Source organism: Breoghania corrubedonensis (genome assembly GCF_003053845.1).
GTDB lineage: Bacteria > Pseudomonadota > Alphaproteobacteria > Rhizobiales > Stappiaceae > Breoghania > Breoghania corrubedonensis.
In genome coordinates, this window is the sequence record NZ_QAYG01000001.1 from 1 (window position 1) to 56,208 (window position 56,208).

The 56,208-nt window shown below is 63.8% G+C and carries 55 protein-coding genes (1 of these 55 only partly in view); 30 read left to right on the forward strand and 25 right to left on the reverse strand.

The window, feature by feature from the left end; all coding sequences use genetic code 11:
* Window positions 1–92 precede the first annotated feature (92 nt).
* From C8N35_RS00005 to C8N35_RS00045, 9 genes are all read right to left on the reverse strand, one after another.
* Complete coding sequence (locus tag C8N35_RS00005; protein ID WP_107987599.1) at window positions 93–1,259, reverse strand: iron-containing alcohol dehydrogenase; 1,167 nt, start codon at window positions 1,257–1,259, stop codon at window positions 93–95.
* Between the two features lie 89 nt (window positions 1,260–1,348).
* Entirely contained in the window at window positions 1,349–2,737 is a 1,389-nt protein-coding gene (locus C8N35_RS00010) for an aldehyde dehydrogenase family protein (RefSeq protein ID WP_107987600.1), read from the reverse strand.
* 43 nt (window positions 2,738–2,780) lie between these two features.
* Window positions 2,781–3,194 (reverse strand): type II toxin-antitoxin system VapC family toxin, encoded by a 414-nt coding sequence (locus tag C8N35_RS00015; protein WP_107987601.1) that lies wholly within the window; start codon window positions 3,192–3,194, stop codon window positions 2,781–2,783.
* Window positions 3,191–3,568 (reverse strand): DUF7662 domain-containing protein, encoded by a 378-nt coding sequence (locus C8N35_RS00020; protein WP_107987602.1) that lies wholly within the window; start codon window positions 3,566–3,568, stop codon window positions 3,191–3,193. Before C8N35_RS00020 ends, C8N35_RS00015 begins: the two co-directional genes overlap by 4 nt.
* Window positions 3,569–3,628: 60 nt before the next feature.
* Window positions 3,629–4,999 carry a glutamine synthetase family protein gene (locus C8N35_RS00025; RefSeq protein ID WP_107987603.1) on the reverse strand — a complete coding sequence of 457 codons (1,371 nt, stop codon included), beginning with the start codon at window positions 4,997–4,999 and terminating at the stop codon, window positions 3,629–3,631.
* A 281-nt stretch (window positions 5,000–5,280) separates the two neighbouring features.
* Complete coding sequence (locus C8N35_RS00030; RefSeq protein ID WP_107987604.1) at window positions 5,281–6,333, reverse strand: TRAP transporter substrate-binding protein; 1,053 nt, start codon at window positions 6,331–6,333, stop codon at window positions 5,281–5,283.
* A gap of 136 nt (window positions 6,334–6,469) precedes the next feature.
* Window positions 6,470–7,795 carry a TRAP transporter large permease gene (locus tag C8N35_RS00035; RefSeq protein ID WP_107987605.1) on the reverse strand — a complete coding sequence of 442 codons (1,326 nt, stop codon included), beginning with the start codon at window positions 7,793–7,795 and terminating at the stop codon, window positions 6,470–6,472.
* Window positions 7,792–8,301: a TRAP transporter small permease subunit gene (locus C8N35_RS00040; RefSeq protein WP_210203334.1), complete on the reverse strand. Its 510-nt coding sequence runs from the start codon at window positions 8,299–8,301 to the stop codon at window positions 7,792–7,794. Before C8N35_RS00040 ends, C8N35_RS00035 begins: the two co-directional genes overlap by 4 nt.
* Before the next feature lie 64 nt (window positions 8,302–8,365).
* Window positions 8,366–9,103: an N-formylglutamate amidohydrolase gene (locus C8N35_RS00045; RefSeq protein WP_107987606.1), complete on the reverse strand. Its 738-nt coding sequence runs from the start codon at window positions 9,101–9,103 to the stop codon at window positions 8,366–8,368.
* 219 nt (window positions 9,104–9,322) lie between these two features.
* Here C8N35_RS00045 and C8N35_RS00050 point away from each other — a divergent pair, with 219 nt between their 5' ends.
* A complete protein-coding gene (locus C8N35_RS00050) occupies window positions 9,323–10,186 on the forward strand; it encodes a MurR/RpiR family transcriptional regulator (RefSeq protein WP_107987607.1) in 864 nt (287 codons plus the stop codon).
* Between the two features lie 21 nt (window positions 10,187–10,207).
* Here C8N35_RS00050 and C8N35_RS00055 read toward each other — a convergent pair whose 3' ends face one another.
* The 4 genes from C8N35_RS00055 to C8N35_RS00070 form a co-directional block, all read right to left on the reverse strand.
* Entirely contained in the window at window positions 10,208–11,137 is a 930-nt protein-coding gene (locus tag C8N35_RS00055; protein ID WP_107987608.1) for an NAD(P)-dependent oxidoreductase, read from the reverse strand.
* Between the two features lie 231 nt (window positions 11,138–11,368).
* The gene (locus C8N35_RS00060; protein WP_107987609.1) at window positions 11,369–11,836 is read right to left on the reverse strand and encodes a MaoC family dehydratase; all 468 of its coding nucleotides are present in this window, start codon (window positions 11,834–11,836) and stop codon (window positions 11,369–11,371) included.
* Between the two features lie 95 nt (window positions 11,837–11,931).
* Window positions 11,932–12,690 (reverse strand): DUF1194 domain-containing protein, encoded by a 759-nt coding sequence (locus C8N35_RS00065; protein WP_107987610.1) that lies wholly within the window; start codon window positions 12,688–12,690, stop codon window positions 11,932–11,934.
* A 135-nt stretch (window positions 12,691–12,825) separates the two neighbouring features.
* Complete coding sequence (locus C8N35_RS00070; protein ID WP_428977091.1) at window positions 12,826–13,245, reverse strand: GNAT family N-acetyltransferase; 420 nt, start codon at window positions 13,243–13,245, stop codon at window positions 12,826–12,828.
* A 318-nt stretch (window positions 13,246–13,563) separates the two neighbouring features.
* On the opposite strand from C8N35_RS00070, the gene C8N35_RS00075 reads away from it, so the two are divergent.
* The 15 genes from C8N35_RS00075 (at window position 13,564) to C8N35_RS00145 (ending at window position 27,097) form a co-directional block, all read left to right on the forward strand.
* Window positions 13,564–14,553: an ABC transporter substrate-binding protein gene (locus tag C8N35_RS00075; protein ID WP_107987612.1), complete on the forward strand. Its 990-nt coding sequence runs from the start codon at window positions 13,564–13,566 to the stop codon at window positions 14,551–14,553.
* Window positions 14,543–15,355: an ABC transporter permease gene (locus C8N35_RS00080; protein ID WP_107987613.1), complete on the forward strand. Its 813-nt coding sequence runs from the start codon at window positions 14,543–14,545 to the stop codon at window positions 15,353–15,355. Before C8N35_RS00075 ends, C8N35_RS00080 begins: the two co-directional genes overlap by 11 nt.
* A gap of 1 nt (window position 15,356) precedes the next feature.
* Complete coding sequence (locus tag C8N35_RS00085; protein WP_170121967.1) at window positions 15,357–16,064, forward strand: ABC transporter ATP-binding protein; 708 nt, start codon at window positions 15,357–15,359, stop codon at window positions 16,062–16,064.
* 171 nt (window positions 16,065–16,235) lie between these two features.
* Window positions 16,236–16,568 (forward strand): hypothetical protein, encoded by a 333-nt coding sequence (locus C8N35_RS00090; protein WP_107987615.1) that lies wholly within the window; start codon window positions 16,236–16,238, stop codon window positions 16,566–16,568.
* A 405-nt stretch (window positions 16,569–16,973) separates the two neighbouring features.
* A complete protein-coding gene (locus C8N35_RS00095; protein WP_428977092.1) occupies window positions 16,974–18,749 on the forward strand; it encodes a methanol/ethanol family PQQ-dependent dehydrogenase in 1,776 nt (591 codons plus the stop codon).
* Window positions 18,750–19,118: 369 nt separating this feature from the next.
* Window positions 19,119–19,661 (forward strand): c-type cytochrome, methanol metabolism-related, encoded by a 543-nt coding sequence (locus tag C8N35_RS00100; RefSeq protein ID WP_107987617.1) that lies wholly within the window; start codon window positions 19,119–19,121, stop codon window positions 19,659–19,661.
* Window positions 19,658–21,064, forward strand: coding sequence for a quinoprotein dehydrogenase-associated putative ABC transporter substrate-binding protein (locus tag C8N35_RS24000; protein ID WP_210203338.1), 1,407 nt, complete (start codon window positions 19,658–19,660; stop codon window positions 21,062–21,064). The genes C8N35_RS00100 and C8N35_RS24000 overlap by 4 nt, the downstream gene beginning before the upstream one ends.
* Window positions 21,065–21,101: 37 nt before the next feature.
* Complete coding sequence (locus C8N35_RS00110) at window positions 21,102–21,299, forward strand: hypothetical protein (RefSeq protein ID WP_107987619.1); 198 nt, start codon at window positions 21,102–21,104, stop codon at window positions 21,297–21,299.
* On the forward strand, window positions 21,266–22,270 hold the full coding sequence (locus C8N35_RS00115; protein ID WP_170121968.1) for a quinoprotein relay system zinc metallohydrolase 2: 1,005 nt from the start codon (window positions 21,266–21,268) through the stop codon (window positions 22,268–22,270). The genes C8N35_RS00110 and C8N35_RS00115 overlap by 34 nt, the downstream gene beginning before the upstream one ends.
* A complete protein-coding gene (locus C8N35_RS00120; RefSeq protein WP_107987621.1) occupies window positions 22,267–23,100 on the forward strand; it encodes a quinoprotein dehydrogenase-associated SoxYZ-like carrier in 834 nt (277 codons plus the stop codon). The genes C8N35_RS00115 and C8N35_RS00120 overlap by 4 nt, the downstream gene beginning before the upstream one ends.
* Window positions 23,097–23,630 (forward strand): DUF3280 domain-containing protein, encoded by a 534-nt coding sequence (locus C8N35_RS00125; RefSeq protein WP_107987622.1) that lies wholly within the window; start codon window positions 23,097–23,099, stop codon window positions 23,628–23,630. Before C8N35_RS00120 ends, C8N35_RS00125 begins: the two co-directional genes overlap by 4 nt.
* Before the next feature lie 140 nt (window positions 23,631–23,770).
* On the forward strand, window positions 23,771–24,529 hold the full coding sequence (locus C8N35_RS00130; RefSeq protein WP_107987623.1) for an ATP-binding cassette domain-containing protein: 759 nt from the start codon (window positions 23,771–23,773) through the stop codon (window positions 24,527–24,529).
* Window positions 24,526–25,338, forward strand: coding sequence for an ABC transporter permease (locus tag C8N35_RS00135; protein WP_107987624.1), 813 nt, complete (start codon window positions 24,526–24,528; stop codon window positions 25,336–25,338). The genes C8N35_RS00130 and C8N35_RS00135 overlap by 4 nt, the downstream gene beginning before the upstream one ends.
* 140 nt (window positions 25,339–25,478) lie before the next feature.
* The gene (locus C8N35_RS00140; RefSeq protein ID WP_107987625.1) at window positions 25,479–25,730 is read left to right on the forward strand and encodes a helix-turn-helix domain-containing protein; all 252 of its coding nucleotides are present in this window, start codon (window positions 25,479–25,481) and stop codon (window positions 25,728–25,730) included.
* Window positions 25,730–27,097: a type II toxin-antitoxin system HipA family toxin gene (locus C8N35_RS00145; protein ID WP_107987626.1), complete on the forward strand. Its 1,368-nt coding sequence runs from the start codon at window positions 25,730–25,732 to the stop codon at window positions 27,095–27,097. Before C8N35_RS00140 ends, C8N35_RS00145 begins: the two co-directional genes overlap by 1 nt.
* Here C8N35_RS00145 and fghA read toward each other — a convergent pair.
* Together fghA and C8N35_RS00155 are read right to left on the reverse strand one after the other, a co-directional pair.
* Window positions 27,054–27,893: an S-formylglutathione hydrolase gene (fghA, locus tag C8N35_RS00150; RefSeq protein WP_107987627.1), complete on the reverse strand. Its 840-nt coding sequence runs from the start codon at window positions 27,891–27,893 to the stop codon at window positions 27,054–27,056. The genes C8N35_RS00145 and fghA overlap by 44 nt on opposite strands.
* Before the next feature lie 165 nt (window positions 27,894–28,058).
* On the reverse strand, window positions 28,059–29,189 hold the full coding sequence (locus tag C8N35_RS00155) for an S-(hydroxymethyl)glutathione dehydrogenase/class III alcohol dehydrogenase (protein WP_107987628.1): 1,131 nt from the start codon (window positions 29,187–29,189) through the stop codon (window positions 28,059–28,061).
* A 428-nt stretch (window positions 29,190–29,617) separates the two neighbouring features.
* Between C8N35_RS00155 and C8N35_RS00160 the strand changes: the two genes are divergently transcribed.
* The 9 genes from C8N35_RS00160 (at window position 29,618) to C8N35_RS00200 (ending at window position 38,720) form a co-directional block, all read left to right on the forward strand.
* On the forward strand, window positions 29,618–30,844 hold the full coding sequence (locus C8N35_RS00160; protein WP_210203339.1) for an ABC transporter substrate-binding protein: 1,227 nt from the start codon (window positions 29,618–29,620) through the stop codon (window positions 30,842–30,844).
* Window positions 30,845–30,855: 11 nt separating this feature from the next.
* Entirely contained in the window at window positions 30,856–31,860 is a 1,005-nt protein-coding gene (locus C8N35_RS00165; RefSeq protein WP_245926605.1) for a YVTN family beta-propeller repeat protein, read from the forward strand.
* Between the two features lie 228 nt (window positions 31,861–32,088).
* The gene (locus C8N35_RS00170) at window positions 32,089–32,538 is read left to right on the forward strand and encodes a cupredoxin domain-containing protein (RefSeq protein ID WP_210203340.1); all 450 of its coding nucleotides are present in this window, start codon (window positions 32,089–32,091) and stop codon (window positions 32,536–32,538) included.
* Window positions 32,539–32,542: 4 nt separating this feature from the next.
* Window positions 32,543–33,136 carry a hypothetical protein gene (locus C8N35_RS00175; protein ID WP_107987630.1) on the forward strand — a complete coding sequence of 198 codons (594 nt, stop codon included), beginning with the start codon at window positions 32,543–32,545 and terminating at the stop codon, window positions 33,134–33,136.
* A 2-nt stretch (window positions 33,137–33,138) separates the two neighbouring features.
* Window positions 33,139–33,855 carry a hypothetical protein gene (locus C8N35_RS00180; RefSeq protein ID WP_107987631.1) on the forward strand — a complete coding sequence of 239 codons (717 nt, stop codon included), beginning with the start codon at window positions 33,139–33,141 and terminating at the stop codon, window positions 33,853–33,855.
* A complete protein-coding gene (locus C8N35_RS00185; protein ID WP_170121969.1) occupies window positions 33,852–34,250 on the forward strand; it encodes a hypothetical protein in 399 nt (132 codons plus the stop codon). Before C8N35_RS00180 ends, C8N35_RS00185 begins: the two co-directional genes overlap by 4 nt.
* Window positions 34,251–34,629: 379 nt before the next feature.
* Window positions 34,630–35,022, forward strand: a complete 393-nt coding sequence (locus C8N35_RS00190) for a GFA family protein (RefSeq protein ID WP_107987632.1) — start codon at window positions 34,630–34,632, stop codon at window positions 35,020–35,022.
* A 192-nt stretch (window positions 35,023–35,214) separates the two neighbouring features.
* Window positions 35,215–36,387 (forward strand): FIST N-terminal domain-containing protein, encoded by a 1,173-nt coding sequence (locus tag C8N35_RS00195; RefSeq protein ID WP_107987633.1) that lies wholly within the window; start codon window positions 35,215–35,217, stop codon window positions 36,385–36,387.
* Window positions 36,384–38,720 carry a hybrid sensor histidine kinase/response regulator gene (locus C8N35_RS00200; protein ID WP_107987634.1) on the forward strand — a complete coding sequence of 779 codons (2,337 nt, stop codon included), beginning with the start codon at window positions 36,384–36,386 and terminating at the stop codon, window positions 38,718–38,720. Before C8N35_RS00195 ends, C8N35_RS00200 begins: the two co-directional genes overlap by 4 nt.
* Here C8N35_RS00200 and C8N35_RS00205 read toward each other — a convergent pair.
* Window positions 38,642–39,346, reverse strand: coding sequence for a response regulator (locus tag C8N35_RS00205; protein WP_107987635.1), 705 nt, complete (start codon window positions 39,344–39,346; stop codon window positions 38,642–38,644). The two genes, C8N35_RS00200 and C8N35_RS00205, sit on opposite strands and share 79 nt — an antisense overlap.
* Window positions 39,347–39,886: 540 nt before the next feature.
* Between C8N35_RS00205 and C8N35_RS00210 the strand changes: the two genes are divergently transcribed.
* Window positions 39,887–40,807, forward strand: a complete 921-nt coding sequence (locus C8N35_RS00210; RefSeq protein WP_245926696.1) for a DUF1402 family protein — start codon at window positions 39,887–39,889, stop codon at window positions 40,805–40,807.
* Window positions 40,808–41,039: 232 nt separating this feature from the next.
* On the forward strand, window positions 41,040–42,167 hold the full coding sequence (locus tag C8N35_RS00215) for a 5-methyltetrahydropteroyltriglutamate--homocysteine S-methyltransferase (protein WP_107987637.1): 1,128 nt from the start codon (window positions 41,040–41,042) through the stop codon (window positions 42,165–42,167).
* Between the two features lie 506 nt (window positions 42,168–42,673).
* Here the strand turns inward: C8N35_RS00215 and C8N35_RS00220 are convergent.
* The 3 genes from C8N35_RS00220 to C8N35_RS00230 form a co-directional block, all read right to left on the reverse strand.
* Window positions 42,674–43,741 (reverse strand): alkene reductase, encoded by a 1,068-nt coding sequence (locus C8N35_RS00220; protein ID WP_107987638.1) that lies wholly within the window; start codon window positions 43,739–43,741, stop codon window positions 42,674–42,676.
* Window positions 43,742–43,855: 114 nt separating this feature from the next.
* On the reverse strand, window positions 43,856–44,275 hold the full coding sequence (locus C8N35_RS00225; protein ID WP_107988978.1) for a winged helix-turn-helix transcriptional regulator: 420 nt from the start codon (window positions 44,273–44,275) through the stop codon (window positions 43,856–43,858).
* A 436-nt stretch (window positions 44,276–44,711) separates the two neighbouring features.
* Window positions 44,712–46,052 carry a phenylacetate--CoA ligase family protein gene (locus C8N35_RS00230; protein WP_107987639.1) on the reverse strand — a complete coding sequence of 447 codons (1,341 nt, stop codon included), beginning with the start codon at window positions 46,050–46,052 and terminating at the stop codon, window positions 44,712–44,714.
* 573 nt (window positions 46,053–46,625) lie between these two features.
* Between C8N35_RS00230 and C8N35_RS00235 the strand changes: the two genes are divergently transcribed.
* The 3 genes from C8N35_RS00235 (at window position 46,626) to C8N35_RS00245 (ending at window position 48,824) form a co-directional block, all read left to right on the forward strand.
* The gene (locus C8N35_RS00235) at window positions 46,626–47,063 is read left to right on the forward strand and encodes an FKBP-type peptidyl-prolyl cis-trans isomerase (protein ID WP_107987640.1); all 438 of its coding nucleotides are present in this window, start codon (window positions 46,626–46,628) and stop codon (window positions 47,061–47,063) included.
* A 126-nt stretch (window positions 47,064–47,189) separates the two neighbouring features.
* Complete coding sequence (locus C8N35_RS00240) at window positions 47,190–47,657, forward strand: hypothetical protein (protein WP_170121970.1); 468 nt, start codon at window positions 47,190–47,192, stop codon at window positions 47,655–47,657.
* Window positions 47,658–47,810: 153 nt separating this feature from the next.
* Window positions 47,811–48,824, forward strand: coding sequence for a D-cysteine desulfhydrase family protein (locus tag C8N35_RS00245; RefSeq protein WP_107987642.1), 1,014 nt, complete (start codon window positions 47,811–47,813; stop codon window positions 48,822–48,824).
* 10 nt (window positions 48,825–48,834) lie between these two features.
* On the opposite strand, the gene purU is transcribed toward C8N35_RS00245, so the two are convergent.
* From purU to C8N35_RS00275, 6 genes are all read right to left on the reverse strand, one after another.
* Window positions 48,835–49,695, reverse strand: a complete 861-nt coding sequence (gene purU, locus C8N35_RS00250) for a formyltetrahydrofolate deformylase (RefSeq protein WP_107987643.1) — start codon at window positions 49,693–49,695, stop codon at window positions 48,835–48,837.
* A gap of 140 nt (window positions 49,696–49,835) precedes the next feature.
* Complete coding sequence (locus tag C8N35_RS00255) at window positions 49,836–51,449, reverse strand: ABC transporter ATP-binding protein (RefSeq protein ID WP_107987644.1); 1,614 nt, start codon at window positions 51,447–51,449, stop codon at window positions 49,836–49,838.
* A gap of 2 nt (window positions 51,450–51,451) precedes the next feature.
* Window positions 51,452–52,588 (reverse strand): ABC transporter permease subunit, encoded by a 1,137-nt coding sequence (locus C8N35_RS00260; protein ID WP_107987645.1) that lies wholly within the window; start codon window positions 52,586–52,588, stop codon window positions 51,452–51,454.
* A gap of 4 nt (window positions 52,589–52,592) precedes the next feature.
* Window positions 52,593–53,516, reverse strand: coding sequence for an ABC transporter permease subunit (locus C8N35_RS00265; protein WP_107987646.1), 924 nt, complete (start codon window positions 53,514–53,516; stop codon window positions 52,593–52,595).
* A gap of 44 nt (window positions 53,517–53,560) precedes the next feature.
* On the reverse strand, window positions 53,561–55,144 hold the full coding sequence (locus C8N35_RS00270; protein ID WP_210203410.1) for a peptide ABC transporter substrate-binding protein: 1,584 nt from the start codon (window positions 55,142–55,144) through the stop codon (window positions 53,561–53,563).
* Window positions 55,145–55,765: 621 nt separating this feature from the next.
* Window positions 55,766–56,208, reverse strand: partial view of a GntR family transcriptional regulator gene (locus C8N35_RS00275; protein ID WP_107987648.1) — the 3' portion only. 313 nt of this gene lie beyond the right edge of the window; only the last 443 of its 756 coding nucleotides appear in the window; its start codon lies off the right edge, out of view; it ends in the stop codon at window positions 55,766–55,768.

Here is a 56,208-nt window from a genome sequence, read left to right on the forward strand (position 1 = left end):
CCAAACGATCCAAAACACCCATGACTGCCTCCAAAAGACAGTCTTGAATCACGCATCGATCCAAATGTGAATCCCATTAGAGTCCACACAACCTAGAGCTTGCCCGTCAATGCCGCATCGAAAATCGCCCGCGCGCCTTGCGTGGTGAGTTCGATCGGATTCCCTCCCGCGGTGGGATCAACGACGGCCATCTCGGCGATCAGATCAGCCTTTTCGCCGTCAATCCCGAGTTCCGCGATCGTGTTGGGGATGCGGAGGTTGCTGCGCATTTCCATTACCCAGGCCAGGAAACCGTTGAAACCGGTCTGCGGCAGCTCCAGGAATGCCGCCAGACGTCCCATCTTGCCCTCGATCGCGCTGCGGTTGTGGACGAGCACGTAGGGCATGAAGACCGCGTTGGTCAGGCCGTGATGGGTGTTGTAGAGGGCGCCAACCGGATGGGAGAGCGCGTGGATGCCGCCGAGCCCCTTCTGGAAGGCGGTGGCGCCCATGGCGGCGGCCGACATCATGTGCGCGCGGGCCTCGATATCGGAGCCATCCTTGTAGGCGCGCGGCAAGGCCTCCTTGACGAGGCGCATGCCCTCGATCGCAATGCCTTCCGACATCGGATGGTAGGAGGGCGCGCAATAGGCCTCCAGGCAATGGGCGAGCGCATCCATGCCGGTGCCGGCGGTGATCGCCGGCGGCATGCCGACCGTCAGCTCCGGATCGCAGATGACGATCTTCGGCAGCATCAGGGGATGGAAGATCACCTTCTTGGTGTGGGTTTCCTCATTGGTCACCACGCCCGCGCGCCCAACCTCGGAACCGGTGCCGGCCGTGGTGGGCACGGCGACGATGGGGGCGATGCCGTCGGCGTCCGCACGCTTCCACCAGTCGCCCACATCCTCGAAATCCCAGATCGGACGCGTCTGGCCGGTCATGAAGGCGATGCACTTGCCGGCATCGAGCGCGGAGCCGCCGCCAAACGCGATGACGCCGTCATGCCCGCCGGCCTTGTAGGCGGCAACGCCAGCCGCAACGTTGGCGGAGACGGGATTGGGCTGCACCTGGGAAAAGAGCTGCGCCTCCATGCCGGCCTCCTTCAGCACGTCGAGCGCGGCGGCCGTGATCGGCAATCCGGCAAGGCCCGGATCTGTCACGAAGAGCGGCCGGGAGATGCCGGCGGCGGTCGCCGCCCTGGCGAGTTCCTTGATGCGTCCGGCGCCAAAGCGGATGGAGGTTGGATAGGACCAGTTGGCAGAAGGCGATGTCGTCATGATGGACCCGTTGAAAGGAAGATGAGAAAGGAGACGCGGCTCTTCCTGGCGAAGCCGCGCCCGGGCATTGCCGGCAGGAGCGCGCCCGATCAGATCTCGGTGCGCAGGTGATAGGACTTGGGCCGCGTCAGGTTCTCGTAGCCAATGGAGGACAGCGCACCGCCCCGCCCGGTATCCTTCACGCCGGTCCACACGAGGCCGGGATCGACATAGTCGCATCGGTTCATGAAGACCGTGCCGGTCTCGATCTGGTCTCCGATGGCAGCCGCGACGCCTTCGTCCCGCGTCCAGATCGAGGCGGTGAGGCCGTAGGGGCTGTCGTTCATCAGCGGGATGGCGTCCTCGTCGCCATGCACCTTCATGATGCCGACGACTGGGCCGAAGCTCTCCTCGCGCATCACAGACATCTGGTGATCGACGTTGACGAGCACCTGCGGCGCCAGATAGGGCGAGCCCGGCTTGTCCATGGCGAATTTCGAGGTGTCGATGAGCGGCTTTGCGCCCTTGCGCACGGCTTCCGCAGTCTGTTCGCGCACCCATTCGGCAAAGCGCGTCTGCGCCATCGGCCCGAGCGTCGTCTCCTCTTCCAGCGGATTGCCGAGCACGTACTGGTTCGTCATGTCGACGAAGCCCTCGACGAAGCGGTCGTATACGCTGTCGTGGACGTAGATGCGCTCGATGCCGCAGCAGCACTGGCCGGAATTGAAAAAGGCGCCATCCACCAGACTGGCGATGGTCTGGTCGAGGTCGGCATCCGCGCGCACCAGCGCCGGGTCCTTGCCGCCGAGTTCCAGACCGAGGGTCGCGAAGGTGCCGGCGGCCGCCGTCTCGATCGCCCGGCCGCCCGCCACGGAGCCTGTGAAGTTGATGTGGTCGATGTCGCCGGAGCCGAGCAGCGCTTCGGTCTGGGCATGCGAGAGCACGATGTTCTGGAAAAGCCCCTTCGGCAGGCCCGCCGCATCAAAGGCCTGCTGGAAGCGTTCGCCGACAAGCAGCGTTTGCGCGGCGTGCTTCAGCAGCACCGCATTGCCCGCCATCAGCGCCGGCATGATGGTGTTGACGGCGGTGAGGAAGGGATAGTTCCATGGCGCGATGACCATGACGAGGCCAACGGGCACGCGCTTCACATAGCGGGTGAAGCCGGGTTTCGGCGCGGGCACCACATCCTTCAGGGCGCTTTCCGCCAGTTCCACCATGTAGCGGGTGCGTTCCTCAACGCCGCCCATCTCGCCGCCGTAGCGCACGGGCCGGCCCATCTGCCGGGCGAGTTCCGGCACGATCTCCTCGTTCATCGCGAGAAGCGCCTCGAGCGCGGCGAGGACGTATTTCCCGCGCTCGGCGATGGAGACCCCGGCCCATTCGGCCTGCGCGGCCTTGCCGGCGGCGACCGCATTGGCAATGTCACCGACGGAGGCGACGGGCCTTTCGACATAGACGGAGCCGTCGACGGGAGAGACGAGTTTCACGATTTCGGACATTTCGATGTTCCAGGTGGTCACGATATTTGGCGATGGGCACCCGTCAGCAGGCGATCGCCTGCACGTGGCCCTGTTCTGAGTAGTCAAGAATGGCGCGATCACGGGTCATGATGCTGTAGCCGTGTTCACGTGCCGTCGAAATGATGATGCGGTCCATTGGGTCGTTAGGCGGCCCGCCCGGCAGAAACGATGCGTTAATGAGGATTTCGGCAGAGGCTTGAGCGAGAACCGCACCGTCTGTTTCGGTCAACCGACCGAACCATGCCTGCGCCGTCAACCCTGTGCGGTAGCGATTTCGCGCGATCAGAAGCCCGATTTCCCACGCGGTCATCACCGAAACGTAGACCGCCTGCCCCCGCGCTGCCGCATCGTTGAGAAGCTGCACTGCAGGTTCGGCCAGTGGTTCGTCGTCCATTATCCAGATGGCCGCACAGGTATCGAGCAGGATCGGCGTCATTCGTATACCTTACCCCACTCCGGATCCGCCGGCTTGGTCAGGTCGACACCTTCAGCGAGACGTCCGAGCCCCTTTGTGCGGCCGAATAGAGGATGCCGCCGGCCAACGGAAAAACCCGCCTTAGCCGCGAGCTCATTCGCGCGAACGAACACGAGGCGCTCTCCCTCCGTATCGACTTGTTCGGTACGGAAGCCCGCCGCCAGCCATTCAGCCGTCATCGGGTTGTTACTCGGGTTGTTACTCCACCAGGCCGGATACTGCTTGGAGGCGGGCAACGAAAATCCGAGCAGGGTTTCGACATCCCGAAAGGTCATGGCAACCCGGGCCCCGTCCTGCGTCTTTAGAAACGTACGCAATGGCGTGTACTTTCCCATTGGCGCATCCTCTCATCAATGAAGGTTATTACAGCTTTATAGAACTTTAATTACCTTAGGTCAATAACGCTCGAAGCCGCGCTTCAACTCCCAATCGGTGACGCGGCGGTCGTATTCGAGCTGTTCCCATTTCGCGGTGTGGACATAGTGATCGACCATGGCGTCGCCGAAGGTCGCGCGCATCAGGGCTGAGCCGTCGAGCGCCGCGGTCGCCTCTCGCAGGGTTTTCGGGATTTCGCGAAGATCTTCGCCCACATAGGCATCGCCGACATGGGGGCTGCCGAGTTCCAGCCCTTCCTCGATGCCGGCAAGACCGGTGGCGATGAGGGCTGCGAAGGCAAGATAGGGGTTGAGGTCGGCGCCGCCGATGCGGCACTCGGTGCGGATCGCCTTCGTCCCCTCCCCGCACAGCCGGAAGCCGGCGGTGCGGTTGTCGCGCGACCACACGAGCTTGGTGGGGGCGAAGGTGCCGGACTGGAAGCGCTTGTAGGAGTTGATGTAGGGCGCGAGGAACACCGTCATGTCGGCGGCATATTTCAGCTGGCCGGCCATGAAGCTCTTCATCAGCGCCGACATGCCGAACTCGGCATTCTTGTCGTAAAAGAGCGGCGTCTTGCCGGCCTTGTCCCAAAGCGAGGCATGGACATGGGCGGAGTTGCCGGCGAGCTCGTAATCCCATTTCGCCATGAAGGTCACGGCCTTGCCTGCGAGATGCGCGATCTCCTTGATGCCGTTCTTCAAAACGACATGCCGGTCGGCCATCTCCAGCGCGTCCGTGTAGCGGACGTTGATCTCCTCCTGGCCCGGCCCCCACTCGCCCTTGGAATTTTCCACCGGAATGCCGGCCTCCTGCAGACCGTTGCGAATGGCCCGCATGACGCCCTCTTCCTTCGACGTCTGGAAGATGTGGTAGTCCTCGATATAGCGCCCGGCGGTATCGAGATCGCCATAGCGCTTCTGCCGGGCGCTCTCGTAAGATTCGTCGAAAAGGTAGAATTCCAGTTCCGAGGCGAAGAAGGCGCGAAAACCCTTTTCCTCCAGCCGGTCGATCTGGCTCTTCAGGATACCGCGCGGGGAATGCGGCAGCGGCGCGTGGTGGTGATGATCGAGCACGTCGCAAAGCACCAGCGCTGTGCCCTCAAGCCACGGAATGCGCCTCAGCGTCGCCATGTCAGGCTTCATGACGAAGTCGCCGTAGCCGGTCGCCCAGTTCGTCGCCGCGTAGCCCGGCACCGGCTCCATGTCGATGTCGTTGGCCAAAAGGTAGTCGCAGCCATGGGTTTCCTCGTGGCCGCCATCGACGAAGAAGCGGGCATGGAAGCGCTTGCCGATCAGGCGGCCCTGCATGTCGGTGAAGCAGACGAGAACGGTATCGATCTCGCCGGCGTCCACGGCCCTTTTGAGATCATCGAATGAGAGATTGCCAGACATGGAAGACCGTCTCTTGTTGCGGCACGAGGGCCGGAAATAATAGCCATTGGCTCCCCCTTGGTGGAGGAAAGAGAAAGGCCCAGGCATCTCAGAGCGGAGCCCGGGATCGGTGTCGCGGCGCCACTCCCGTTCTCTCCGCCGTCATTGCCCGGCACCCGCTTTCGCGGGCACAGGCTCCGTCCGGGCAATCCAGTCGGGTCGCCATCTGCGTTGCGACCTGCCATGGATCCCCCGGACGAAGCCGGGGGATGACGGTGGAGAGTTGAGAACAAGCGGGCCGCCTAGCTGTAGCGATAGGGCCGGCCGGCCTTCTTCATGGCGGCGGAGTAGTCGCGCAGGATCTTCACCACCCTGGCCTTGCGCTCGCTTTCCGCAGCGATCTCGTCCCAGAACTCCTGGGCGGCATCTTCCACCGTCTGCCATTCGGCATCGGGAATGGTGGTGAGCTGCATCTTGGTGCCTTCCACGCGCAGCTTCGCCTCGCCGCCCCAGTACCAGTGCTGGCGGTAGTAGTGCGAGGAATCCATCGCCAGCTTCAAAAGCGTCTTCAGATGGTCGGGCAGCGCGTCGTACTTCTCGGAATTGGCGAAGAACGAGCCGATCCAGGCGCCGCAGATGTTGTTGGTGAGGAAGTACGGCGTCACGTTGGCCCAGCCGACCGTGTAGTCCTCGGTGATGCCCGACCAGGCGATGCCGTCGAGTTCGCCGGTCTGCACGGCGACTTCCGCATCCTCGTACGGAATGTTGACCGGCACGACGCCGAAGCGCGACAGGAAGCGGCCGGCGGTCGGGAAGGTGTAGACGCGCTTGCCCTTCAGGTCCTCAAGGCTGCGGATCGGGTCCTTGGTGTTGAAGTGGCACGGATCCCAGGAGCCCGCCGACAGCCACTTGACGCCCTCGACCTCGCCATAGGCCTCTTCCCAGATCTCCTTCAGGCCCCACTGGTTGAACAGCACCGGCACGTCGAGCGAATAGCGCGTGGCGAAGGGGAAGTAGCCGCCGAAGACGGCGACATCGACCGGCGCGGCCATGGAATCGTCGTCCGACTGCACCGCGTCGATGGTGCCGTTCTGCATGGCGCGGAACAGCTCGCCCGTGGGTACCAGCTGGTCGGCAGTGTAGAGCTCGATCACCATCTCGCCGTTGGCGACCTTGTTGAAATCGTCGATCGCCGGTTTGATGACATGCTCGGCCAGAGCGGGGCCGGCATAGGTCTGCAACCGCCACTTGATCTGCGTCTGGCCGTGAACGGCGGGGGCGGCGAGCGTCGAGGCACCGGCGGCGGCGGCCGTGGCGAGACCGGCGTTCTTCAGGAAGTCGCGTCTGTTGGTCATGTCTTTCATTCCCCTGCTGGTATCTCACGGGCGCTGCCGGCGTTTTGGTCTGACGCCTTTGCCGGGAACCCCGTTTGGTGGAGTCGGTCTTCCTCTCCAATTGACCGGAGCGACATGCCCCGGTCGCTTCTCATCGCTAGCGGCTGTAAACGAGCTGCGGCAGCCACAGGGCGATTTGCGGAAATATGGTCACGATGACCAGAGCCAGGATCATCACCGCCACGAAGGGTACGACCGAGCGGTAGATGTCCATCAGCGATACCTGCGGCGGCGCCATCGCCCGCATAAGGAACAGGTTGTAGCCAAACGGCGGGGTCATGTAGGCGATCTGGCAAGTGATCGTGTAAAGCACGCCGTACCAGACCAGATCGAAGCCGAGCGCCCTGACAAGCGGGATGTAGAGCGGCGCGACGATGACCAGCATCGCCGTGTCGTCCAGAAACATGCCCATGATCAGGTAGGAGAGCTGCATCAGGATCAGGATCTCCCAGGGGCTGAGCTCCAGCCGGTCGACGAAGAAGGCCTCGATCGCCTTGACCGCGCCAAGCCCGTCGAAGACCGCGCCGAAAGCGAGCGCCGCGAGAATGATCCACATGAACATGCAGGAGATGCCGAGCGTCTTCTGCGTGGTCTCGTGCAGCACCTTGAAGGTGAGCCGTCCGCGCACCAGCGCCGCCAGCATGGCGCCGAGCGCGCCCACAGCGGAGCTTTCGACAAGGCTCGTCTTGCCGGTCACGAAAAGCCCCATCATCGCGGCGAAGATCAGGAGCGGGATGATGCCGGCAACCGCGAACCTGAGCCGGTCCTGCGCGGTGAGTTTCTCGCGGGCCTCCCTCTCCAGCGCGGGGCCGTATTCCGGGGTGATCCAGCAGCGCACGGCGATGTAGAGGATGAAGAGCGCGGCCATCAGCAGCCCCGGCAGCGCGCCGGCGAGCCAGAGCTGGCCGACGGGCTGGCGGGCGATCATGCCGTAGAGCACGAGAACGACCGAGGGCGGCACCAGGATGCCGAGCGAGGAGCCGGCCTGGATGACGCCGGTCACCATCACCTTGTTGTAGCCCCGGCGCAAAAGCTCCGGCAGCGCGATGGAAGCGCCGATCGCCATGCCGGCGACCGAAAGCCCGTTCATCGCCGAGATGATGACCATGAGAAGGATAGTGCCGATGGCGAGCCCGCCGTTCACCGGCCCCATCATCACATGGAACATCTTGTAGAGATCGTCGGCGATGCCGGATTCCGACAGCATGTAGCCCATGAAGATGAACATCGGCAGGGTGAGGAGCGGATACCACTTCATCAGCTTGATGGAGGCGGAGAACGCCATTTCCGAGCCGCCGGTGCCCCACAGCAAGAGCGAGAAGATGACCGCGACGAAGCCGATGGCGCCGTAGACGCGCTGCCCGGTGATGAGCAGCACCATCATCGTGGAGAACATCAGGATGGCGATGAGTTCGTAGCTCACGAGAGGCTCTCCCCGCGCGCCGTCGCCACATCCTTGAAGAAGATCGCCAGCGCCTGCAGCAGCATCAACGTGATGCCGATGCACATGATGACCTTGATCGGCGCCATGTAGGGCCGCCACGAGGAGTAGCTGCGCTCGCCATATTCGAACGCATAGATGGTGGAGGAGAGGCCGCCGTAGAGCAGCACGACGAGGTAGACGAGCAGGAAGATCACCGTGACCGCGTCGATGATCGCGCGCGAACGCAGCGACCAGCGGCCATAGACGAGATCCATGCGCACATGGTCATCGGCCTGCAACGACCAGGCGCCGCCGAGCATGTAGTAGGCGACCATCAGGAACTGCGCCATCTCCAGCCCCCACAGCGGCGGGATAAAGAACGAGTTCATGAACGACGAATAGAGCAGGATGCCCATCATCGCGAAGACGAGGTACATGGCGAAAAGGCCGACGACGCGGTTCACCGCGTCGACCCATCGCACGTAGGTCCTTATTGCTTTCGGCACAGCCAACGTTCCCTGTCGTAGTGGCCCCCTGCCGGGGATGTCCGCCCTGTCTTTTTCGCAGTGGTCAGACCTGTTCCTTGATGACCGCCTCCCGAGCGGATGCCAGTGCGACGGCAAGACGCTCCGCCCAGGCAAGCTGGGTCTCCTTCGAAGCGATCTCGTCGTTGCGAATCTCGATCATGACTGAGGCAAGCCCGCGCGCCTCGCCGTGCAGGGCGAGCGTGTAGTAGACGCCGTCCTGCGGCGAATACGGTTGGTTGTCGGCAACGACCAGCGCCGCATCCCGCCCCAGTTCCGCAAGCAGGCCGTCGGCCAGCCGGCGGTCCCGGTCCGACAGGATGCCCACATGCCAGGGCCGGGCGACGCCCTTGTAGACGGGCGTGTAACTGTGAACCGCGACGAGCAGGCTTTGCCGCCCCTGCGCGGCGCGCGCGTCCAGCACGGCGTCTATGGCCGCATGATAGAGCCGGTGGACACATTCGATACGGGCATCGCGCTCAGCCGCATCAAGCTCCGCATTACCGGGAATGGCCGTCGTTTCGCTCACCTTGGGGATCAGATCGGGGGCATCCGGCATGCGGTTGCAATCGATGACGAGACGGGAAACCGTGGCGTAGATCAAAACCGCATCGAGACGCGCGCTCAGTGCTTCGCAGACTTCGAGCGCGCCGGGGTCCCACGCGATGTGACTTTCGAGAGCATCATGGCCGAGGCCCAGATCGGCCAGCGACTTGGGAATAGCGTTGCAGGCATGATCGCACAGGATCACGAAGTCGGACTTTCCGGCAGCATTCTCCACCATGACCGGTTCGTCTTGCCCCGCCACGCACCCCTCCACCATGCACGTCCCCCATGCTCGTTTGGGATCCTCCCGGCCTCAATGTCAGCGGCCGTAACGAATGTTACAGAATCCGGTTTTTCAACCAGTTCTTTTTGAGATATTACAGGGCGGGACAGCACTGTCAATTTCTACCAAAGGGGAAAATACGTTGGGGCATTCGGTCCAGCCGGAACAGGCGTCATGACGGCACAGACGCGGGGACAGGAAACGGTGGCAGAGGCGATCCGCGCCGGGCTGCACGCATTGACCGCGACGGAACAGAAGGCGGCACGCACGCTGCTGGCGGGCTATCCGGTCACCGGGCTTGAAACCGTGGCGGAATTCGCCCGGCGCGCCTCGGTCAGCGCGCCGACGATCCTGCGTTTCGTCGCCAAGCTCGGTTTCGACAGCTATCCCGACTTCCAGCGCGCGCTGCGGGCGGAGCTGAACGCCCAGCTCGCCACCCCGCTCGCCAAACGGGACGCGCCGCCGCAACGACCCGACAGCGGCGACAGCGCATTCCTGGAGCGCTTCCGCTCCGCGCTTGCCGACAACCTGGCCCAGACCTTTGCGCATCTGCCGGGCGGCGAATTCGAGGCGACGGTGCAGCTTTTGGCGCAGACGCGGGGCCAGGTCTACGTGATTGGCGGCCGGTTCACCGATGCGCTGGCACGCTATCTCTCCGCCCATCTCAGGATCGTGCGTCCCGGCGTCGTGCAGATGGCCGGACAGGCCGACAACTGGCGCGACCAGTTGCTCGACATGTCCCGCAAGGACTTGCTGATCGTTTTCGACATCCGCCGCTATTCGGAAGACCTCGCCCGCTTCAGCGCGGCGGCAGCGAAGCGCAGCGTTCCGGTCGTGCTCCTGACCGACCAATGGTTATCGCCGATCGCCGCTCATGCCCGGCACGTGCTCTCCGCCCGCGTCGCCGCTCCCTCCAACTGGGATTCCTCGGTGGCGCTCCTGGGCCTCGCCGAAGCGCTGGTTGCAGGGACGACCGAGGCCCTGTGGGACAGTGCACGGCCGCGCATCGACGCGCTGGAAGAAATGCGCGGGGATTGAGAGAACACCGCGAAGGCACGCTCACGGCTCCTTTCGCGCCGCCGTCTCCCATGCCCGGATCGCCTCCGTGTGGTCCTTCGTGCCGCCGAGCGCATCACGGGCTTCAAACCACATTCGGCTGGTGGCTTCCACGAGCGGCAGATCGAGACCGATGCCCTTTGCCAGATCGCAGGCGATGCCGACATCCTTGGCGAGCAGCGCCAGCGCAAAGCCGGAGGCGAAATCCTGCGTCAACACCTGCGACCTGATCGTGTTCTCGGTGGAGAAGTTACGACCGGTGGAGACGTTCATGATGTCGATCATCACGGCGGGATCGAGCCCGAAGGCCCGGCCTGCGATGAGCGCTTCGGCGGCTGCGGCGAAGCCTGCTGCGGCCACATAGTTGTTGAGCGCCTTCATGGCATGGCCGGAGCCGAGCGGCCCCGTTTCCATGACATCCCTGCCCATGGCCTCCAACACGGGCCGGGCCCGGGCGGCAAGGGAGGCCTCGCCGGCGCCGATCATGATGGTGAGCGTCCCCTCACACGCTCGCGGTACGCCGCCGGAGACCGGCGCATCGACCATCGCGAGACCGCGCGCCTTCAAGGTCTCGCCCAGATCGCGGGTTCCCAGCGGATCGGACGACGACATGTCGATGAGAAGGGCGCCGGGCGCAAGGTGCGCGGCCAGACCGCCCTCTTCCGCCTCAAGCATTACATGCCGGACGATCCCGCCGGTGGGCAACATGGTCACGACGGTATTGCAGCTGTGGCCCATTTCGGCCAGAGATGCCGCAGCCTGCCCGCCGATCTCGTCGACGAAGCGCGCACTGCGGCGCGGGTCGGTGTCGTAGACACTCACCTGAAAGCCGCAACGCACCAGATTGGCCGCCATCGGCCAGCCCATGTTGCCGATGCCGATGAACCCCACGCGGCCGCCCGCCGTGTTTTCAAGATCGGGAGCTTCCGCCATGGCTACCTCGCCTCCCGCAAGGCCAACGTGCCGCTCGCAGCCTCGCGGGCCCCCGGCCCGCGCCCGAATTTTCCGTCTTTCGCCATTGTTTCCCTCCCATGCCGCACACCGGCAAACGGTGCGCGGCGTTCCTAAAGTTGCTCCCGCAAGCTTCGCACCATCCGCAGCGTCGGACAGGGCGGTATTTACTTGCCAGATTAACTAAAATGGACAGGAAGGAAACAGCCGAGTTCAGCCGTTGACGTAAAGCCGGGTCAGCCAGTCGGCGACAAGCGCCGGTCGGTCGAGGCCCTCGATCTCCACCGTGATACGGTGACAGAAGGTGAATTCACCGGACTTGCGCTCGTCCGCCGAGACGAGTTCAACGCGCCCGCGCACACGCCCGCCGGTCGGCACCACATGCAGAAAACGCACCTTGTCAAAACCGTAGTTGATCAACATGCCGGCGCCCTGGATGCTGGGTTCTGCTTCCCGCGCCATGCGGGTGAGCAGCGACAACGTCAGAAAACCATGAACGATCGTGCCGCCGAAGGGGCCTTCAGTGGCCGCGCGCTCGGCGTCGACATGAATGAACTGATGATCGAACGTCAGATCGGCGAAGGTGTCGATCATCGCTTGGGTGATGGTGATCCAGCCCGATACGCCGACTTCCTCACCTATACGTTGCGCATAGGCATGCGCGTCAACTCTCTGATCCATAACTGATCCCGGCATCCGTTTCTGCCTTGCCACAGCGCATGCTGCACTGCAACGTCGCGTGATCTCATAGACCAGAAACGTACCACCCGTAAATTTCAGTTTTTTGCGATCATGAGTTCCCGTAGCAGCTTTCGGCGCAACGCATCGCCGAAATCATGGAAATCGCGGGCCTCCACGAGAAAGGCGCCGTTGCCTCCGATGACCTCGCGCGCGAAGAATCCGACGATGCCGTCGGGCGGCTGATAGTCTGGAAACGCGAGCCGACCGTCGATACTGGCGACCCGGGTCTGCTCGATGATCGGCAGTCCGTTGATGGTCACGCCCGCATCCACCGCCTCGTCACGGGAGGCCGCGGCGCGTCCTCCGTCCCAGGCGAGATCGCTCGCCACGTCGATCACCATGCGCGCTTCCGGGAACGGACTTTCGGTGAGTTTGCGCGTCGCCTCGCGCAAGCCCGCCTCCAGCGCGGTGTTGCCGGCGCTGGTGCGCGGGGCGGCGGCGATCGAAAGGCCGAAGGCGACCGCATCGGCCTTGCCGCGCAGGACCCGCCAGTCGAGTACCGTTTCCACCGCATTCCGGTCGGAGAATTCCACGTAGGTCACAGCAACGCCGCCGGCGGCCTCGATGGTCGCGATGACGTCGGCATCGGCGAAGGCCATGCGGTAGCCCTCCTTGATCAGAACGTACTCGTTGGCATCGACGCTGTAGGAGACATCCGTCAACAGCACCAGAGCGAGCGGAACGATGGCATCTGGGACCGGCGGCTCCTCCGCCCGCGCCCGATCCGCACCCCACCCCACGCATATCGCCGCGACCATCGTCGCGCACATCGCCAAACCCCTCGCTGACCGCATCTCCGCCCTCCGTCGTTGCCCCTCAGCCAACGGATATGCGCAATTATTGCGCTTATTCGAAAAAAGGCGCAAGAAGTGCGCTTACGCAAGGGTGATTACGGAGGCCTGCGAGAAGCACCATTCGCGCTCAGACGTTCACCGCGGCGTCGGGCTCGCGTCGAGGCTCATGCGGATGTTCTCGTGCGGCAGATCGTTGTCGTCGCGTACGCGACGTTCGGTCTCGCTGAAGCCAAGGCGGCGGTAGAAGGCGCAGGCGCGCACGTTCTCCGCATAGACCTCCAGCGACAATTCACCCTTCCGCGCCCGGGCATGCGCGACAAGAGCCCGGCCGATTCCCTGCCCCTGGGCGGAGGGGTCGACAAAAAGACCGCCGATGAAAGCGCCGAGCAGGCCGATGAAACCGACTGGGGCACCGTCCACACAGGCGACCCAGACCTCGGCCTCTTCCAGATAGGTCTTCTCGATAAGCACACGCTGGCGACGCAGAAGATCCTCACCCAGAAAGGCATGGGCCTCGAGCGAGGCGTTGAACCAGATCGAAGACAGGATCTTCATATCCGAGGCGGCGTAGGGGCGGATGGACACAGGGGCGCTAGTCACAAGTCTCTCCAGGCAGTTTGCGGCGGCAGGACGAAGGGACACGCGGGCTTTCCAAACCACCTGCCTTTCGCCATGCGGCGCGCCATATAACATGTAAGCCTGGCTCCAAGAGCCCTTGCCCTTAGGCACTATATTCAAGCCCTCCCGACATTCGCTACTATCGCAACGGAACCATCGCCTGATCGCACGCAAAGATGCGACACCGGCGGGAGTGAAAGCGCCGAAAGGGAACCGGCGGCGCCAAAGCCGGATCCGGAGCGCCTGGGAGGACACATGCGCATCTGCAAGATCATGACGGCCGCCGCCGTGGCGCTCGCGCTGACGCTCGGTGCGGGACTGGCCAGAGCCGCCGACACCATTCGCGTGGGCGTTTTGAAATACGGCACCGTCAACTGGGAGCTTACGAGCCTCGCCAGCCACGGCTTCGATACGCAAAGCGGCATCAAGGTGGAGATGATTCCTTTTGCCTCCAACCAGGCGACGCTGGTGGCATTGCAGGCCGGCGAGGTCAACGTCATCGTATCCGACTGGCTGTGGGTCTCGCGCCAGCGTGCGGCGGGCAGGGATTTCACCTTCGTGCCCTTCTCCTCGTCGGTCGGCGCGCTGATGGTACCGGCAAATTCCGACATCAGGGAACTGGCGGATCTCAAGGGCCGCAAGGTCGGCGTTGCCGGCGGGCCGCTCGACAAGGGCTGGCTCACCTTACGCGGCCTTGCCGAGCGTGACGCGGGCTTCGATCCGGCCAACGAGAACGAGATCATCTACGGTGCCCCTCCACTTCTGGCCAAGAAGCTCGAACAGGGTGAACTCGACGCCGTTCTCAACTACTGGCACTACGCCGCCCGGCTCGAGGCCAAGGGGTTCCGCCGGGTGCTCGACGCCAATGATGCCGCGATCCAGCTCGGCGCGGAGGGCGCCATCTCGGCGATCGGCTATGTCTTCGATGAGCGCTGGGCCAATGAACACCGCAAGGCAATGCTGGGCTTCGTCCATGCCTCGCAAGAGACCAAGGAACTGCTGAAGACGTCCGATGCCGCCTGGGAGGAGCTTCGCCCGGCGATGGGTGCGGAGGACGACGCGACATTCACAGCCCTGCGCGACCGTTTTCGCGCCGGCATCCCGGAGCGTCCTCTGAAAGCCGAGATTCAGGACACCGCCCATATCTACCGGTTGCTGGCCAAGCTCGGTGGGGAAAAGCTCGTCGGACCTGCGACTGAAATGGCGCCCGGAACCTTCTGGCACGCGCTTGTCGATGGATCCTGACGTGGTCGCGGAAACAGCAGAGGCGGAAGAAACGCGACGCACCTCCCGCCGGTATCGGCGCGTCCCAACGAGCCTCCTTTCGCTCGCCCTCTTTTTCCTCACATGGACGGTCGCGGCCTGGTGGGCGCACGATCCCGATGTCCCGACACCGTTTGCGGTCGCCGCCTTCATGGCGCGCGAAGCCGCCAACGGTGACCTCTTCTACCATCTCTCCATCACCCTCGCCCGCGTCGCCGCCGCTTTCGTCGTATCGATGGCGGTGGGCACGGCGATCGGGCTCGCGATGGGACAGTGGCGCGAAATCGACCGGTGGCTGGATCCCTGGCTGATCCTTCTCATCAACATGCCGGCGCTGGTTCTGATCGTGCTGTGTTACATCTGGATCGGACTGAGCGAAGCCGCCGCGATCACGGCCGTGGCGCTCAACAAGACCCCGAATGTCGTTATTACGCTGCGCGAGGGCGCGCGTGCCCTCGACCCAAAACTTGCGGAAATGGCGCGCGTCTATCGTTTCTCACGCCTGGCTCTGGTGCGCGACGTGATGCTGCCCCAGCTCCAGCCCTATATCGCCGCGGCCTCGCGTTCCGGCCTCGCGCTGATCTGGAAAATCGTGCTGGTGGTGGAACTTCTCGGCCGCTCCAATGGGGTGGGCTTCCAGATTCACCTCTATTTTCAACTTTTCGACGTGACCGCCATCCTCGGCTACGCCTTTGCCTTCGTCGCGGTCATGATCGCTATCGAATACATGCTGGTCCAGCCCCTTGAAACACGACTTACCCGCTGGCGCGCGAAGCCGGCTTGACGTGCGCATCGACGCCAAGGACTTCGACCGGGTCGAGAGCGGCCGGATCGCGGTGCTGCGCGATCTCGCCTTCTCGCTGGAACCCGGCAGCTTCACCTGCCTGATCGGGCCGTCGGGATGCGGCAAGACGACGACGCTCCGGATCATGCTCGGGCTCGATCGCGATTTTCGCGGCGAGGTGCGCCCGCCCTCGCACGACGCCCGGATCGCCGCCGTCTTTCAGGAACCGCGCCTGCTGCCCTGGCGCACGGTGGAACAGAATGTCCGGCTCGCCCTGCCGAAGAACGCGACCCCCGATCTGGATACGCTCTTCGAGACGCTGGGTCTTTCCTCGATGCGTTCAAGCTATCCCGAGGAGCTGTCGCTGGGCCTTGCCCGACGCGTTGCGCTGGCGCGCGCCTTCGCCATTGATCCCGATGTGCTGCTGCTCGATGAACCCTTCGTATCGCTCGACGAGGCGACGGCGAAGCGGATGCGCGCGCTTTTGTTGCGGCTGTGGCGCGGGCGCGGGGTGACCGTGCTGATGGTCACGCACAATGTGCGCGAAGCGGTGGCACTCGCCGACCGATTGCTGTTGATCGACGGGCGCCCCGCGCATCTGACCGGCGATGTGCCGCTGCCCCTGCCGCAAGAGATGCGCACACCGGAGCATATGGCGACGCTGCTCGACGACCTTGGCAAGACCTATCCCGACACGCTCCAGTCCTAACGCGCGATCCATGAACAAGGCCGGATTCCAGTCGTTTTTCCGGATGCTTGCGGCCTGGACCCAAAGCTCCTTTGACCGTTTTTTCTCCTCGCCTATCTTGTCGCGTAGCGGAGAATGTCGCTCCGTGAACAGCGAGTGCGACCGAAAGTGGCCAGACGACCGAAAATCCTCATGCTCGCCGGCGTGACACGAAAAAACCGTCATCAGATCACCGCGGACGTCAACGATGCCGTCATGGGCGTCGGAGGGTGGATCAAGAGCCATACCCTGTTCTCCAACATCGCGACCACATTCCACTTCGCCCTGCCGTCGGACCGCATGTCCATGTTGCGCGAGCGCATGGTTGAGGCGGGCGTCAGACTGGATGAGGAAAGCAATGCCAAACACGACGCGATGCCGAAAGAACCGGTCTCCCGATCGGATGGGATGGCGGCATCGCTGAACCTCACATTCATCCATACGGAACCCGACCTGCGCCGTGACGTGCCCCGCGTCCCCGGCTAGGGGGCGGGCGCTACCGCTTACCAAGAGTCAAGCAAATCGACCCGCCCCGGATTGGCAGACGACGATGCGCCGTCCTGCAAGAAACGGACGCCCGGGACGCGAGAACGGTCGCCATTCTACCAAGCGGCGGAAAAACGAGGCGATCCCGATTGAATTCCCTTGCGTTTTACCTGTTAAATCGACCGTAAATTCCGATCTTAATCAATTATGCCAAGCCGTTAGTACTATGGTTCTATCGACATTACCCTAGGGTTTTCACAGAGTTCTCATGCTCGTTTGCGCCTGACAGGCGGAGCGGGACCGGTGCATCCGGGCCCCGCATAAAAACAAGGCCCGCCGTAGCACGCCAACAACAAGCGTTAGGGGATGGAAATGCAAAGGTTCAAAGTCCTGGCGGCCGTCAGCATGGTCGCCGTGACAACTTCGTCTTTCGCCTATGCGAATGACGAACTCGTCAAAATGCAAGAAAACCCGAAGAACTGGGTTATGCAGCTGGGTGACTATTCCAGCACCCGTTATTCCAAGCTCGATGAAATCAACAAGAGCAATGTCGGCAACCTGCAGGTCGCCTGGACCTTCTCGACCGGCGTGCTGCGTGGCCATGAGGGCGGCCCGCTGGTGATCGGCGACATCATGTATGTCCACACGCCGTTTCCCAACAAGGTCTTCGCGCTTGATCTCAACGACAACGGCCGCATCATCTGGAAGTACGAGCCCAAGCAGGATCCGGACGTCATTCCGGTGATGTGCTGCGACACGGTCAACCGCGGCGTGGCCTACGGCAACGGCATGATCTTCCTGCATCAGGCCGACACGACGCTGGTTGCGCTCGACGCCAAGACCGGCGAAGTGAAGTGGAAGGTCCAGAACGGCGACGCCTCCAAGGGCGAGACCGGCACCTCGGCGCCCATGGTCGCCGGCGACAAGGTTCTGGTCGGCATTTCCGGCGGCGAGTTCGGCATCCAGGGCCACATGACGGCCTACAACATCGCCGACGGCTCGATGGCCTGGCGCGCCTATACCAGCGGTCCCGACGACAAGATCATGCTGGATCCGGAAAAGACCACCTATCTCGGCAAGCCGGTGGGCAAGGATTCCAGCCTCAAGACATGGGAAGGCGACCAGTGGAAGCTGGGCGGCGGCGCCACCTGGGGCTGGCTCTCCTACGATCCGGAGCTGAACCTCGTCTATTACGGCTCCGGCAATCCCGGCACGTGGAACCCGACCCAGCGCCCCGGCGACAACCGCTGGTCGATGACCATCTTCGCCCGCGATCTCGACACCGGCATGGCCAAGTGGGTCTACCAGATGACCCCGCATGACGAATGGGACTATGACGGCGTCAACGAGATGATGCTGGTCGACATGGATGTCGACGGCAAGACGCACAAGGCGCTGGTCCATCCGGACCGCAACGGCTTCGCCTACACGCTCGACCGCGAGACGGGCGAACTGCTGGTGGCCAAGAAGTACGATCCGGCCGTCAACTGGGCGACGGAAGTCGTGATGGATCCCTCCAGCGACCAGTACGGCCGGCCGCAGGTGGTGTCCGACTACTCCACCGACCAGAACGGCCCGGATGTGAATACCCAGGGCGTCTGCCCTGCAGCGCTCGGTACCAAGGACCAGCAGCCCTCGTCCTATTCGCCGAAGACGGGCCTGTTCTACATCCCGACCAACCACGTCTGCATGGATTACGAGCCCTTCCAGGTCTCCTACACGGCGGGCCAGCCCTATGTGGGGGCGACGCTGTCCATGTTCCCGGCGCCTAACAGCCACGGTGGCCTTGGCAACTTCATCGCCTGGGACGCCTCCAAGGGCGAGATCAAGTGGTCCATCCCCGAGCCGTTCTCGGTGTGGTCGGGTGCGCTTGCGACCGCTGGCGACGTGGTTTTCTACGGAACGCTGGAAGGCTATCTGAAGGCCGTCGACGCCGAGACCGGCAAGGAGCTTTACCGCTTCAAGACGCCGTCGGGCATCATCGGCAACGTCACCAGCTACGAGCATGACGGCAAGCAGTATATCGCCGTCTATTCCGGCATCGGCGGCTGGGCCGGCATCGGTCTGGCGGCGGGCCTGACGGAGGGTACCGAAGGCCTCGGGGCCGTGGGCGCCTATCGCTCGCTGTCGAGCTATACCAATCTCGGCGGTCAACTGACGGTGTTCGCCCTCCCGGACTAGGGCGTGCGGTTCCTCGCAAGGGACGCAAGCTCCTGTCGCTTGCAGGGCTGCCCGACCGCCGCCAACCGCGGGGCGGGCAGCCAGGCACGAACACCCGACGCGGGGCCGGTACGACGAGCCGGCCCCGTCTTCTGGACCCGATGAGATATCGCGGGCCCAGGCTCCCGCAATAGCGCGGCCACGGTGTCTGAGATCGGAAAGAAAAGCATGGCGGAGGAGACGGGCCGGTCGAGTGCCAGCAACGTCTGACAACCGTTGAGGAGGAGACGGCCGGCCGGGTCCTAGCACCCGCGCCCCAGCCGGAAGCGAATGAGGCCAGGTCACAACGGCGAAAACAGCCGGACCGGCCGATCCGGGGAGAAGGGTTTTATGCGTTTTGGTTTTTCAGCGCGTCCGCATCTTGAGACGAAGCCATGCCAGGAGACATTCCGGCGCGTACTCGCTGCGGCAGCGGGAGGCACGGCAATCGCGCTTGCCGCTCTGGTGATGACGGGAAACATGGCCACGGCCGCCAATGACGAAAAGTCGTGGGAAGAACATCCCTACATCATCAAGGATGGCAAGGTGGACTACGGCGTCTACAATGGGTTTCGCCGCTACCACTCCACCTGCCACGTCTGCCACGGCCCGGACGGGCTCGGCTCGTCCTATGCCCCGGCGCTGAAGGACTCGCTGAAAACGATGTCCTACGAGGATTTCCTGGAAGTCGTCGTCAATGGCCGTCAGGTGGTCAACGCCGCCCAGGATTCCGTCATGCCCTCCTTCGCGGAAGTGCCGGACGTGATGTTCTACATCGATCACATCTACGCCTATCTGAAGGCACGGGCGAACGGCGACCTTGGCCGCGGGCGACCGAAGCGCCTGCCGCCGGACGAAGATCCGGTCTTCCAGGAATGGAAGGCCAGCCAATGATGGGGGGCCCTACCAGTCGTCGCCTGACAATCGCCGCCGCACTCTGCGCCGGAGCGGTTATGGCGGCGGCTGGCGGCCCCGCACGGGCCCAGGAGAACACCGCGAACCCCGACGTGGTCGACCGGACAGAACTCCGCGTCTGCGCGGATCCCGGCAACCTCCCCTACTCCAACGACAAGGGAGAAGGCTTCGAGAACAGGATCGCCGAGATCGTGGCTGAGGAACTCGGCCTGCCGGTCCGCTACACCTGGTTTCCGCAGACAATCGGCTTCGTGCGCCGCACGCTCGGCGAGAAGCGCTGCGACCTCATCATCGGGGTGGCGGCGACCAACGAGCTGATGCAGAACACCAATCCCTACTACAACTCCACATATGTGATGGTACACCGCAAGGATGCGGCGCTGACCGGCTCGCTCGGGGATCCGGCTCTGGCGGGGTTGAAGATCGGCGCCCAGCCGCGCACGCCCGCCGCCTCGCTTCTCGCCCGGCACGGCCTTCTCGGCCACATGAAGTCCTATCCGCTGATCGTGGACACGCGGCTTGAAAAGCCCGCGCGCGCCATGGTGGCCGATGTCGAGAACGGCACGATCGACGTGGCACTCGCCTGGGGGCCGCTCGCCGGATACTGGATCCGCGAGGTGGCCCCGGACCTCGTCATGGTGCCGATCGAGTCGGAAGCCGGCACCCGCCTCTCGTTCCTGATGTCGATGGGCATCCGCTACAACGAACCGGACTGGAAGCACCGGCTGAACCGTATCCTGCGCAAGCGCAAGGACGATATCGACGCGATCCTCGCCGCTTACAACGTGCCGTTGCTCGACCGGCGGGGACAGTTGATCAAGGCGCAAGATACGGCGGAGGCCGGGCCGAAGGCAAAGCCGGTGAAAGGCGCGCCGGTCCCAACAGCAAAGACGGCGAACACCATTGCGGAGCCTGAGGGATACCGGATGGACGATTACCGCGCCCCGGTGCCGGCAGGCCTTGCCGGCGCGCGCACGGTCGATGTCGAGGGCTTGATAGCCCTGCGCAAAAGCGGCGATCCGGTGCTGATCGACGTCTTTCCCGCCGCCCGCAAGCCGCAAGGCCGCTCACCCGACCAGATCTGGCGCGAACCGAAGCGGGCGACCATCAAGGGCGCGCACTGGCTCGCCAACATGGGGTTCGGCGCGCTGTCGGACCACGAGGAGTCTGCCTTCCGGGCGGAGCTGGAACGGCTGAGCGACAATGGCAAGCGCACGCTCGTCTTCTTCTGCGAACCGCAATGCTGGATGTCGTGGAATGCCGCCAAGCGGGCGCTCACCTACGGGTTTGACAAGGTGGCCTGGTATCCGGGCGGTGTCGCCAGATGGAGCGAGGCCGATCAGTTGCTGGAAGAAATGCGCCCCTGGCGGCCGGCTGAATAAAAGGCGCGGGGCACAACGCGGTTGGAGGCATCTGACCATGTTCGAAGTGCTGATCACCGCCTGTCTGGCGGCTGCACCGGCCCAGTGTTCCACGTTCGAGCTGCGGCTGAAACTTTACGACGATATCGGCCAGTGCGCCCGGCACGCGCAGAGCGACGTCGTGCGCTGGGCCGACCACAAACCGCAATGGCGGATCGCGAGATGGGCCTGCACCGCACCGGGAGAGACGATCTGATCGAACGATCGCCGCGCGGACTTTTCCGCACGCGGCGACAGGTGCTTGTCGGCCTCGCGGCGACAGCGGGCGGCTTTGCTTTGCCGATTTCCACAGCCACGCTCGCCGCCGCGGCACTTCCCTTCGCCGAGATCGCCGACGGCATTTTCGTGCGCTATGGCCTGCAGGAGGAAATGAGCGCGGAAAACGGCGCGGCGATCGCCAATATCGGCTTCATTGTCGGCGAGGAGAGCGTCGCGGTGATCGATACCGGCACGACGACGCAGCAGGGAGCAGCGCTGAAAGCGGAGATCGCCCGCATCACAGACCGGCCTGTCAGCCATGTCATCGCCACCCACGTGCATCTCGATCACTGCTTCGGGCACGGCGCGTTTGCCGACGAAATCGGGGCCGGCCGCGTCGCCAATGTCGGCCACCACCGCCTGCCGCAGGCGCTTGGCGAGCGCGGTGGCTTCTATCTGGAGCGGATCCGCGCGCTTTCGCCCGACTTCGCCGATACGCGCTTCATTCCGCCGACGACGCTCGTCGACACGGTGACGATCATAGACCTCGGCAACCGGCGCCTGACGTTGCGGGCCTGGCCCACCGCCCACACCGACAACGACCTGAGCGTCGAGGATGCGCGGACAGGGACATTGTGGACGGCGGACCTGCTGTTTGCCGGCCGCATTCCCGTCATCGACGGCAGCGTGACCGGCTGGCTTTCGGTGCTGGAGGATCTGGCGGGGCGAAACGTCGCCCGCGTGGTGCCGGGCCATGGCCCGGTGGACACGACCGCCACGACACTCCAGCGCGAACGGACCTATCTCGCCGCCTTGCGCGAGGGCGTGAGGACAGCAATCGACGAGGGACTGGGGATCAACGAAACCGTAAGGCGGCTTGCAGATCTCGGCCGCGGGGACTGGCTGCTCTTCGATGCCGTCCATGGCCGCAATGTCGTTGCCGCCTATACCGAACTGGAGTGGGAATGATGCGCCGTGCCTCGACTGCCCGCCTCGGGCTCGCGATGACTTTCATGCTCGCCGTCGCCTTGCTGGGGGCGGTGTTCCCCCACGCGGCACACGCAGCGGAGGACGCGTGGACGGACATCCGCGCGGCCGTCTTCGGCGACCGTGAAATCGCCGACGGCGCCGGGGTAATCGCGCTCGAAACCCCCTATCGCGCCCATGATGCGGCCGTTGTGCCCATATCCGTTACCGCGCTTATTCCCCAGACGACGGAGCGCTACATCGCGAAGCTCACGCTCATCATCGACGAGAACCCGGCCCCGGTCGTGGGGACCTTCGGCTTCTTTCCCGAAAACGGCATCGCCAGCCTTTCCACCCGCGTGCGCGTCAATGCCTACACCAATATTCGCGCCGTGGCGGAAACCAGCGACGGCCGGCTCTTCATGGTGGCGAACTACGTGAAGGCCGCCGGTGGCTGTTCGGCCCCCGCCGGCAAGGACCACGCGACCGCGATGGCTCGGCTCGGCCAGATGCGCATGCGCCAGATCGGCGACTGGCACGCGGGTGAGCCGGCACAAGCCCAGTTCATGGTGAGCCATCCGAACTATTCCGGCATGCAGACCGACCAGGTGACCCAATTGTGGATCCCGGCCGATTACGTGCGCACGATCGAGCTTTCCATGAACGGCAAGCCGATCCTCACTTTCGATGGAGATATCTCCATGAGCGAAAACCCGAGTGTGCGTTTCTTCGTGAAACCCAAGGAGGGCGAGAAGCTGACGGCTCATGTCACCGACACCGAAGAGCGAAGCTTCTCGCAAAGCTGGAACGTGAAGCTGGAGCCGGGCTCATGAGGCGGGTCGCTGCGATCGGATTTGCTGTCGCGACGGGCATCATGGCGGGCATCTGGTCCGGGGCGGCGGCGGCGCGCGATACACGTGTCGCGGTCTTTCCCTTCGCGTTCAGGGACACCTCCATCGAGGGAGAGGTTGGCGGCGTCAATCCGGCCGAAACGGAACGCCTCTTGAGGATCACGCGGGAGGCGGAGGACCGTATTGCCGCGCGCGGAGCGGATCTCGTCGACCTTTCCGCACTCAAGGACGATGTGGCAACCCTTCCCGCCCCGTGGAACTGCCTGGACTGCGCCGCCCGGCTTGCCGGCACCGCCGGCGCCGATGTCAGCATCACCGGCTTCGTGCACAAGGTCTCCACGCTCATCCAGTCGATCTCGATCATCGCCTGCGACGCAAGGACGGGCAAAATGCTCGGCAACGCGTCGGTCTCGATCCGAGGCAACACCGACGAGGCGTGGAAGCGGGGTGTGGACTATATCCTCGACCGGGGTTTGCTCGGCGAAGAGGTCGAGACGGCGCTGAAACAGTGAGGAGGAAGCCCCACAGGCTCCATGGCGCAGCCCGCCGCCGGCGGATTGCTCTCCGCCATCTGCCCCATAGCCACGCCCTTCATTCTGCGCCACACTGACGGCAAACGCGCTGGCTGCGGGAGAGGCCGGGGAGGACGCGGATGGACGATATCGCGATGCGCGCTCCGCTCGCCGTTGACGGGCTGAGCTACGCCTACGGGCGCAAGCGGGCGCTTGATCATGTAAGTTTTTCGTTGGCGCCGGCCCGCGTGACGGCGCTGCTCGGCCCGAACGGAGCCGGCAAGACGACGCTGTTCTCGCTCGTCACGGGGCTCTTCGACAGCCGTACGGGCCGCATCCGCATTGCCGGGCATGATCTGAGACGCGAGCGCTCGCGCGCGCTTTCCGACCTCGGCATCGTGTTTCAGGCGCAGACGCTCGATCTCGATCTGACGGTGGAGCGCAATCTCAGATATTTCGCCGCGCTCAGGGGTCTTTCGGAGCGCGAGGCGCGAAAGCGTATCGCCGCACTGCTCGAACAGGTCGGGCTGACGGAGCAGCGCCGGCACAAGGTACGCTCCCTCTCCGGGGGCCAGCGGCGGCGGGTCGAGGTGGCGAGGGCTCTCCTCGACCGCCCCGGCCTGCTGCTGCTGGATGAACCCTCCACCGGCCTCGACATCGCCACGCGGCGCTGGCTGGTGGACGAGGTGCATCGTCTCGCGCACGAGGACGGCATCGCCGTGTTGTGGGCGACGCATCTGGTGGACGAGGTGCGCGCCCATGATGATCTGATCGTGCTGGAAAAGGGAAAGGTCGTGGCGCGCGGCGAGGTCGAGCGGGTGGTGCACGATACCAGGGCCAATGACCTCAACGAGGCCTTTACCCGGCTTACCTCCGCGCGCGCCGAGGAACACCTGTGAGCCCCACCCATGCCGCGCGCGCCTTCACGGCCATCGTCACCCGCGAGTTCCTGCGCTTCGTGCAGCAGAAGGAGCGCTTCTTCGCCGCGCTCGTGCGCCCGCTCATCTGGCTCGTCGTCTTCGCCGCCGGCTTCCGCGCCACGCTGGGCCTGTCGATCATCCCGCCCTACCAGACCTACATCAGCTACGATGTTTACGTGGTGCCGGGGCTGATCGGCATGATCCAGATCTTCAACGGCATGCAGTCCTCGCTCTCGATGGTCTACGACCGGGAAATGGGCTCCATGCGGGTGCTCTTGTCGACGCCGTTGCCGCGCTGGTTCGTGCTCTTTTCGCGCATGCTGGCGGCAACCTTCGTTTCCATCGTCCAGATCTACGCCTTCGTGGCGATTGCGCTGGCACTCGGCACCGACGTGCCGCTCGAAGGCCTGTTGCCGATGCTGCCGGTGCTGGTGCTCACGGGCCTGACGCTGTCGGCCATCGGCATGTTCCTGTCGTCATGGATACGCCAGCTTGAGAACTTCGCCGGGATCATGAATTTCGTGATCTTCCCGATGTTCTTCATCTCCTCCGCGCTCTACCCGCTGTGGCGGGTGAAGGAGTCCAGCCTCTGGCTCTTCCATGCCTGCCAGTGGAACCCGTTCACCTACATCGTGGAGGCGATCCGGTTCGCGATGTACGGACAGGTTAACGCAGAGGCGCTGGCGGTGGTGGCCGGAACGCTCGCGGTCTTCGGCGCGGCCGCGGTGGCGGGGTATACGCCCGCACGCGGAGGGCCGGCGGCGGGGCGGGCCTCCTCCGCGCGCTGAGCTTTCGCTCAAGGTCCTCCGCAAGGGGAGCTTTATGCGCTAAATCGCATATTATAATTTTATTCGCTAAAGAACATATATCGATTTTATGCTCTATATCACATATTGACGTTTTATGCGGTATAGAACATATTCCGTTCATGAGCGAACTTGCCAGAACACCGAACCAGATTGGCACGATCATCCAACGCGCCCGCAAGAAGCGCGGCTGGACCCAGGCGCAGCTTGCCGAGCGCGCGGGGCTTCGTCAGGAGACGATTTCCCTCATCGAGAACGGTGGAAAGGATGCGAAGCTCACTTCCCTCCTCTCGATCCTCGCCGCGCTGGATCTGGAGTTCAAGATCGACGCGCGCTCCAGAAGCGAACACCGTGATATCGAGGCCCTGTTCTGATGGGCCGCCGTCCGGCCCATGCACCCTTGCGCGTCTACCTGAACAACCGCCGCGTCGGCACGTTCGGCCGGGAGGCAAGCGGCGCCGTCGCCTTTTCCTATCATGACGACTGGCTCGGCTGGGAAAACGCCCTGCCGGTCTCGCTGTCCCTGGCCCTTCGCGAGACGCCCTACCGGGGCGCGCCCGTCAGCGCAGTCTTTGAGAACCTGTTGCCGGATTCCGACCGGCTGCGCCGTCTCGTTGCCGAGAAGGTCGGTGCGCCCGGCACCGATGCCTACAGCCTTCTGGCGAGGATCGGCCATGATTGCGTCGGCGCCCTGCAGTTCATCGCGGGCGACGATGAGGCCCCGGCCAGCACGGGCAAGCTTGAGGGGGAACCCGTCGATGCCGCTGCCATCGAAAGGATCCTGAACGGCCTGGGCCAGGCGCCGCTGGGGATTGCCCGCGATGACGCATTCCGGATTTCGGTCGCGGGTGCGCAGGAGAAAACCGCCCTGCTCCAGCACGAGGGACAATGGATCAGGCCGCACGGCACCACGCCGACGACCCATATCCTCAAGACCGGGATCGGGGCCCTGCCCGGTGGGATCGATCTCTCCGACAGCGTGGAGAACGAATACTACTGCCTGAAGCTGGCGGAGGCGTTCGGCCTGCCGGTCAACTCGGCCGAGATAGAGACATTCGGGACGACCAAGGCTCTCGTTATTGAGCGTTTTGATCGCTTTTGGACCCGGGACAAACGTCTCTTGCGGCTGCCGCAGGAAGATTGCTGTCAGGCCCTTTCGGTGCCGCCGACCCTCAAATATCAGGATCGCGGGGGCCCGGGCATGAAGGAGGTGTTACGGCTGCTTGGGGGCAGCGATACCCCCCTTGAGGATCAGGAGCGGTTCCTGAAGGCGCAGGCGGTCTTCTGGCTGATCGGGGCGAGCGACGGGCACGCGAAGAACTTCAGCATCTTCCTGCACCCGGGCGGCGGCTTTCGCATGACGCCACTCTACGACATTCTCACCGCGCAACCGGCGCTGAATGCCCGTCAGATCGACCGCAGACACATGCGCATGGCGATGTCCGTGGGCAAAAGCAACCATTACCGGTTCGACGGCATCCACGGCCGGCATTTCGTTCAAAGTGCGAAACAGGCAGGGCTTTCCGAAAGACGCGCGGCGGCGCTGATCGAGGACGTGGCCGACCAGGCGACGGCCGCCCTCGGCCGGGCTTCCGAGGCACTTCCCCACGACTTCCCGCCCGGGATCGTCGAAGCCGTTCGCGACGCCGTCATGGCCCGCCGCGAACGGTTCCGCCTGAGCCTGGACGCGGCCTGGCCTAGCCGAGGATCCTTGCGTGATGCCTCAGGTGATCGTCGATGAAGGTCGCGATGAAGAAATACGAGTGATCGTAGCCCGGCTGCATGCGGATCTTGGCGGACTGGCCGGCTTCCTTGCAGGCATCGACCAGACGCCAGGTCTGGAGCTGTTCCTCCAGGAAGCCGTCCGCATCGCCCTGATCGACCAGGATCTGCGTCGGAAAGCCCCGTTCGCGCACAAGCTCGCAGGCGTCATGCGCCTTCCACGCGGCCTGATCCTCACCGAGATAGGCGGTGAACGCCTTCTGGCCCCAGGGCACCTGCGACGGCGCGACGATGGGCGAGAAGGCGGAGACGGACTTGAAAAGCTCCGGATTGCGCATCGCGACCGTCAGCGCGCCGTGCCCACCCATGGAATGCCCCATGACGCCGAGCGCGCCGGGGCGCACCGGGAAGGCCTCGCGGATGAGGGCGGGCAACTCCTCGGTCACGTAGGAATACATCTTGAAGTGGGGCGTCCACGGCGCGGCGGTGGCGTCCACGTAGAAGCCGGCGCCCTGTCCGAGGTCGTAGGCGTCATCATTGGCGACACCCTCGCCGCGCGGGCTGGTGTCGGGGGCCACGACGATGAGCCCCAGTTCCGACGCCATGCGCTGGGCGCCCGCCTTCACGGTGAAGTTCTCCTCCGTGCAGGTCAGGCCCGACAGCCAGAACACGCAAGGAACCGGCGCCCGCTCGGCGGCCGGCGGCACGTAGACCGAGAGCTTCATCCGCGTGCCGGTGGACGTGCTGTCGTGGGAGAGCGTCAGCTGGCGACCGCCGAAAGAGGTCGATTTCGACAGTTCTTCGAAGACAGGCATTCAGGTACTCCGGATTGACGTTCTGACTGGCGACCCGGTGCCGGGGGCCCGGCGACGGTCGCCCGATTTCGGAAAGAGAGCACGGGCGACGATGACACCCGGCCAAGCGGTGGCGCCGGAAGGCCCGTCGGGCCTCCCGGCAATCACCGCGACCTTCCGGGCGCCCTAGTAGAGCACAACCGAACGGATCGACTCGCCGGCGTGCATCAGGTCGAAGCCCTTGTTGATGTCTTCCAGCGGCATGGTATGGGTGATCATCGGGTCGATCTCGATCTGCCCGTCCATGTACCAGTCGACGATCTTGGGAACATCGGTACGTCCGCGCGCGCCGCCGAAGGCCGTGCCCTTCCAGACGCGACCGGTGACGAGCTGGAACGGACGGGTGGAGATCTCCGCCCCCGCCGGCGCCACGCCGATGACGATGGACTGGCCCCAGCCGCGGTGCGCGCATTCCAGCGCGTTGCGCATCACGTTGACATTGCCCGTGCAGTCAAAGGTGTAGTCCGCGCCGCCGATCGTGTCGCCGCGCCGCTTGGTGAGGTTGACCAGATAGGGAACCAGATCGCCCTCGACCTCGGACGGATTGACGAAGTGCGTCATGCCGAAGCGCTCGGCCATTTCCTTCTTGGCCGGGTTGAGATCGACGCCGACGATCATGCTGGCACCGGCCATCCGGAGGCCCTGAAGCACGTTGAGGCCGATGCCGCCGAGGCCGAACACCACGGCCGTCGCGCCCACTTCCACCTTCGCCGTGTTGATCACCGCGCCGATGCCGGTGGTGACGCCGCAGCCGATGTAGCAGACCTTGTCGAAGGGCGCGTCTTCGCGGATCTTGGCGAGCGCGATCTCCGGCAGAACCGTGTAGTTGGCAAACGTCGAGGTGCCCATGTAGTGCAGGATCGGATCACCGTCGAGCGTGGAGAAACGCGAGGTGCCGTCCGGCATCAGGCCCTGGCCCTGCGTCGCGCGGATCGAGGTGCACAGGTTGGTCTTGTGGCTGGTGCAGGAATAGCACTCGCGGCATTCCGGCGTATAAAGCGGGATGACGTGATCGCCCGGCTTCAGCGAGGTGACGCCGGGGCCGACCTCGACGACGACGCCCGCGCCCTCGTGGCCGAGAATGGCCGGGAACAGGCCTTCCGGGTCCGCGCCCGACAGGGTGAACTCGTCGGTGTGGCAGATGCCCGTCGCCTTGATCTCGACCAGCACCTCGCCGACTTTCGGCCCCTCGAGATTGACCGTCGTCACCTCCAGCGGCTTGCCGGCCGCCACGGCCACGGCTGCACGTACTTCCATCGCAGTCGTCCTTCCAAGAACTCGTTTTCAAGTTGCTCGTTTTCAAGTCAAGGCGCGCCGGCACGGATGCCAGCCTGTTCCCCCGTTTGTAAGGGATCGCGCCTGTCCGCTTCTATGGTCCGAAAGTACGCATTTTCGGTGGCGGGGTCGCCTTCCGTTCACAACGATCCCCAACTCGCTGCCCGCCTTTTTGCGCACGCGCCGCGCATGAGGCCAAGGCATCGCCATGACGGGCCGGGCGGCAGCGTTCATGGCACTTAAGGCCAATGTCCGGGGTAAATCGCATCTGTAATATTACCGTTAAATGACCCAGCGGAAGACCGGTCCGCACCCTCGCCACATCTTCGGATCAACCCGCCAGACGGGCGCAAGATCGAGGAGAAGCGACGGGCCAACCGAGACCGGCGGCGGGCACGGGAGGACTTGGCGTGTCATTCACCATCCGGGCCATGGCAAAGGCCGCGTGCGCCGCTGTGACGGTCGCCGTTGCCGCCCTCTCGCCGGGCGCGGCGTCGGCGCAGACCGCCCCGAAACTCGACATACCGATCGTCTACATTACCCGGGCCGAGGACGCGCGGCTTTCGCTTTCCTTTGTCGATCCGGACGTGAAGGAGCCAGGCGTCTGGGGTGCGCGGCTGGCGCTGAAGGACAACCAGACGACGGGGCGATTTCTAGGCCACTCCTATTCGCTGATCGAGGTGGTCGTGCCGGAAGACGGCGACGTGACGGCCGCATTCGAGAAGGAAATCGCCGCCGGGCACCGCTTCTTCATCGCCGATCTTGCGCATGACGACCTCCTCGCCATTGCGCAGGCAGATGGTGCGTCCGACACGCTCATCTTCAACGGACGTGCCGGCGAGACGGATCTGAGGACCGAAACCTGCTTTCCACAGGTCTTCCACACGGCACTTTCGCTCGCCATGCGGGCGGACGGGCTGATGCAGTTTCTCGTGTGGAAACGCTGGCCGGACATCTTCCTGCTGTCGGGCTCGGGGCCAGGCGATCCGGCCTATGCGGAGGCGATGCGCAAGGCGGCGCGCAAGTTCGGGGCGGAGATCGTCGCCGACGAGACCTATTCCTATTCCCCGATCGCGCGGCGCACGGATTCCGGCCACATCCAGGTGCAGACGCAGATGCCGGTGGCCACCCAGGGCGCCGGCGATGATTACGACGTGCTGGTGGTGGCCGACGAGAACGACACCTTCGGCGAATACCTGCCCTTCAACACCTATGCGCCGCGCCCGGTGGCCGGCACGCAGGGACTGGTGCCGATGGCGTGGCACCGGGTGCAGGAGCAATGGGGCTCCACCCAGATCCAGCACCGCTTCGAGAAACAGGCAGGCCGCTGGATGGAGGAGCGCGACTACGGCGCCTGGCTCGGCGTGCGCGCCATCGGCGAGGCGGTGACGCGCACGAATTCGGCCGATCCGGCGAAGATCCGGGCCTATCTGCGCAGCGATGATTTCGCGCTTGGCGGGTTCAAGGGCGTCGGGCTGTCGTTCCGCCCCTGGAACCAGCAGATGCGCCAGCCGGTGCTGCTCACCAACAAGCGGATCCTGGTTTCCGTTTCGCCGCAGCCGGGCTTCCTGCACCAGAGAAACAGGCTCGACAGCCTCGGCTACGACAAGCCGGAGACGTCGTGCGACCTGCAATAGAGGGGGAACGCATGCCCGACCTTTCCATGTCCCACGCATCACGGTTCAAGCGCGCCCTTCCGGCCGCCGCCTCCATCGCCGCCCTGCTCGCCATCGCCTCGCCGGCCGGCGCGCAGACGGTGTTCGTGTCCAACGAGAAGGGCAACTCGATCACCGTGATCGACGCCAAGACGCGGCAAGTGACGGCGACCATTCCGGTCGGCGAGCGGCCGCGCGGCATCGCACTCTCGCCCGACGGCAAGACGCTCTACATCTGCGCCTCCGACGAGGACCATATCGAGGTGCTCGATACCGAAAGCCTGGAGGTGACCGGCACGCTGCCGTCCGGTCCGGACCCGGAGCTCATGACCATCGCGCCCGATGGCAGCCGGCTCTATGCGGCCAACGAGGACGACAACCTGGTCACCGTCATCGATCTTGCCACCGGCGATGCGGTGGCGGAGGTGCAGGTGGGGGTGGAGCCGGAAGGCATGGCGGTGAGCCCGGACGGCAAGACCATCGTCAACACCTCCGAGACCACCAACATGGCGCATTTCATCGATGCCGACAGCTTCGAGATCGTCGCCAACGTGCTGGTCGACCAGCGCCCCCGCTTTGCCCAGTTCACCGACGACGGATCTGAAGTCTGGGTGAGCGCGGAAATCGGCGGCACGGTCTCGGTCATCGATGTGGCGACGAAGGAGATCAAGAAGAAGATCTCGTTTTCCGTCCCGGGTCTGCAGCCCGAAGCGATCCAGCCCGTCGGCATCCGCATCACGAAGGACCGCTCGAAGGCCTTCGTGGCGCTGGGCCCGGCCAACCGGGTCGCGGTCGTCAATGCGCAGACGTTCGAGGTTGAGAAATACCTGCTCGTCGGCCAGCGCGTCTGGCAGCTCGCCTTCACCCCGGACGAGAGCGAGCTCTACGCCACCAATGGCGTTTCCAACGACGTCTCCGTCATCGACGTCGCGAAACTGAAAACGGTCGTCTCCATTCCGGTGGGAAGCTTCCCGTGGGGGGTCGCGATCAAGCCGTGAGAACGACCGCGGTGCCGGACGGGATGGGAGCATCCCGTTTTACGCCGCCCCCCTCCTTCGTCATTGTCCGGCGCAGTCCGGGCGATCCAGCGGGCCGCAGCATCTGCGGAGAGGGGTGGATCCCCCGGGCGAAGCCGGGGGATGACGATGGAGAGACCGGGAGAGAGGCGCCGGACAACGAAAGCCTTGAGCAAGAAATCGAACTGAATTCGAGGGAGGGAACACACGATGACACGAACCGCGACGAACCGACTGAGATCGGCACTTTTCGGACTGGCTGCCGCCGGACTTGCCGGCATCTCGCCTGCCGCCGCTGACGGCTATCTCGCCACCCAGCCGGAAGAACTGGAAGACCTCATTCTCGGCACCGACATGATCGGCTTCAACGTCTCGCCGAAGGAATACAACCTGCGCACCGGCCAGTCCTATTCGCTGAAGATCAAGGCGTCGGGCTATCAGGAATATGCGCTGGTGGCGCCGGAATTCTTCGATTTCATCTGGCTTCGCAAGGTCGAGGCCGGGGACATGGAGATCAAGGCGAACTCGATCTACGAGCTGGAATTCGAGGAGGAGAGCGAGGCGGAGATCTTCTTCGTGCCGATCCGCCCCGGCACCTATCAGATGTATGCCCGCGGCCTTCTGGAGAAGGGCACCGTGGTCACGATCAACGTCAAGTGAACCGATGCGCCATCCCCTGGTAGGTTTTCTGTTGATCGCGTGTATCGCTCCGGCCGGCCCCGCGCTGGCCGGAGACGATGCCGACTGGCCCTGCGTGCAGCGGCTCGTGCCGCAGATCTCGCCCGCTCAGGTGTGGACGGGGCCCCTTCCTGAGCGTTCGATGTGGGCGGACGACGGCGAAGTCGCGCGGCTTGGTGCCGAGATCGCGGCCCGGCGCACCTCGATGGAGGTGGCCGAGGAGCGCGTGGATGCCTTCGCGCGCAGCCTCGATGCCGGGCACAAGGTGCGGCTGACCGCGCTGTTCGGCCGGGCATTGCAGGTCATCAATTCCGACCGCGCCTCGCTGATTGCCGGCATCAAGCGCTTCGCCCGCAAACAGGCCGCCCTTGCCGCCCGCGTACGCGAGGCCCGCGTGGCACTCAAGTCGGATACGCTTTCGGGCGAAAAGCGCGCAGACTTGGCCGAAACGCTCGCCTGGGATCTGCGCATCTACGAGGATCGCGAGAAATCGCAGAAATACCTGTGCGAGCAGCCGGTGTTACTGGAGCAGCGCGCCTTCGCACTCGGCCGGATCATCGGCGCGCACCTGGACGATTGACCATGCGGCTGCGCCCTCATTTCCTGGCCCTCATCCTGGCCGCGCTTGCCGCGGTCTCCCTCCCCCCGCCGGCGGCGATTGCGGCAGGGCTCGACGGCCTGACGCCGGGCACGGCCTCGGCCGAAATCTACGGCTTCAACCACCTGGCCTCGCTCGGCGCGCGCGCGACGATCGTCTACGACTACCGCCTGGAAGGCCGCATGATGGAGGAACCGTTCACCGACGAGATCGTGCTCGATTTCACCCATGCGCAGGCCGACGCCAAGCACGCCTACGACGTGGAGGCGACGCTCTTTGCCAAGGGTGCGGCCAAGCAGGTCGGGCCGATCGTCGCCAGCACGTTCAATCCGCTGCTGCTGGTCTTTTTCCAGCGCGACGTCAACCAGATGAGCCGGGGCACCGGCGGATCGGGCCATTATTTCCGCAATGTCATCCGCCACGCCATGTCCGTACCGGGCAACTACGCCGAGGAGGCGGTGTCGCTGGAGATCGGCGGAAAGCCGGTGGCGGCGCGGCGGGTCAGCTTCACGCCGTTTGCCGACGACAGCCACAAGGACCAGATGCAGGGGTTTGCCGCCAAGACCTACACGATCACGGTGAGCGACGCCGTGCCGGGCGGGCTGGTGGCTCTGGAAACCGAGACGGCGGCAGCACCCGGCGCCCCCGGCGAAGGCCCGATGCTGCACGAAAGCTATCGTTTCAGGGAGGTCAGGCCATGAGGCAGGCGCGAGAGAACGGATCCGGACGCGGCGCCCTTGCGGCGACCACCCTTGCGGCATCGGTCCTTGCGGCATCAATCCTTGTCATGGGCGCGGTGGGGCCGGCTGCGGCGAACGACTATCCGACCGTGGCCGTCGCCGATTACGTGATGGGCTGCATGGCCGCCAACGGCGAGACGCCGAACGCGCTGCGCCAGTGCGCCTGTTCCATCGACGTCGTCGCCTCGCTTCTCTCCTATGACGACTACACGCAGGCCGAAACGGTGCTGCGCATGCGGCAGGTGAGCGGCGGCGGCGAGAAGATGGCGCTCTTCCGCGAAACGCCGGCAACGAAGGTGATGGTCGACCGCCTGCGCCGCGCGCAGGTCGAGGCCGAGGTGCGGTGTTTCTTCTGACGTGTCTGGCCGGAAATGGCGTCAGGTTGTGCGCTTTGATCTCTCCCGTGATCCCGAGCTTCGCCGCCCGCTCCCCGGTTCGCCCCTTCCTCCACTTGTCATTCCCGCGAAGGCGGGAATCCAGTAACCACAGGATCCGGCCGCAGCGCACGAGCCTCCGACGCCCCTGAAATGCTGGATCCCCGCCTGCGCGAGGATGACAAGCGGCGATGGAGGGAATCCCCAACCCGATACCACATCCGGGCAGACCTCCGAAAAACCGGCATGGATTTGACATGACGCCTTTCGCGACATCCTATCCCGGCATGGCGGAAACGTCCGATTTGGCCACGAACGTGTCGCCGGCGAACATCGCCCATCGATAGACAGGAGACGAGCCATGGACCGCCTCACGGGCGGGTGCTTTTGCGGGGATGTCCGGATCACGGCGACGGGGCGCCCGTTCAGGGTCGGCCTGTGCCATTGCCTCGACTGCCGAAAGCACCACGGCGCCCTCTTTCACGCCTCTGCCGTGTTCCCTAAGGCCGCGGTCACGGTCGAGGGCGAGACCCGCGACTTTGCCGGCAGGTTCTTCTGCCCGCGTTGCGGCTCGTCCGTCTTCTCGCGATCGGGCGACGAGATCGAGGTCCATCTGGGCGCACTCGACAGCCCGGACCTGTTCCAGCCGACCTATGAACTGTGGACCATCCGGCGCGAGAGCTGGTTGCCGCCCTTTCCCCTCGCAATGCGCTACGAGCGCGACCGCGAAGGCACGGAGCGCGCGCAGGAGTAGGGCGCGCCGGGGGGACCGGACACGTCCGGCGGTGCGGGCGCCGTCTCAGCCTCCCCGTAGCACTACAGTATTGCAGCCAAGTCCTTTTTCGCGCGCTAGACTTTGCGTCACGATCGCGATCGTCGATCGATGCCGACAACGAGCCGGAAAAGGCGTGAGCCTTGAGCGGCGCCCCGGGGAGCGAACGTGGCCATGTCCATTGCCGAGGCCGACATCACGCGCGAGACACGAGCGCCCGTCGTCTGCCGGGCCTGGTCGAAATCGCGCAACCCGGCCCGCATGCTGGAGGAACTGAAGCAGGGGCTGGGCGCGTGCAATCCCGCACTGATCGCGCTCTTCGTCTCCTCCAACCTGCCTTACGAGGACGTTGTCGCCCCGCTTGCCGCCGCCTACCCTCAAGCCGAGCTCGTAGGCTGCACCACAGCCGGCAGCCTCACCTCGTCCTATTACGAAGGCGACGGCGCGGTCGCCGTTGCCTTTGACCGATCGGCATTCTCCTTCGAGATCTGCCTGTTGCAGAAGCTCGGCGCCTTTTCCATGGCCGCTGCCGGCGAGGCGATCGAGGCGGCCTATTTCCAGTTGCTGCGCAAGCTCGATCCGGACCAGCAGAACTTCTTCGCCATGCTGCTCGTCGACGGGCTGTCGCGGCGCGAGGAAGAGATCGCCGCCTCCACCTATGCCGCCCTCGACGAAGTTCCGATCTTCGGCGCATCGGCCGGCGACAATCTCAATTTCGACACCACCCAGATCTTCCTGAACGGACGGGTGCTGGAGGATTCCGCACTGGTGGTGCTGGGCGCCTCGTCGCGGCCCGTGGAGGTGTTCAAGCTGGAGCACTTCCGCCCGACCGAGGACCGCGTCGTGGTCACCAGTGCCGATCCCGAACGCCGGATCGTCTGGTCGATCAACGCGGAGCCGGCAGCCGACGAATACGCCCGCCTCATCGGCGCAGATGTGGCCGCTCTCACGCCGGAGATATTCGCCGCCAATCCGCTGCTCGTGCGCGTCGGCGGCGAATATCACGTGCGCGCGATCCAGAAGGTCACCTCAGACGGCGCGCTGCATTTTTTCTGTGCGATAGACGAGGGCATCGTGCTCACCCTCGCCCATCCGGAGGACATGCGCGACAATCTCTCCGAGCACATGGCGCGGCTTTCGCAGCGAATCGGCGGCGTGGAAGCGGCGCTGTGCTTCGACTGCATCCTGCGGCGGCTCGAGGCGGAGCGTCTCGGCATTACCGGCGACCTCATCGACATTTTCGACAAGTTTCGCATGATCGGCTTCAACACCTATGGCGAGCAGTACCGTTTCCTGCATCTGAGCCAGACGCTGACAGGGCTCGCCATCGGCGGGGCGCGAACATGAGTTCCCGCGAGCCCCCACCCCTCTCCCGCCGCCAGCTTCAGGAGCGCATGCGCGTGCTGGAGGTGGAGAACGTCAAGCTCCGGACCATCCGCGATGCGCTGATCCGGCAGGTCGACCGCAGCCACGATTTCACCGGCAACGCCTTCAAGCTTTTCCAGTCGGTAGCGGAACTCGAGACCAACGTGGAAAAGCGCATCCAGCGCGTGGCGCGCGCAATGAACGAGGCAAAGGTCGCACGCCGGCAATTGCAGCAGGCAATCGACTCCATCGGCGAGGGCTTCATTCTCTACGACACCGACGACCGGATCGTGCTGTGCAACCGCCGCTACCGTGATTTCTTCCCGGCCCTTGCCGATATCCTCGTACCGGGCACCCATTTCAACGAGATCGTGGGCCGGGCGGCGGAGACGGGCGCGATCGTGGAGGCTGTTACCGACCCCCAGGCCTGGCTGGCGGCGCGCGTCGAGCGGCACCGGCGCAAGCACTGCCAGTTCCAGCAACTGCTGTCCGACGGCCGCTGGATCCAGATCAGCGAGCGCGATACGGAGGAAGGCGGACGCGTCGTCATCGTCTCCGAGATCACACACTTCAAGCGCCTGCAGGAGGCGCGGCGGCTCAACGACATGGCCAAGCAGTCGGACCTGCTGGTCGCCACTGTCGCCTCGATCGCGCAAGGAGTCGTGGTCTTCGATGCGGAACTCAGGCTCGTCACCTGGAATTCGCAGGCGGCGATGCTCTTGAACCTTCCTTATGTCGACATGCACCCCGGCCTGGGGGTGCGCGAGCTTCTGCGCCTCGTATGGAGCCACGGAGCTCGTATTCCCCGGGCCCGCAAGGACGAGGCGCGGACCTGGGTGACCAGCGTCGACCAGCGCTATCCGCTCCGGCTCGAGATTTCCTATCGCGGCGGACGGGTTGTGGCCGCCAATTTCCGCTCCATGCCGGATGACGGTTTCGTCATCACGCTCACCGACGTCACCGCCCAGAACGAGGCTGCCCGACTGCTGGAGCGTTCCAAGGAGGAGCTGGAACGGCGCGTGGAAGAGCGCACCAGCGCGCTCACCCAGCTCAACACCGCGCTTCACGACGAGGTACGCCGGCACGAGGCGACCGCGAAGGATCTGGAGCGTGCGCGGCGGGCAGCCGAAATGGCGAACCTGTCGAAGACCCGCTTCCTGGCGGCCGCCAGCCACGATCTGTTGCAGCCGCTCAACGCGGCGCGGCTCTATCTTTCCGCGCTCGACAGCGCCAGCTTCGTTTCCGCCGAGGCGCGCGAACTGCTCAGCAACGTCACGCAGGCCTTTCATTCGACCGAGGACCTGCTGAGCGCGCTGCTGGATATTTCGAAGATGGATGCCGGTGGCTACGAGCCGCAGCTTGCCGATATCGCCGTGGGCGACCTGTTCCGCACGCTGGAGACCGAGTTCGGCGCGCTGGCGCGGCAGGGCAAGCTGAAGCTCACCGTGGTTCCCTCTTCCGCCATCGTGCGCTCCGACCCGCATCTGCTGCGCCGGATCGTGCAGAATTTCCTGTCGAACGCGCTGAAATACACCTCTTCCGGCGCCATCGTGCTGGGGGTGCGCAAGCGCGGCGATACGGTGGCGCTGGAAATCCACGACACCGGGCCCGGTATCGCCCGAGAGCATCACCAGATGATCTTCGAGGAATTCCGCCGCGCCTCGATTGGCGGAGAGACGCGGCCGGGCGGGCTCGGGCTGGGACTTGCCATCGTCAAGCGGGCGGCGGGGCTCTTGTCGCACGAGATCGAACTGGATTCAGAGCCCGGCCGCGGATCGCGCTTCGCCGTGATCGTGCCGCTGGCACCCGAACGGCCGGCAGCGGAGCCAAAAGCCGTCACGGATCGTAACGCCGGCCCGGAAGACGCCGCCGACAACGACCGGGAACAGGGCCCCCTCTTCGTTTTGGAAAACGACAGTGACGTCGCCAATGCGATGGTTCGCCTGCTGAATGCCTGGCAGATGGACTGCGTTACGGCACCAAGCTATCCGGCATTGCTGAGACGGGCCCGGCAGGAAGGGCTGGTGCCGCGCGCGATCATCGCCGACCTGCATCTGGACGGGGATGTCGACGGGATCGACGCGATCATCCTTCTGCAAGCGCATCTCGGCCGGCAGGTGCCCGGCATTCTGATCACCGCCGACCGCTCGCAGGAGATCCGCCGGCGCGCGGCGGACAAGTCCATCGAGTATTTCTCAAAGCCCGTGAAGCCCGGCCAGTTGCGCGCCTATCTCGCTCACCTGTCGGCGGCGAGCTCCGCGACCGGCCTGGAAGCCGACCCGGAAATCGAGTTGGAAACCGGCCCGATCGCCTGATCGAACACGCCACCTTGCGCCATCAGCACGGCCTGCATGCGCGAGGAGACGTCGAGCTTCTTCAAGATAGCCGAGACGTGTGCCTTCACCGTGCTCTCGCTGATCGAGAGCTCATAGGCGATCTGCTTGTTCAGGAGCCCCTCGCCGAGCATCCGCAAGACGACCGATTGCTGCGGGGTCAGGGTGCGGATTGCCCCGACGGCGTCGTCGCGCTCACGACCGCGAAGCGTGCGCACCCCGAGCGGCGACGAGAAGACCGTTTCGCCGGCCAGAACGGAGCTGACCGCATCGACAATTTCCGCCGCACTCGCCTTCTTGTTGAGGAAACCCAGCGCACCGTGGCTGGACACGAGTTGCGCAAGTCGCGCGTCCTCAAGGCCGGACAGAACCAGCACCGGCACGCGCGGTGCCGCGCCGCGAAGCTGGCTCAGCCCCTGGAACCCGTCGACATCGGGCAGTTTCAGGTCAAGCAGGACGAGATCGATATCGTCGCGTTCCTTGACGATGGCCATGGCTTCGGCACCGGAATGAGCCTGGATCACACGGCAATCGGTGATCTCGCCCGTCAACGTGGCTTCAAGCGCCGAACAGACAAGTGGATGATCATCCACGATAAGAATAATCATGAAATCGCCCCTCCCAAGGCGTCCGCTCAAATCACACGCGGAACTGCATTATCATTGGCGACAGGATAGGGCTTCGCCGCCTTGCGACGCAAGCGCTGACACACTCGGTACGGGTGCCGACGATAAGGATGAGGGGCGGCGCGCGCACCCGTGACGAACCATAGAGACAAATGTCAGGCGCCGGATACCACACTGTGCCTTCGAGGACGCAGTTCGGCGCGAAAATGCCGGAAATTCAGGCGCCCCCCTGCGACATCGACGCGTTTTAGGCTATTAGTTCTCTTCGATTCGGATGACGCCGTTCGACGGGTCCTTGCCCGTGCGTATGTTTGAAGCGGTGCGACCGGCCCGCCGGTGCGGTATTCCGGATCCGTTTTCACTGGCGTTCAAGTTCCCACTGGCGTTCAGGTTTCTTTCGGCAGAGGTCGGGATTTTCAGATGCGGCTTTCGAGACTTTGTCAGGCCTTGCAAACGGCGCGCGTATGCTTCTTGCGGTCAGCCGTTGCGGGCAGCCTCCTCCTTGCGCTCGTCGCCGCTTCCATGTTCGCGCCATCGGCTTCGCAGGCCGGCGGCCTGACCGATGTGCCGACAGGCAACCGAAACGCCACGCAGCCCAACATTCCCTTCGCCTCCGCCCGGCGCACGGCCGCGCTCAAATCCAGCTACGATCGGAAATTCGAGAAGGTGCTCGGCGTCCTCAGGCGTGACAGGAGACTGCTTTCGTCGATCAAGCAGGTGGCGGCGCGCTACAAGATCGATCCCGTCCACATGATCGGGGCGATCGTCGGCGAGCATACCTACAATTACGACACGCTCGACAGCGCCCAGGGCTACTACATCAAGGCGGCCGCGTATGCGGGCCTCGATATCAGCTTCCAGTACGGCAAGGAGCCGGTGGAGGCATTCGTCAAGCGCAAGCAGTTTGCCCGCTGCCATTCCGACAAGATGCAGCGCAACAGCAACGTGAAATGGTCGTGCTACGAGCGCGTCTGGAACAACAGCTTCCGAGGCCGGACGGTCGACACCGTCAGCTACCCCAACCAGACCTTCAACCAGACCTTCTTCCAGCCGCTTTTTGCCGGCCAGAGTTTCGGTCTCGGCCAGTTGACGCCCCTGACCATCCTCAAGATGTCCGACCGGGTGCACAAGGTCAGCGGCTTTGAGAAGCTGGAGCCCTCCGACGCGCTGGAGATCTACCAGGCGGCGATGGACCCGGACAAATCGCTCCACTACATGGCGGCGGTCATCCAGGATGCCATCGAGGCCTACAAGGACGTGGCGAAGGTCGATATCTCCACCAATCCCGGCATCACGGCGACGCTCTACAATGTGGGAGCGCCGTGGGAACGCGCGATGCGCTACAATCGCGCCCGCCAACAGGGCAAGGTTCGCTGGCCGGAGGAGAACTATTACGGCTGGCTGGTCAACGACCGTCTGAAGGATCTTCAGGCGCTTCTCTGACACCGGCGCGGCCATATCCTCCATCGCTCTTTTCCCAAATCGGCCATCCTGAACCCGCCGGCCCGCGCGGCGCGCGAGCTTGCGCCTTCAAAACAGGGTTCCCCGCAGCCCGCGTGGACAAGAGTCGGCGTGGTGCGCCTTGTCAGTCCTCCTCGCGCTGGCCTATGGTCGCCGCACCCTTACATCGTGGCAATTTCAACAAGCCTCGAATACTGCGAACTGGAGGAAACTGATGACCGAACCCGTCACCGGCGCGCCGTATCGCGCTGACCACGTCGGAAGTCTTCTGCGCCCCGACAGCGTCAAGGCCGCGCGCAAAGCCTTCTACGAAGACAAGTCGATTACCGCCGCCGACCTGAAAAAGGCAGAGGACGCGGCGATCATCGACGTCATCAAGATGCAGGAAGAGATCGGGCTGAAGGCGGTTACCGACGGCGAATTCCGCCGCTCCTTCTGGCATTACGATTTCATGGGCGGTCTGTCGGGCTTCGACCTCGACGAGCGCGCCGAGGGCGTGCAGTTCCACGGCGTGAAGCTGCGCCCGATTTTCCCGACGATCACCGGCAAGCTCGACTTTCCCGACGATCATCCGATGATCGAGCACTACAAGTTCGTCGCTGCCAACACCAAGGTGCAGCCGAAGATCTCGATCCCCGGTCCGTCCTGCTGCCACTTCCGCACCGCGCCGGAGGACATCGCGCCGGCCGAATACAAGGACCTTGATGTCCTCTTCGCCGATCTGGCGAAGACCTATGCCAAGGCTGTGAAGGCGTTCTACGCGGCCGGCTGCCGCTATCTGCAGATGGACGACATCTTCTTCGCCTATCTGTGCGATCCCAAGCACCGCGAGGACAAGAGGAAGCTCGGCCAGGATCCCGACTGGCTGATCGAGCGCTATGCCTGGATGATGAACGAGGCGATCAAGGACCGCCCGGCCGACATGAAGATCGGCATGCACCTGTGCCGGGGCAATTTCGTGTCCACCTACGCGGCCGAAGGCGCCTACGATCTGGCCGCCGACGCGATCTTCAACAAGACCGGCATCGACATCTATTTCATGGAATACGATTCCGAGCGCGCGGGCTCGCTGGAGCCGCTGAAGCTGCTGCCCAAGGGCAACAAGCGCGTGCTGCCGGGCTTCATCACGACGAAGACGCCGGAGCTGGAAAGCCTCGACGACCTGAAACGCAAGTTCGACGAGGCCGGCAAGTACTGCGACATCAACCAGCTCGGCATCGCCCCGCAATGCGGCTTTTCCTCGACGGAGGAAGGCAACAAGATCACCATGGACGACCAGAAGAAGAAGCTGGAGCTGGTGGTCAAGACGGCCGAGGCGATCTGGGGCGGCGTGGACAAGTAAGCCGCTGGTTGGATTTGGCTGAGAAGATGTGAGCGACCCCTGCCGGGAGGTGGGGGCCGTTTTTTTGTGGGGAGGGCAGAAATGGGGCCGGAAGCAGACTGGCTAATTTCGGCTTGGAATTCGCGATGACTGCCGATTGGAAGCCATACTCGTCAATTCATCCCGTTGGGCCGTTCCAGCACATAACCGCGCTGCCCAAAAGCGGACATGAATCTGCGGGCCGCTATCGGTTTGAACCGGGTCGTGCCCCGCGAAGCGACTGTTCGGCGTACAGGCTTAAGCGGCTATTGGTTGCTGACTAGAGCAAATCCAGGATAAGTGGAAACCGGTTATCCGTCCGGATTTGCGTAAAAACAAAGACTTAGAGCCAAGATCCGATTCCGTTAGGAACGGATCTGCTCTAGCGGATCGCATTAGGGTGCGTAGAAGTGAAAATCACCACCCCGTCGCTCTCTAGTCTTTGAAGAGGGGCGACGGGATGGCGAATGAAGCCTAAGCGGAAAGCCTCAGGTGAGGGGCGGGTAGTCCGTGTAGCCCTGCTCGTCGCCCACATAGTAGCTGGATGGATCAGACGGCGCCAAGGCGACGTTTTGACGGAAGCGTTCGGGCAGATCCGGGTTGCTGATGAAGAGCGTTCCGAAAGTCACCGCGTCGGCCAAGCCCGTCGCGATCGCCTGTTCGCCGGTTTCTCGGTCATAGCCGATGTTTACGACGAACAAGCCGGAGAATCGCTTTCTCGCTTCGGGCGCCAGCGGCTTAAGACCATCTGGAAGCTGGGCCGGTTCCATGAAGTGAAGCATGCCCACCTTCCTGGCCTCGAGAGCCTCGACGGCAAACATGTACGTGCCTTCCAAATCACTATCGCCCATGTCGTTATAAGGAATCCGAGGCGAAAGCCTCACCGATACGCGGGAGGGCCCAAACACCCGGATGGCAGCGTCGGTCGCTTCGAGCAGGAAGCGGGCGCGGTTCTCGATAGACCCACCATAAGCGTCAGTTCTCTTGTTAGGACCGTCTTCGAGGAACTGGGCCGGGAGATAGCCATTGGCACCATGCACTTCAACGCCGTCGAAACCTGCGGCCTGGGCTGCGCGCGCGGCGGCTTCGTAGTCTAAAATCGTACTGTGGATCTCCTCTAAGGTCATGGCCCGGGGGATGACGGTCGGCTTCGGCCCTTCGGGTGTAAAGACTTGGCTCTTGAAGGGCACCGCCGAAGGTGCGACCGGTAAGGCTCCGTCATGAAAGTCCGGATGAGACGCGCGGCCCGTATGCCAGAGTTGCGCAAAGATAAGGCCGCCGGCGGCATGCACGGCCTGGGTGACCTTCCGCCATCCTTCTATCTGTTCGGTGGTATGGATTCCGGGTGTATTCGTCCAGCCGATCGCTTGCTCGCTGATCTGCGTGCCTTCCGAAATGATCAGGCCTGCCGAAGCACGTTGGGAGTAGTAGAGTGCGGTCAGATCGTTTGCTACGTGGTCGGGCGATCTGGCCCTTGTCATGGGAGCCATGAAGACACGGTTCTTGAATTCGAACGTGCCGGTTTTCAGCGGTGTCAGTAGTTTTCGGTCTGTCATTTGACGCTCCAATAAATCTAGATGCCTAGATATATTTTTTAGACCTGGCGTCAATTAGGCACCTCAGATCGCCTTAGTAGGGCTGAGGAAACCTGCTATCCGGCTTGACGAGACTTAACCCGAGCGTTTTCCCAACTGAACACCGCTGAAGCCGTCATCCGATTGTCGCGCATCGAAGGCTTCGCGTGCCGCATTGACATCCGAGAGCTTGTCTAGCGTCCACTGGTGAAGTTGGCGCAATGGCTTTTGCAAGGTGCGGCCCAGCGCGGTGATCTCATACTCTACGGCTACCGGTGAGAGGGAAATGACGCGGCGGGTGATTAGCCCATTGCGCTCGAGTTTGCGCAGGCATTGTGTAAGCGCTTTCTGACTAACGCCCTCCAGTCGCCTCCGAATAAGGTTAAACCGATGAGGCTTGTCGGACAGGACCGTCAGTACCATCGTGGACCATTTGTCGGCGATCTGATCGAAGAGGCCCCGGCTCGGGCAGTCCGATGAGAAGCAAATCGGATCCAATTCCGTGACATCGCGCATCTTATATTCATCCAAAATTAGTGTTTCGGGCATGCTGGTGTAACATCTATACTTAGTTCCTCTCAGTGGCGTTGGCACGGAAAAAAGTCGGAATGCGGCTTAAGGTGAGCACAGGAAATATGGTCCCCCACGAACTTTCGGACGATGGCTGACGCGTCAGGATGCTTATGCCGGTTCAGCGCCAGCTCAGCGGATCAACACTTCCACTCTGGCACGGCAATGCCGCCAGGAAGCGCCCATCCCAACGCACTTCAGAGAAGCTCTGGAGCCGCAGTTGGGCGGATAGCTGCTATCAGACCAAACCTCATCGAACGGCAGGTTTCAGGCTTCTCGATGGGCTTGTCCAACGCCCGAAACGAAGGCGCGAAGCAGCCGCGCGTATCTACTGCCCCGCGACGCCCGCCTCCCGGGCGTCGCGGCTCGTGCCTCTTCTCGCCTACGCCGTCCAGACCTCCCCGCGTTTGTCCTCCACGCGCTTGGCCTTGTGGGTGGCGCGCGGCAGGGTATCGGCGTCGAGGATCGAGATTTGCGCGCCCACACCCGTCACCGCCTTGATGTGATCCTTCAGCCGCTTCTTCAGCTCCTCGTCGGTGCCGTTGAAGCCGTGGACGCGTTCGGCCTCCACCGTCAGCCGGTCGAGGTGATCGGGCCGGTCGACGATCAGCCGGTATTCGCCGGTGAAGTCGCGATCCTTGCGGATGATCGCTTCCACGTCGGAGGGGAAGATGTTGACGCCGCGAATGAGCAGCATGTCGTCGAGCCGACCGTGAACGCCCATCAGGCGCTGGCTGGTGCGCCCGCAGGCGCACGGCTCCTCGGTAAAGGAGACGATGTCGCCGGTGCGGAAGCGAATGAGCGGGCGGGCTCGCTTCTTCAAGGTGGTGAGCACCATCTCGCCGCGCTCGCCGGGCTTGACGTGCTCGCCGGTCTCCGGGTCTACCACCTCCACATGGATGTGATCCTCCGCCCAGTGCAGGCCATTCTTTTCCTCGCACATCCCGGCGCAGGAGCCGAAAATGTCGGACAGGCCGTAATAGTCGTAGACATCGGCGCCCCACAGTTCCTCGATGCGGGCCCGCGTCTCGGGGATCGAGCCGCCCGGCTCGCCGGCCACGAAGATGCGCTTGACCGCCAGATCCGTCTTCGGGTCGATGCCCTCCCTGATCGCGGTCTCGCCCAGATACCAGGCGTAGGACGGCGTGGTCCACATGGCGGTCGCCTGGAAATTCTGCAGCATGGTCAGCAAACGTTCCGACGGCACGGTGCCGGCGTGGATGGAGAGCGCGCCGATCTTCTGCGCGCCCAGAACACACGGCCCGCCGATGAACAGCGAGAAATTGAGCGAGTGGCAGTAGCGGTCTTCCGGCCTCAACCCCGACGACCAGAACTGTCGCGCCTCGTAGTCCATCCAGTCGTCGAAATCGCCTTGCGTGAACGGCGAGACGGTGGGAACGCCGGTGGAGCCGGAGGAGGAGGAGACGTAGACGACCTCCTCCTCGGGAACGGCTGCGACATCACCAAGCAGGGGCAAGGCCTGCTGGCGCTCGCGCAAGGTGGCCTTGTCGATGGTCGGAAAGCGCCTGAGATCGTCCAGCGTCTTCACGTCGTCGGGATGGACGCCGGCGGCGGCGAAACTCTGCCTGTACCAGGGAGAGTTGGCGTAGGCGTGGGCCAGATGCTTTTTCAGGAGCTCAAGCTTCATCGTCTCCCATTCGGCCCGGCTCTGGGTTTCGAGCTCCGGATCCCAATAGGGGCGATGGTCTGCGTTCTGTTTCATCAGGTCCTCGTGGTCGCGAACTTGCGGGGACGATGCATGCGGGAAGCGAACAGCACCGTGGCGGCCGGGCCGGCCAGACGATCTCGGGGAAAAGGCAGCGCGGGCAGCGGGCGGGAGGAAGCCCACATGTCGCCGCGCGACGCTCGGGTCGAACGATGAAGCCTCAGGCGGGGCAAGGGCTGCCCCGGGCCGGGATCGCAGCGGGTGAACTTCGCAATGAACGGGCCGGGTTCTGGAGGGCAAATTGGGCCAAAACGGGAGATCAGCCCATCAGGCGCGTGCCCGATACCCCGATCCGCCCACACCCTTGCCGGACGCACCGACGCCAAGGTCAATCACCCAGCAGGGCACTGGCAGAAGTTCGTATGTAATTATGCTAGCATGTTAACCGCCGGGAGCCAAATTTCCGTGAAATTCCGATCCGTTCGAGCCCGTCCCGACCGTTTCGGGCGCGGTTTTTCCGCGCACCGGCCTTTACATCGCCCTATTAGCCCCTAGGGTAGAGGGCAGTTTCATTGGATTGTGCGAAATTCGCGCTCCGGAGAACAACCTTCCAAGACGAAAGAGACTCTCATGAGCGAAGTGAAGACTGGCGACACCGTGCGGATTCACTACAAGGGAACCTTGAGTGACGGTGCCGTTTTCGATTCCTCGGAGGGACGGGACCCGCTGGAATTCACCGTGGGCGCCGGGCAGATCATTCCGGGCCTCGACAAGGCCCTGCCCGGCATGACCGAAGGCGACGAAAAGTCGGTCACCGTGCCGGCTGCGGAAGCCTATGGTCCGGTTGATCCGGCAGCCAGGCACGAAGTGCCGCGCGACAAGATCCCGGCCGATATTCCGCTCGAAATCGGCACCCAGCTTCAGGTTCAGACCTCCACCGGGCAGGTCATGCCGGTCAAGGTGGAAGAGGTCACCGAGGAAAAGGTGGTGCTCGACGCCAACCATCCGCTGGCCGGTCAGGACCTGACCTTCGACATCGCGCTGGTGTCCATTTCCAAGGCCGCCTGACGAACGTTCGTACGAACCGAACCATTGGCGTGATCGCCGCCGCGCGAGACGGAGCGGCGATCACCTTTACAGAATTTCCCGCGGGTACAGATACAGAATTTCCTGCGGGTTTGGCGGTTCGCGCAAATGCAGGGCAACGCGACTTTGGTTCATCTGCCGACCATATCTGCCATTTTCAGAATTTATAATATTCCTTCGCAAGAGACTCTCATGCTTTCTCGTTTCCGATCACGAACAATAGCGCTGAGCATTCTTGCCGGCGTGCTTTTCGTCTCAGGTCCGGCCGCAGCGGAATCGTTCAACTCGCTCAAGACCTCCGGTTACAAGACGAGCAAGATGACTCAGAACAAGGCCGGCCGTACCGGGTGGTATCTGACAGGCGAGAACAACCGTTTCTTCTGCCCGCTGACAGCCCGATACGTCGTCTTGAACGGACAAACCCTGGGATTTATCCAACCGAGCGGCCGCATCATGGAGCTCGATCGTGCCGTTTTCGAAAAAACCGCCGGCTACACCATCACCGAACCGCATATCCGAGATCTGCGCGCCGGACGACCGCATGCGAAGTTCGTCGGGCGCTGCCTCCGCCAGTGAAACCAGATCTTCGAGGGACTTCCCGATAACTTTCACCGGTCTGCGCAAGGGCCGGGGCCGCGTCATTTCTTAGCATCCGTCGGTGGCGGCTGGGCAACAACCGCAGGATCGGTCACTGTGGTCGCAGTGTCCCCCTTCGGAGCCCGGCAGATCATGTCGCTTCCCCGCGCCTCTCTCGGCTTCTTTCCAACCCCCGTTCATCCGCTGGCGCGCCTTGAAAGGAGGCTCGCCGCGCAAGGTCCCCGCCCCTCCCTCTTCATCAAGCGCGACGACCAGTCGGGCGTCGCGATCGGCGGCAACAAGGTGCGCAAGCTGGAGTTCCTGATCGGCGAAGCGCTCGCGAGGGGCTGCGATACGGTGGTGACGGCGGGCGCCCAGCAATCAAACCATTGCCGCCAGACGGCGGCGGCGGCCGCCATGAGCGGGCTTGAATGCCACCTTGTGCTGGGTGGCGAGAAGCCATCGAGAGTGACCGGAAACCTTCTGCTCGACCAGCTTTTCGGCGCGCAAATCCACTGGGCGGGCGAGCATCGCAAGGGCGAAGACCTGCCGCGCCTGGTCGAGACGCTCGAGGAACAGGGCCGCACGCCCTGTCTGGTGCCCTATGGCGGTTCCAGCGCCGTCGGGGCGTCCGGTTTCGTCGCCGCGATGGACGAGTTGAAGGCGCAGATCAGGGCCGGCGAGATCCCCGCACCGACGCATATCCTCGTCGCTTCGTCCTCCGGTGGCACCCATGCCGGAATGGTGGTGGGCGCGGCCCTCAACGATCTCGACACGACCATCCACGGCATCGCCATCGACAAGGAGGAGCACGGCGGGGGCACGTATGCGGACTGGCTCGTCGGGCTGACCAACGAGACGGCGGCACTGCACGACCTGCGCAAGCACCACGCCCGCATCGATGTTTCGCTCGACGAGCGGTTTCTGGGCGGCGGCTACGGAGTGGTCGGCGATCTCGAACGCGAGGCGATCGCGCTTCTGGCGCGCACGGAGGGCATTCTTGTCGATCCGGTCTATACCGGCCGCGTCTTCGGCGCGCTGCTGGCGATGATCCGCGCCGGCGAATTCAGCGAGGACGACCGGGTTCTGTTCTGGCACACGGGCGGCACGCCGGCGGTCTTCGCCTATGCGGAAGAACTGGCGATGCGGCCGGCGTCGGACACGTGAGCCCTCGCGCTTACGAGAACACCACCGTCTTGATGCCGTTGATGAAGACCCGGTGTTCGCAATGGGCGATGACGGCGCGCGTCAGGACGCGGGATTCGATGCCGCGGCCGATGGAGACGAATTCGGCGGCCGAATTGGCGTGCGTCACGCGTTCGGCGTGCTGCTCGATGATCGGGCCCTCATCAAGGTCGGTCGTCACGTAGTGACCGGTGGCACCGATCAGCTTCACGCCGCGCTCATGCGCCCGGCTGTAGGGCGCAGCCCCCTTGAAGGCCGGCAGGAACGAGTGGTGGATGTTGATGATCTTTCCCGGATACCGGCCGCACAGTTCCTCCGAGAGGACCTGCATGTAGCGCGCCAGAACCACCAGATCGATGTTTTCGCTGTCGATCAGATCGATCAGCTGCGCTTCGCGTTCCGCCTTGTTTTCCTTCGTCACCGGCCAGTGGTGGAAGGGCAGCCCGTAGTGCTCGGCGCAGGAACGCGCCTGCTCGTGGTTGGAAACGATCGCGACGATCTCGGCCGGCAGCGATCCGATATGCCAGCGATAGGCCAGATCCTGCAGGCAATGGTCGAACTTGGAGACCATGATCAGGATGCGCGGCTTGACCGCCTCGTCATGCAGCGCCCAGTCCATGCCGAAAGCGTTGGCGACCGGGGTGATCAGATCTTCGAACGAGGAGAGCGGCTTCGTCGTCGGCGCGGTGAAGCACACGCGCATGAAGAACAGCCCCGTCTGGAGATCGTCGAACTGCGCGCTTTCCAGAATGTTGCCGCCGCCCCGCGTCAGCGCGCTGGCGACGCCAGCGACGATCCCCGGCCGGTCGGGGCATTGCAGCTTGAGGACGTAGCGGGGAACGGTTTCGGTCATGGCGGGTCAATCGATACGAGGATGAAACGGGCCCCGTATTTAGGTCAGTGCAGCCGCGAATGCACGGGAAAATCGAAGCCGTGTCCGCCGATCGGCGGATACCGGTCGGCGGGCAGGCGTCGTCGGGTTCATCCCGCCCCCTACCCGGGAAGCGTCGCCGCCTCCACGAGAAGGCGGGTATAGGGGCGTTTCGGATTTTCAAAGATGTCTTCGGCCGTGCCCCGCTCGACAACGCGGCCGTGCTGCATGACCATCACCTCGTCGGCCATGGCGCGCACCACCGCAAGATCGTGCGAGATGAACAGATAGGTCAGTCCATGGGCAGCCTGCAGGCCGCGCAGGAGTTCGATGATCTGCGTCTGCACGGTGCGGTCGAGGGCCGATGTCGGTTCATCGAGCACCACCAGCCGCGGTTTCAGCACCATCGCGCGGGCGATGGCGATGCGCTGGCGCTGGCCGCCCGAGAATTCGTGCGGGAACCGGTTGCGCGTCATGGGGTCGAGCGCCACCTCTTCCAGCGCCTGACAGGCCCGGGCATCGCGTTCGCGCGAGGACAGTGCCGGTTCATGCACCAGCAATCCTTCCGTCACGATCTGCCCCACCGTGAGGCGCGGGCTCAGCGATCCGTATGGATCCTGAAAGACAAGCTGCATCTCCTTGCGCAGGCGGCGCAGCGATTTCGGCCGGATACCGGAGAGATCCGCGCCTTCGAAGGTGATCCTCCCGCTGGAGGGCACAAGGCGAAGGAGCGCGCGGCCGAGCGTCGATTTGCCGGACCCGGATTCGCCGACGACCCCCAGTGTCTGCCCTTCCTTCAGGATGAGGTTGACGCCGTTGACGGCCACGAAACGGCTCGGCGGCGCGAACATCCCGCCGTCGACCTCGAACGAAACGGAGACTGCCTCGGCCTCCATCAGCAAGGGCGCGCAAGCTGGTGCCGGCTCCTTTCGCCCGGAGGGTTCGGCATCGAGCAGCTTGCGCGTGTAGGCGTGTGCGGGGGCGGCGAACACCCGGTCCGTCATCCCCTGCTCCACCACCGCACCCTCCTTCATCACCGCGACGCGGTCGGCAAGCCGGCGCACGATGTTGAGGTCGTGGGTGATGAAGACGATGGCGAGCCCCATACGCTCCTGCAGATCCCTCAGCAGATTGAGGATGCTCGACTGGGTGGTGACATCCAGCGCGGTGGTCGGCTCGTCCGCGATCAGAACGTCCGGGTCGTTGGCAAGCGCCATCGCGATCATCACGCGCTGGCGTTGTCCGCCGGACAGTTCGTAAGGATAGGAGGCGGCACGGCGCTCCGGCGCGTCTATGCCGACCAGCCGCAACAGGCCCAGCACCCGCTCATGCGCGGCACGCCAGGAAAGCCCGCCATGCTCCACCAGCGGCTCCGACATCTGCCGGCCGATCGTGTAGAGCGGGTCGAGCGAGGTCATCGGCTCCTGAAAGACCATGGTGAGCCGCGAGCCGCGCAGGCGGTTGAGTTCGCGTACCGGCAGCCCGAGAATTTCCTGCCCGCGATAGGTGACGGAGCCGGAGACGCGGGCATTGGCCGGCAGCAGCCCCATCGCCGCCATCACGGCCTGGCTCTTGCCCGAGCCGCTTTCGCCGACGACGGCCAGCGTCTCGCCGCGCGCCACCTCCAGATCGATGCCGCGCACCGCCTCCACGGGCCCGTCGGGCGTATCGAAGGTCACGCGGAGGTTTTTCAAGGCGAAGACGGTTTCAGTGGTGGCAAGAACGGGGGCCTCCATCGTCAGCGCTCCTTCGGATCGAGCGCATCGCGCAACCCGTCGCCCAGGAAATTGAGGGCAAACAGTGTCGATGTCAGGAAGGCGGCGGGAAAAAGCAGCAGGCCCGGCATCGCCTCGATGGAGCGCGCGCCCTCCGCGATAAGGACGCCCCAGCTCGTCATCGGCTCCTGCACGCCGAGACCAAGAAAGGAGAGAAAGCTCTCCAGCAGGATCACCTTGGGCACCAGCAGCGTCATGTAGACGACCACCGGCCCGGCAAGGTTCGGCACGATGTGGCGTTTGAGGATACCGCCGGCGGTGACGCCCATGGCCTCGGCCGCTTCCACGAACTCGCGCCGCTTCAGGCTCAGCGTCTGGCCGCGCACGATACGGGCCATGTCGAGCCACTCCACCGCGCCAACGGCCAGGAACATCAGCACGAAATTGCGTCCGAACAAGACGACCAGCAAAATCACGAAGAAGATGAAGGGCAGCGCGTAGAGGACGTCGACGGTGCGCATCATCAGGGCATCCACAGTTCCGCCCAGATAGCCCGCGACCGCGCCCCAGGTCACGCCGATGAACATGGCGACGAGGGTCGCGAGAAGGCCGATGGCCAGCGAGATACGTCCGGCGAAGAGCGTGCGGGTCAGGAGATCGCGGCCGGCCAGATCCGTACCGAAGAGAAAGTAGATCCGCTGGACATCGGCCACGATTCGACCGGACTGACCGTCGGCGGAGATATCCGCCATCCGCGCGTTGGAGAAGAGATCGTTGCGATCGACATACCGGGTGATGCGGGGGTCGAGCGGACGGCCGGGAGACGACACCTCGATGCTGGCCGTTTCCCCGGCGAGAGAGACGCTCCCCAGATCGAGCCGTGTGCGGGAGAGCGCCTTTTTCAGTTCGGGCGCGATGTCGTCTTCGTGTGGATAGGGCGTCAGACTCGCCGGAACCCGGACATAGGCCCGATAGACTTCGTCATAGGCATGGCCCGTCACATGCGGACCGATGGCGCAGACGAGTGACATGAGAATGAGGAAGACAAGGCTTGCCATGGCCGCCCTGTTGGCGCGAAGGCGCCGCATCGCATCGGCGCCGAGAGAGCGGCCGGATACGGGGTGACGCGCAGCGGAACCGGACAGACGTGCGATGCTCATCGGGTCACCCGTAGCGCACGCGCGGATCGATCAGGGCGTAGATCAGATCCACCACGAGATTGAAGAGGATGACGAAGCAGGCGATGACGACGACCGTGCCCATGACGAGCGTGTAGTCGCGGTTGAGCGCCGCCTGCACGAAATAGCGCCCGACGCCCGGCACGCCGAAAATCGTCTCCACCACGATGGAACCGGTCATCAGTGCGGCGGCGGCCGGTCCCGCATAGGAGACCACCGGCAGGATCGCGGAACGCAACGCATGGGTGACGACGACCGTCCACCATCTGAGGCCGTAGGCGCGCGCGGTGCGCACGGGATGGGAGGACAAGGCCTCGATCATGGCGGCGCGGGTGAGCCTGGTAACGACGGCGACCTGTGGCAGGGCCAGCGTCACGATGGGCAGGATCTTGTAGGCGAACGCTCCGTCGCCCCAGCCGCCCGCCGGCAACCAGCCGAGCCACACGCCGAAGACGAGCGAGAGCAGCGGAGCGACGACAAAGGGCGGGATGGTGATGCCCAGCGTCGCCACCGTCACCGCGCCGAGATCGACGGGGCGGTTGTGTCTGAGGGCGGCCAGCGTGCCGAGCGTGGTGCCGATCAGCAATGCCAGCACCAGTGCCGAGCCCCCGAGCTGGACGGAAATCGGCAAGCCGGAGGAGAAAAGCTGGGCGACGGAAAAATCACGGTAGACGAAGCTCGGGCCGAAATCGCCTCTCAGCAGATTGCCGAGATAGCCGAGATACTGCTGCCAGAGTGGAGCGTCGAGGTGATAGATGCGGTTGAGGTTCTCCATCACCTTGGGCTCCAGCGGCCGGTCCAGATTGAACGGACCGCCGGGCGCCAGCCGGATCAGAAAAAACGCCGCGGTGATGATGACGAACAGTGTCGGGATCGCCGCGAGAAGCCGGTTCAAGGCGTATTTCAGCATCGTCAGGCCTCCAGGCCGCCACGCATGCGAAGGGGTCCGCCGGATCAGTTCTCCTTCGCCATATACCGTGTCAGGTGCTTGTTCTGGACGTTGTCTTCCCAGCCCTTGAGTTTCTGAGAGACCAGGGAATGGGACGAGTAGAACATAAGAGGAATGAAAGGCACGTCGCGCATGAACATGGTTTCTGCCTCATGCAGGATGCCGGCGCGCTTTTCCAGGTCCTGCTCCACCGCCGCCTTGTTCATCAGCGCGTCGTAGTCGGGATTGGCGTAGTTGGCGTAGTTGAACCCGGGATTGTCCGAGCGCACCATGAACAGGAAATTCTGCGGGTCCGAATAGTCGGCGATCCAGGCAGCGCGGGCGACGTCGAAATCACCCTTGTCACGCAGATAGGCATAGTGCGAGGCACCGTCGCGATTGATGAGCGAAGTCTCCACGCCAATCGCCTTCCACATGTCGGCGATGGCGACCGCGGTGTTCTTGTGGTTTTCCGACGTGTTGTAGGAGATTTCCACCTTGAGCGGATGGCCGGGGCCGAAGCCGGCCTCCTTGAGAAGCGCCGCCGCCTCATCCTCGCGGTCGAGCATCGGCTCGTCCTTGAAGGCCGCGTAGGCCGGTTCGCCATAATTCGAAATGCCGGGCGGCACGAAGGAATAGGCCGGCAGCATGGTGTCCGCCCAGATCTCCTCGGCGAGATAGACACGGTCGATCGACATGGAGAGCGCGCGGCGGACACGCACGTCGGAGAACGGCGCCTTGTCTGTGCGGATGGCGTAATAATAGGTGCCGAGATAGGGCGGCGTCCTGACCTGATCGCCGAACTTTTCGCGCAGGCTGGCCATCTGGTCGGTCGGAAGGTCCGAACAGCTGTCGATCTCGCCGGCCTCGAACCGACGCACACAGGCCGAACGGTCCTCCATCGGATAGTAGATCACCCGGTCGATCTTCACGTTCGCCGCATCATGGTAGGTCGGGCTCTTGTCGAGCACCACCTTGTCGTCGGGCGTGAACTGGGTGAGCGTGTAGGCGCCGTTCGTGACCATGTTTTCCGGCCTGACGAAATCGGAGCCGTATTTTTCCACGCTTGCGGGATGGACGGGCAGCCCCGTCTGATGGGTCAGAAGTTCCAGGAAATAGGGCGTCGGCCCTTCCAGGGTGATTTCGAGCGTGCTGTCGTCGATCGCCTTCACGCCCAGATCCGCAGGCCGCGCCTTGCCCTTGTTGACGGCTTCGGCATTCTTGATGGGATAGAGGATGTTGGCATATTTCGCGCCGGTTGCCGGGTCCATGATGCGGCGAAGCGAGTAGACGAAATCACCGGCCGTCACCGCATCGCCATTCGACCATTTCGCATCACGCAGATGGAAGGTGTAGACGGTGCCGTCCTTCGATATATCCCAGCTTTGCGCCATGCCGGGGGAGACCCGGGCAGCGGCGTCATAGACAAGCAGCCCCTCGTAGAGATCGGCCAGAATATTGGCTTCCGAGACGGTGGAGGTCTTGTGCTGATCGAGGGTTTCGGGATTGGAGTCGTTGCCGCGGTGATAGACAACGTCCGCACGGACCATGCCGCCTGCCGAAAACAGCAGCAGCGCCGCAAACAGAACGCGCCAGAAACCGGTCTTCATCATGAAACCTCCCTCTATATCCCAACGCCCAGACACAAAGCCTCTCCCGTTTGGGCAGCGAGCGCAACCCGGGGCCGGCACAGGTCATGGACCACACTCTCGCGCCGGGATTGCCGCTGCCGCAATACGCACCGATCGTCGCAGGTGCACGTCGTCCCGGAGCTTCAACGCGAAATCGATCAGGAATGGTTACTTGTCGCCCACGCGCTTCCAACCTAACGGAAAATCCCCTATTCAATTTTGTATTACACGATATTTTCCTGATTTGAATTTTCAAGAACATCTTTAAATCAACATGTTGTCGGACATGAGTGCCTGGTTGTTGCAGAGAATGATTTTTCTCCCCGAAACAACTTCCCGCCCCGCGCATTTATCTGGCATCACGAACCAAAACGAGCGCGATGGCGCGGCGCGACAAGGCCCTCGCGACGCGGAGCTGCTGCGGACATGCGCCACCTGGACGCGGCGCTTGCGGGGAGACCATGCCCGGACAACCGGGACGATCGGCGCATCAGATCATGGCGGGCATGCCCGCCATGATCTGATGGCCAAACTGGCTTCGCTTTCAACGCACGGGATTCCCCGCGAGCGATGCCACCTTGTCCAGCCCGCCGGCGGACATCACGACAATACCGGGCAACCTTCCGGTTCGTGCCGCGACGTCTCCGCCGCCGGTACATTCAAACGTCTGCGCAGGTTCTGAGGCTCCGCGTGCGCGACATAGAGCCGGCCAATGGCCTGGGGAATGATGTCGTCGAGCATCTGCACCTGTCTCTGGATGTTGCGGTAGATGACATCCAGCGAACCGGGCAGATCGCGAGCCCGCAAGTGCCGTTCGAGCTCGCTCGTGTATTCCCGGATGCGTTTGGCACCCTCCTCGGAAGCGGCATAGATCGACCAGATATAGTGCAGTTTGTCGTTCACGTTTTCATAGATGCGCAGGATTTCCCGGTTCCCGACCGCCCGCAGAACCGTGCGGCAGACGGGCAGGTTGTCTGCGGAAGCCGCCTCGCTCTGGCCAGCGGCAAGAATATCCTCGATCTGGTGACGAAGGTCCGAGCTCA

What these genes read in the sequence shown, in the direction of transcription:
- C8N35_RS00005 (WP_107987599.1), bottom strand. Translation starts at nt 1,259, where the DNA reads ATGACGACATCGCCTTCTGCCAACTGGTCCTATCCAACCTCCATCCGC.
- C8N35_RS00010 (WP_107987600.1), bottom strand. Translation starts at nt 2,737, where the DNA reads ATGTCCGAAATCGTGAAACTCGTCTCTCCCGTCGACGGCTCCGTCTAT.
- C8N35_RS00015 (WP_107987601.1), bottom strand. Translation starts at nt 3,194, where the DNA reads ATGACGCCGATCCTGCTCGATACCTGTGCGGCCATCTGGATAATGGAC.
- C8N35_RS00020 (WP_107987602.1), bottom strand. Translation starts at nt 3,568, where the DNA reads ATGGGAAAGTACACGCCATTGCGTACGTTTCTAAAGACGCAGGACGGG.
- C8N35_RS00025 (WP_107987603.1), bottom strand. Translation starts at nt 4,999, where the DNA reads ATGTCTGGCAATCTCTCATTCGATGATCTCAAAAGGGCCGTGGACGCC.
- C8N35_RS00030 (WP_107987604.1), bottom strand. Translation starts at nt 6,333, where the DNA reads ATGACCAACAGACGCGACTTCCTGAAGAACGCCGGTCTCGCCACGGCC.
- C8N35_RS00045 (WP_107987606.1), bottom strand. Translation starts at nt 9,103, where the DNA reads ATGGTGGAGAATGCTGCCGGAAAGTCCGACTTCGTGATCCTGTGCGAT.
- C8N35_RS00050 (WP_107987607.1), top strand. Translation starts at nt 9,323, where the DNA reads ATGACGGCACAGACGCGGGGACAGGAAACGGTGGCAGAGGCGATCCGC.
- C8N35_RS00055 (WP_107987608.1), bottom strand. Translation starts at nt 11,137, where the DNA reads ATGGCGGAAGCTCCCGATCTTGAAAACACGGCGGGCGGCCGCGTGGGG.
- C8N35_RS00060 (WP_107987609.1), bottom strand. Translation starts at nt 11,836, where the DNA reads ATGGATCAGAGAGTTGACGCGCATGCCTATGCGCAACGTATAGGTGAG.
- C8N35_RS00065 (WP_107987610.1), bottom strand. Translation starts at nt 12,690, where the DNA reads ATGCGGTCAGCGAGGGGTTTGGCGATGTGCGCGACGATGGTCGCGGCG.
- C8N35_RS00070 (WP_428977091.1), bottom strand. Translation starts at nt 13,245, where the DNA reads ATGAAGATCCTGTCTTCGATCTGGTTCAACGCCTCGCTCGAGGCCCAT.
- C8N35_RS00075 (WP_107987612.1), top strand. Translation starts at nt 13,564, where the DNA reads ATGCGCATCTGCAAGATCATGACGGCCGCCGCCGTGGCGCTCGCGCTG.
- C8N35_RS00080 (WP_107987613.1), top strand. Translation starts at nt 14,543, where the DNA reads ATGGATCCTGACGTGGTCGCGGAAACAGCAGAGGCGGAAGAAACGCGA.
- C8N35_RS00090 (WP_107987615.1), top strand. Translation starts at nt 16,236, where the DNA reads ATGCTCGCCGGCGTGACACGAAAAAACCGTCATCAGATCACCGCGGAC.
- C8N35_RS00095 (WP_428977092.1), top strand. Translation starts at nt 16,974, where the DNA reads ATGGTCGCCGTGACAACTTCGTCTTTCGCCTATGCGAATGACGAACTC.
- C8N35_RS00100 (WP_107987617.1), top strand. Translation starts at nt 19,119, where the DNA reads ATGCGTTTTGGTTTTTCAGCGCGTCCGCATCTTGAGACGAAGCCATGC.
- C8N35_RS24000 (WP_210203338.1), top strand. Translation starts at nt 19,658, where the DNA reads ATGATGGGGGGCCCTACCAGTCGTCGCCTGACAATCGCCGCCGCACTC.
- C8N35_RS00110 (WP_107987619.1), top strand. Translation starts at nt 21,102, where the DNA reads ATGTTCGAAGTGCTGATCACCGCCTGTCTGGCGGCTGCACCGGCCCAG.
- C8N35_RS00115 (WP_170121968.1), top strand. Translation starts at nt 21,266, where the DNA reads ATGGGCCTGCACCGCACCGGGAGAGACGATCTGATCGAACGATCGCCG.
- C8N35_RS00120 (WP_107987621.1), top strand. Translation starts at nt 22,267, where the DNA reads ATGATGCGCCGTGCCTCGACTGCCCGCCTCGGGCTCGCGATGACTTTC.
- C8N35_RS00125 (WP_107987622.1), top strand. Translation starts at nt 23,097, where the DNA reads ATGAGGCGGGTCGCTGCGATCGGATTTGCTGTCGCGACGGGCATCATG.
- C8N35_RS00130 (WP_107987623.1), top strand. Translation starts at nt 23,771, where the DNA reads ATGGACGATATCGCGATGCGCGCTCCGCTCGCCGTTGACGGGCTGAGC.
- C8N35_RS00140 (WP_107987625.1), top strand. Translation starts at nt 25,479, where the DNA reads ATGAGCGAACTTGCCAGAACACCGAACCAGATTGGCACGATCATCCAA.
- C8N35_RS00145 (WP_107987626.1), top strand. Translation starts at nt 25,730, where the DNA reads ATGGGCCGCCGTCCGGCCCATGCACCCTTGCGCGTCTACCTGAACAAC.
- fghA (WP_107987627.1), bottom strand. Translation starts at nt 27,893, where the DNA reads ATGCCTGTCTTCGAAGAACTGTCGAAATCGACCTCTTTCGGCGGTCGC.
- C8N35_RS00155 (WP_107987628.1), bottom strand. Translation starts at nt 29,189, where the DNA reads ATGGAAGTACGTGCAGCCGTGGCCGTGGCGGCCGGCAAGCCGCTGGAG.
- C8N35_RS00165 (WP_245926605.1), top strand. Translation starts at nt 30,856, where the DNA reads ATGCCCGACCTTTCCATGTCCCACGCATCACGGTTCAAGCGCGCCCTT.
- C8N35_RS00170 (WP_210203340.1), top strand. Translation starts at nt 32,089, where the DNA reads ATGACACGAACCGCGACGAACCGACTGAGATCGGCACTTTTCGGACTG.
- C8N35_RS00175 (WP_107987630.1), top strand. Translation starts at nt 32,543, where the DNA reads ATGCGCCATCCCCTGGTAGGTTTTCTGTTGATCGCGTGTATCGCTCCG.
- C8N35_RS00180 (WP_107987631.1), top strand. Translation starts at nt 33,139, where the DNA reads ATGCGGCTGCGCCCTCATTTCCTGGCCCTCATCCTGGCCGCGCTTGCC.
- C8N35_RS00185 (WP_170121969.1), top strand. Translation starts at nt 33,852, where the DNA reads ATGAGGCAGGCGCGAGAGAACGGATCCGGACGCGGCGCCCTTGCGGCG.
- C8N35_RS00190 (WP_107987632.1), top strand. Translation starts at nt 34,630, where the DNA reads ATGGACCGCCTCACGGGCGGGTGCTTTTGCGGGGATGTCCGGATCACG.
- C8N35_RS00195 (WP_107987633.1), top strand. Translation starts at nt 35,215, where the DNA reads ATGTCCATTGCCGAGGCCGACATCACGCGCGAGACACGAGCGCCCGTC.
- C8N35_RS00200 (WP_107987634.1), top strand. Translation starts at nt 36,384, where the DNA reads ATGAGTTCCCGCGAGCCCCCACCCCTCTCCCGCCGCCAGCTTCAGGAG.
- C8N35_RS00205 (WP_107987635.1), bottom strand. Translation starts at nt 39,346, where the DNA reads ATGATTATTCTTATCGTGGATGATCATCCACTTGTCTGTTCGGCGCTT.
- C8N35_RS00210 (WP_245926696.1), top strand. Translation starts at nt 39,887, where the DNA reads ATGTTCGCGCCATCGGCTTCGCAGGCCGGCGGCCTGACCGATGTGCCG.
- C8N35_RS00215 (WP_107987637.1), top strand. Translation starts at nt 41,040, where the DNA reads ATGACCGAACCCGTCACCGGCGCGCCGTATCGCGCTGACCACGTCGGA.
- C8N35_RS00220 (WP_107987638.1), bottom strand. Translation starts at nt 43,741, where the DNA reads ATGACAGACCGAAAACTACTGACACCGCTGAAAACCGGCACGTTCGAA.
- C8N35_RS00225 (WP_107988978.1), bottom strand. Translation starts at nt 44,275, where the DNA reads ATGCGCGATGTCACGGAATTGGATCCGATTTGCTTCTCATCGGACTGC.
- C8N35_RS00230 (WP_107987639.1), bottom strand. Translation starts at nt 46,052, where the DNA reads ATGAAACAGAACGCAGACCATCGCCCCTATTGGGATCCGGAGCTCGAA.
- C8N35_RS00235 (WP_107987640.1), top strand. Translation starts at nt 46,626, where the DNA reads ATGAGCGAAGTGAAGACTGGCGACACCGTGCGGATTCACTACAAGGGA.
- C8N35_RS00240 (WP_170121970.1), top strand. Translation starts at nt 47,190, where the DNA reads ATGCAGGGCAACGCGACTTTGGTTCATCTGCCGACCATATCTGCCATT.
- C8N35_RS00245 (WP_107987642.1), top strand. Translation starts at nt 47,811, where the DNA reads ATGTCGCTTCCCCGCGCCTCTCTCGGCTTCTTTCCAACCCCCGTTCAT.
- purU (WP_107987643.1), bottom strand. Translation starts at nt 49,695, where the DNA reads ATGACCGAAACCGTTCCCCGCTACGTCCTCAAGCTGCAATGCCCCGAC.
- C8N35_RS00255 (WP_107987644.1), bottom strand. Translation starts at nt 51,449, where the DNA reads ATGGAGGCCCCCGTTCTTGCCACCACTGAAACCGTCTTCGCCTTGAAA.
- C8N35_RS00260 (WP_107987645.1), bottom strand. Translation starts at nt 52,588, where the DNA reads ATGAGCATCGCACGTCTGTCCGGTTCCGCTGCGCGTCACCCCGTATCC.
- C8N35_RS00265 (WP_107987646.1), bottom strand. Translation starts at nt 53,516, where the DNA reads ATGCTGAAATACGCCTTGAACCGGCTTCTCGCGGCGATCCCGACACTG.
- C8N35_RS00270 (WP_210203410.1), bottom strand. Translation starts at nt 55,144, where the DNA reads ATGAAGACCGGTTTCTGGCGCGTTCTGTTTGCGGCGCTGCTGCTGTTT.